The 56,307-nt window shown below is 69.5% G+C and carries 50 protein-coding genes and 1 tRNA gene (2 of these 51 only partly in view); 28 read left to right on the forward strand and 23 right to left on the reverse strand.

Annotation, left to right across the window (positions count from 1 at the left end; translation table 11 throughout):
- On the forward strand, positions 1-1,256 hold the 3' portion of the coding sequence (locus MZC64_RS29045; protein WP_247762346.1) for a Wadjet anti-phage system protein JetD domain-containing protein. 49 nt of this gene lie to the left of the window's left edge; 1,256 of the gene's 1,305 nt are visible here — the last part of the coding sequence; its start codon lies off the left edge, out of view; it ends in the stop codon at positions 1,254-1,256.
- A gap of 87 nt (positions 1,257-1,343) precedes the next feature.
- Here the strand turns inward: MZC64_RS29045 and MZC64_RS29050 are convergent, their stop codons facing one another.
- Positions 1,344-1,691, reverse strand: coding sequence for a hypothetical protein (locus MZC64_RS29050; protein WP_247762347.1), 348 nt, complete (start codon positions 1,689-1,691; stop codon positions 1,344-1,346).
- Between the two features lie 38 nt (positions 1,692-1,729).
- Between MZC64_RS29050 and MZC64_RS29055 the strand changes: the two genes are divergently transcribed.
- The gene (locus MZC64_RS29055) at positions 1,730-1,948 is read left to right on the forward strand and encodes a type I-E CRISPR-associated endoribonuclease Cas2 (RefSeq protein ID WP_247762819.1); all 219 of its coding nucleotides are present in this window, start codon (positions 1,730-1,732) and stop codon (positions 1,946-1,948) included.
- A 264-nt stretch (positions 1,949-2,212) separates the two neighbouring features.
- Positions 2,213-3,364, forward strand: coding sequence for a hypothetical protein (locus MZC64_RS29060; protein WP_247762348.1), 1,152 nt, complete (start codon positions 2,213-2,215; stop codon positions 3,362-3,364).
- Positions 3,365-3,402: 38 nt separating this feature from the next.
- On the opposite strand, the gene MZC64_RS29065 is transcribed toward MZC64_RS29060, so the two are convergent.
- From MZC64_RS29065 to MZC64_RS29075, 3 genes are all read right to left on the reverse strand, one after another.
- Complete coding sequence (locus MZC64_RS29065) at positions 3,403-4,053, reverse strand: hypothetical protein (protein ID WP_308301087.1); 651 nt, start codon at positions 4,051-4,053, stop codon at positions 3,403-3,405.
- 55 nt (positions 4,054-4,108) lie between these two features.
- Entirely contained in the window at positions 4,109-5,068 is a 960-nt protein-coding gene (locus tag MZC64_RS29070; RefSeq protein ID WP_247762349.1) for a tyrosine-type recombinase/integrase, read from the reverse strand.
- A 116-nt stretch (positions 5,069-5,184) separates the two neighbouring features.
- Positions 5,185-5,258, reverse strand: a tRNA-Pro gene (locus tag MZC64_RS29075).
- A 660-nt stretch (positions 5,259-5,918) separates the two neighbouring features.
- Here MZC64_RS29075 and MZC64_RS29080 point away from each other — a divergent pair.
- Positions 5,919-6,656, forward strand: a complete 738-nt coding sequence (locus tag MZC64_RS29080) for a LuxR C-terminal-related transcriptional regulator (protein WP_247762350.1) — start codon at positions 5,919-5,921, stop codon at positions 6,654-6,656.
- An 84-nt stretch (positions 6,657-6,740) separates the two neighbouring features.
- Complete coding sequence (locus MZC64_RS29085; RefSeq protein WP_247762351.1) at positions 6,741-9,725, forward strand: BTAD domain-containing putative transcriptional regulator; 2,985 nt, start codon at positions 6,741-6,743, stop codon at positions 9,723-9,725.
- A gap of 89 nt (positions 9,726-9,814) precedes the next feature.
- Here the strand turns inward: MZC64_RS29085 and MZC64_RS29090 are convergent, their stop codons facing one another.
- Complete coding sequence (locus MZC64_RS29090; RefSeq protein WP_247762352.1) at positions 9,815-10,843, reverse strand: small ribosomal subunit Rsm22 family protein; 1,029 nt, start codon at positions 10,841-10,843, stop codon at positions 9,815-9,817.
- A gap of 122 nt (positions 10,844-10,965) precedes the next feature.
- The gene (locus tag MZC64_RS29095) at positions 10,966-11,619 is read right to left on the reverse strand and encodes an FMN-dependent NADH-azoreductase (RefSeq protein WP_247762353.1); all 654 of its coding nucleotides are present in this window, start codon (positions 11,617-11,619) and stop codon (positions 10,966-10,968) included.
- A gap of 120 nt (positions 11,620-11,739) precedes the next feature.
- Between MZC64_RS29095 and MZC64_RS29100 the strand changes: the two genes are divergently transcribed.
- Positions 11,740-12,249, forward strand: a complete 510-nt coding sequence (locus tag MZC64_RS29100; RefSeq protein ID WP_247762354.1) for a MarR family winged helix-turn-helix transcriptional regulator — start codon at positions 11,740-11,742, stop codon at positions 12,247-12,249.
- 28 nt (positions 12,250-12,277) lie between these two features.
- Here the strand turns inward: MZC64_RS29100 and MZC64_RS29105 are convergent, their stop codons facing one another.
- Positions 12,278-12,592: a helix-turn-helix domain-containing protein gene (locus tag MZC64_RS29105; RefSeq protein WP_247762355.1), complete on the reverse strand. Its 315-nt coding sequence runs from the start codon at positions 12,590-12,592 to the stop codon at positions 12,278-12,280.
- Between the two features lie 97 nt (positions 12,593-12,689).
- Between MZC64_RS29105 and MZC64_RS29110 the strand changes: the two genes are divergently transcribed.
- Positions 12,690-13,571 carry an NAD(P)-binding domain-containing protein gene (locus MZC64_RS29110; RefSeq protein WP_247762356.1) on the forward strand — a complete coding sequence of 294 codons (882 nt, stop codon included), beginning with the start codon at positions 12,690-12,692 and terminating at the stop codon, positions 13,569-13,571.
- Here the strand turns inward: MZC64_RS29110 and MZC64_RS29115 are convergent.
- The 5 genes from MZC64_RS29115 to MZC64_RS48870 form a co-directional block, all read right to left on the reverse strand.
- Entirely contained in the window at positions 13,519-14,412 is an 894-nt protein-coding gene (locus tag MZC64_RS29115) for an aldo/keto reductase (protein ID WP_247762357.1), read from the reverse strand. The two genes, MZC64_RS29110 and MZC64_RS29115, sit on opposite strands and share 53 nt — an antisense overlap.
- A 115-nt stretch (positions 14,413-14,527) precedes the next feature.
- Positions 14,528-16,909 (reverse strand): transglycosylase domain-containing protein, encoded by a 2,382-nt coding sequence (locus MZC64_RS29120; protein WP_247762358.1) that lies wholly within the window; start codon positions 16,907-16,909, stop codon positions 14,528-14,530.
- A gap of 658 nt (positions 16,910-17,567) precedes the next feature.
- Positions 17,568-18,494 carry a hypothetical protein gene (locus tag MZC64_RS29125; RefSeq protein ID WP_247762359.1) on the reverse strand — a complete coding sequence of 309 codons (927 nt, stop codon included), beginning with the start codon at positions 18,492-18,494 and terminating at the stop codon, positions 17,568-17,570.
- A gap of 108 nt (positions 18,495-18,602) precedes the next feature.
- Positions 18,603-21,410 (reverse strand): LuxR family transcriptional regulator, encoded by a 2,808-nt coding sequence (locus tag MZC64_RS48865; RefSeq protein WP_247762360.1) that lies wholly within the window; start codon positions 21,408-21,410, stop codon positions 18,603-18,605.
- A gap of 89 nt (positions 21,411-21,499) precedes the next feature.
- Entirely contained in the window at positions 21,500-23,350 is a 1,851-nt protein-coding gene (locus tag MZC64_RS48870; protein WP_247762361.1) for a tetratricopeptide repeat protein, read from the reverse strand.
- 1,076 nt (positions 23,351-24,426) lie between these two features.
- On the opposite strand from MZC64_RS48870, the gene MZC64_RS29140 reads away from it, so the two are divergent.
- Complete coding sequence (locus MZC64_RS29140; protein ID WP_247762362.1) at positions 24,427-24,774, forward strand: hypothetical protein; 348 nt, start codon at positions 24,427-24,429, stop codon at positions 24,772-24,774.
- A 924-nt stretch (positions 24,775-25,698) separates the two neighbouring features.
- Here MZC64_RS29140 and MZC64_RS29145 read toward each other — a convergent pair.
- A complete protein-coding gene (locus MZC64_RS29145; RefSeq protein WP_282106082.1) occupies positions 25,699-26,463 on the reverse strand; it encodes an IclR family transcriptional regulator in 765 nt (254 codons plus the stop codon).
- Between the two features lie 143 nt (positions 26,464-26,606).
- Here MZC64_RS29145 and MZC64_RS29150 point away from each other — a divergent pair, with 143 nt between their 5' ends.
- From MZC64_RS29150 to MZC64_RS29170, 5 genes are all read left to right on the forward strand, one after another.
- Entirely contained in the window at positions 26,607-27,944 is a 1,338-nt protein-coding gene (locus MZC64_RS29150) for an aromatic acid/H+ symport family MFS transporter (protein WP_247762822.1), read from the forward strand.
- Between the two features lie 37 nt (positions 27,945-27,981).
- Positions 27,982-28,683 (forward strand): ubiquinone/menaquinone biosynthesis methyltransferase, encoded by a 702-nt coding sequence (locus MZC64_RS29155; protein WP_247762371.1) that lies wholly within the window; start codon positions 27,982-27,984, stop codon positions 28,681-28,683.
- A 95-nt stretch (positions 28,684-28,778) separates the two neighbouring features.
- Positions 28,779-29,204 carry a cupin gene (locus MZC64_RS29160; RefSeq protein ID WP_247762373.1) on the forward strand — a complete coding sequence of 142 codons (426 nt, stop codon included), beginning with the start codon at positions 28,779-28,781 and terminating at the stop codon, positions 29,202-29,204.
- Positions 29,201-30,082: an SAM-dependent methyltransferase gene (locus MZC64_RS29165; protein WP_247762375.1), complete on the forward strand. Its 882-nt coding sequence runs from the start codon at positions 29,201-29,203 to the stop codon at positions 30,080-30,082. The genes MZC64_RS29160 and MZC64_RS29165 overlap by 4 nt, the downstream gene beginning before the upstream one ends.
- 75 nt (positions 30,083-30,157) lie before the next feature.
- Positions 30,158-30,586 (forward strand): MarR family winged helix-turn-helix transcriptional regulator, encoded by a 429-nt coding sequence (locus MZC64_RS29170; protein WP_247762376.1) that lies wholly within the window; start codon positions 30,158-30,160, stop codon positions 30,584-30,586.
- A 139-nt stretch (positions 30,587-30,725) separates the two neighbouring features.
- Here the strand turns inward: MZC64_RS29170 and MZC64_RS29175 are convergent, their stop codons facing one another.
- Complete coding sequence (locus MZC64_RS29175; protein ID WP_247762824.1) at positions 30,726-33,314, reverse strand: exo 1,3/1,4-beta-D-glucan glucohydrolase; 2,589 nt, start codon at positions 33,312-33,314, stop codon at positions 30,726-30,728.
- A 283-nt stretch (positions 33,315-33,597) separates the two neighbouring features.
- Positions 33,598-34,164, reverse strand: a complete 567-nt coding sequence (locus tag MZC64_RS48125) for a TetR/AcrR family transcriptional regulator (protein ID WP_282106083.1) — start codon at positions 34,162-34,164, stop codon at positions 33,598-33,600.
- Positions 34,165-34,273: 109 nt separating this feature from the next.
- Between MZC64_RS48125 and MZC64_RS29190 the strand changes: the two genes are divergently transcribed.
- Complete coding sequence (locus tag MZC64_RS29190) at positions 34,274-35,158, forward strand: LLM class F420-dependent oxidoreductase (protein WP_247762378.1); 885 nt, start codon at positions 34,274-34,276, stop codon at positions 35,156-35,158.
- 9 nt (positions 35,159-35,167) lie between these two features.
- Here MZC64_RS29190 and MZC64_RS29195 read toward each other — a convergent pair whose 3' ends face one another.
- The gene (locus MZC64_RS29195; RefSeq protein ID WP_247762379.1) at positions 35,168-35,641 is read right to left on the reverse strand and encodes a MarR family winged helix-turn-helix transcriptional regulator; all 474 of its coding nucleotides are present in this window, start codon (positions 35,639-35,641) and stop codon (positions 35,168-35,170) included.
- Between the two features lie 79 nt (positions 35,642-35,720).
- Here MZC64_RS29195 and MZC64_RS29200 point away from each other — a divergent pair, with 79 nt between their 5' ends.
- Positions 35,721-36,023 carry a GNAT family N-acetyltransferase gene (locus MZC64_RS29200; protein WP_247762380.1) on the forward strand — a complete coding sequence of 101 codons (303 nt, stop codon included), beginning with the start codon at positions 35,721-35,723 and terminating at the stop codon, positions 36,021-36,023.
- Positions 36,023-36,976: a pirin family protein gene (locus MZC64_RS29205; protein WP_247762381.1), complete on the forward strand. Its 954-nt coding sequence runs from the start codon at positions 36,023-36,025 to the stop codon at positions 36,974-36,976. The genes MZC64_RS29200 and MZC64_RS29205 overlap by 1 nt, the downstream gene beginning before the upstream one ends.
- On the opposite strand, the gene MZC64_RS29210 is transcribed toward MZC64_RS29205, so the two are convergent.
- A complete protein-coding gene (locus MZC64_RS29210; RefSeq protein WP_247762382.1) occupies positions 36,973-37,248 on the reverse strand; it encodes a PLDc N-terminal domain-containing protein in 276 nt (91 codons plus the stop codon). The genes MZC64_RS29205 and MZC64_RS29210 overlap by 4 nt on opposite strands.
- 179 nt (positions 37,249-37,427) lie before the next feature.
- Between MZC64_RS29210 and MZC64_RS29215 the strand changes: the two genes are divergently transcribed.
- Genes MZC64_RS29215 through MZC64_RS29250 form a run of 8 tightly spaced genes read left to right on the forward strand, consistent with a single transcriptional unit; the run spans position 37,428 to position 45,674 of the window.
- Positions 37,428-38,744 (forward strand): hypothetical protein, encoded by a 1,317-nt coding sequence (locus MZC64_RS29215; protein WP_247762383.1) that lies wholly within the window; start codon positions 37,428-37,430, stop codon positions 38,742-38,744.
- The gene (locus tag MZC64_RS29220) at positions 38,744-40,042 is read left to right on the forward strand and encodes a sugar ABC transporter substrate-binding protein (protein WP_247762384.1); all 1,299 of its coding nucleotides are present in this window, start codon (positions 38,744-38,746) and stop codon (positions 40,040-40,042) included. Before MZC64_RS29215 ends, MZC64_RS29220 begins: the two co-directional genes overlap by 1 nt.
- A complete protein-coding gene (locus MZC64_RS29225; RefSeq protein ID WP_247762385.1) occupies positions 40,039-40,947 on the forward strand; it encodes a carbohydrate ABC transporter permease in 909 nt (302 codons plus the stop codon). The genes MZC64_RS29220 and MZC64_RS29225 overlap by 4 nt, the downstream gene beginning before the upstream one ends.
- Positions 40,944-41,828 carry a carbohydrate ABC transporter permease gene (locus tag MZC64_RS29230; RefSeq protein WP_247762387.1) on the forward strand — a complete coding sequence of 295 codons (885 nt, stop codon included), beginning with the start codon at positions 40,944-40,946 and terminating at the stop codon, positions 41,826-41,828. The genes MZC64_RS29225 and MZC64_RS29230 overlap by 4 nt, the downstream gene beginning before the upstream one ends.
- A 9-nt stretch (positions 41,829-41,837) precedes the next feature.
- Complete coding sequence (locus MZC64_RS29235) at positions 41,838-42,926, forward strand: ABC transporter ATP-binding protein (RefSeq protein ID WP_247762388.1); 1,089 nt, start codon at positions 41,838-41,840, stop codon at positions 42,924-42,926.
- Complete coding sequence (locus MZC64_RS29240; protein WP_247762390.1) at positions 42,923-43,858, forward strand: acetylxylan esterase; 936 nt, start codon at positions 42,923-42,925, stop codon at positions 43,856-43,858. The genes MZC64_RS29235 and MZC64_RS29240 overlap by 4 nt, the downstream gene beginning before the upstream one ends.
- Entirely contained in the window at positions 43,855-44,628 is a 774-nt protein-coding gene (locus tag MZC64_RS29245; RefSeq protein ID WP_247762392.1) for an acetylxylan esterase, read from the forward strand. The genes MZC64_RS29240 and MZC64_RS29245 overlap by 4 nt, the downstream gene beginning before the upstream one ends.
- Complete coding sequence (locus MZC64_RS29250) at positions 44,625-45,674, forward strand: hypothetical protein (protein WP_247762393.1); 1,050 nt, start codon at positions 44,625-44,627, stop codon at positions 45,672-45,674. The genes MZC64_RS29245 and MZC64_RS29250 overlap by 4 nt, the downstream gene beginning before the upstream one ends.
- Before the next feature lie 81 nt (positions 45,675-45,755).
- On the opposite strand, the gene MZC64_RS29255 is transcribed toward MZC64_RS29250, so the two are convergent.
- Complete coding sequence (locus tag MZC64_RS29255) at positions 45,756-46,589, reverse strand: LLM class F420-dependent oxidoreductase (RefSeq protein WP_247762394.1); 834 nt, start codon at positions 46,587-46,589, stop codon at positions 45,756-45,758.
- 133 nt (positions 46,590-46,722) lie between these two features.
- On the opposite strand from MZC64_RS29255, the gene MZC64_RS29260 reads away from it, so the two are divergent.
- A complete protein-coding gene (locus MZC64_RS29260) occupies positions 46,723-48,267 on the forward strand; it encodes a recombinase family protein (protein WP_247762395.1) in 1,545 nt (514 codons plus the stop codon).
- A gap of 1,211 nt (positions 48,268-49,478) precedes the next feature.
- Here the strand turns inward: MZC64_RS29260 and MZC64_RS29265 are convergent.
- Together MZC64_RS29265 and MZC64_RS29270 are read right to left on the reverse strand one after the other, a co-directional pair.
- The gene (locus MZC64_RS29265) at positions 49,479-50,348 is read right to left on the reverse strand and encodes a DMT family transporter (protein ID WP_247762396.1); all 870 of its coding nucleotides are present in this window, start codon (positions 50,346-50,348) and stop codon (positions 49,479-49,481) included.
- A 34-nt stretch (positions 50,349-50,382) separates the two neighbouring features.
- Entirely contained in the window at positions 50,383-51,630 is a 1,248-nt protein-coding gene (locus MZC64_RS29270; protein ID WP_247762397.1) for a helix-turn-helix transcriptional regulator, read from the reverse strand.
- Between the two features lie 451 nt (positions 51,631-52,081).
- Here MZC64_RS29270 and MZC64_RS29275 point away from each other — a divergent pair, with 451 nt between their 5' ends.
- Complete coding sequence (locus tag MZC64_RS29275) at positions 52,082-52,942, forward strand: LysR family transcriptional regulator (protein WP_247762399.1); 861 nt, start codon at positions 52,082-52,084, stop codon at positions 52,940-52,942.
- Positions 52,943-52,970: 28 nt separating this feature from the next.
- On the opposite strand, the gene MZC64_RS29280 is transcribed toward MZC64_RS29275, so the two are convergent.
- Positions 52,971-53,714: a 3-oxoacyl-ACP reductase family protein gene (locus MZC64_RS29280; protein WP_247762401.1), complete on the reverse strand. Its 744-nt coding sequence runs from the start codon at positions 53,712-53,714 to the stop codon at positions 52,971-52,973.
- A gap of 146 nt (positions 53,715-53,860) precedes the next feature.
- Here MZC64_RS29280 and MZC64_RS29285 point away from each other — a divergent pair, with 146 nt between their 5' ends.
- The gene (locus MZC64_RS29285) at positions 53,861-54,430 is read left to right on the forward strand and encodes a TetR/AcrR family transcriptional regulator (RefSeq protein WP_247762403.1); all 570 of its coding nucleotides are present in this window, start codon (positions 53,861-53,863) and stop codon (positions 54,428-54,430) included.
- 1 nt (position 54,431) lies between these two features.
- On the opposite strand, the gene MZC64_RS29290 is transcribed toward MZC64_RS29285, so the two are convergent.
- Positions 54,432-54,902, reverse strand: a complete 471-nt coding sequence (locus MZC64_RS29290) for a DUF2000 domain-containing protein (protein ID WP_247762405.1) — start codon at positions 54,900-54,902, stop codon at positions 54,432-54,434.
- A 71-nt stretch (positions 54,903-54,973) separates the two neighbouring features.
- Between MZC64_RS29290 and MZC64_RS29295 the strand changes: the two genes are divergently transcribed.
- Complete coding sequence (locus MZC64_RS29295; protein ID WP_247762407.1) at positions 54,974-55,444, forward strand: Lrp/AsnC family transcriptional regulator; 471 nt, start codon at positions 54,974-54,976, stop codon at positions 55,442-55,444.
- Positions 55,445-55,502: 58 nt separating this feature from the next.
- Here MZC64_RS29295 and MZC64_RS29300 read toward each other — a convergent pair whose 3' ends face one another.
- Positions 55,503-56,307 carry the final stretch of a discoidin domain-containing protein gene (locus MZC64_RS29300; RefSeq protein WP_247762409.1) on the reverse strand. 1,277 nt of this gene lie beyond the right edge of the window, so only the last 805 of its 2,082 coding nucleotides appear in the window; its start codon lies off the right edge, out of view; the stop codon is at positions 55,503-55,505.

Below are 56,307 nucleotides of genomic sequence, written 5' to 3' on the forward strand. Positions count from 1 at the left end.
AATGGCGTTGGTTGCGCACCACCGTGCTGGACCGTCTTGAGGAGGACGGCAACGCGAAATCGGTGGTGATCAACGTCGATGATCTGACCCGCCGCGAGGTGGACGTGGTCGAGTGGCTGTTGAACTGGAAACCCGGTGTGACGGGCCAGGCCCGTGTCCAGCTCCACGTACTGGAACGGGAACTGAAAGCCAAGCTGACAAACGGGCCGGGGTTGCACGACACGCTTGCCACGATCATCGGCAGGCCGCTGGCCGACTCCCGGGCCCAGCGCCGCCAGGACCGGCTGGACGTCCTGGCACGCAACGAACGGAGCCATGCGGCCCTGATCGCCGCGATCAGCCAGGAACGACGCTTGGCTGATGAACTTCGGCATCTTGAAGAACTTGGTACGGGCGCTGTGCTCGAGGTGCCATCGCAGTCGCGAACCAAGGCCCGATCGTGGTCGGTGTACCACGCGGTGCTCCTCGCCGCCGTCGAGCTCTACCGGCGGCTCGACCTCGGGCAGGAGGTTTCGGCGAAAGAGCTCGCCGGCAGCGCCTGGGGCAATACCAAGGGCTGGACCTTCGCCCGTGAGCTGGCGTTCATGAACCTGATCGGCAAACCGCTCGACGAGGTGTTCGTGGGCTCCGACGTCGAACTTCGGCTGCGTGGGCCGCTCGTCTGGACCGCGGACGACGTGATCGCCGACGCGCGAGCCTGTGAGCCCTGGCTCGGTCTGCCGGCGCGCGGGATCGAACTGCTCGGCGAGCTCGACATCAGGGCGCACGGCATCCTGATCGTCGAGAACATCGACACCTTCCAGCGGGTGTGCGAGTCCGATGACATCACCGACCGATGGCTATGCGTCTTCGGCGGCGGCTACATGCATCGGGGTCTGATTCGGTTCCTCAGCTCGGACGAACTTCCGAAAGACATTCCAATCGCGGCGTGGGGCGACCTCGACGCACACGGCATCCACATCATCACCAAGGCCTCGCAGAAGTCCGGTCGGCCGATCCACCCCGTCGGTATGGACCTGGAACTGTGGCGCGGCGGAAAGAAACGCGTGCAGACCGAGGAACAGCTCGAACGCGCTCGGCAACTGGCCGACACGCTCCGCACGACCGCGGTACCCGAACTGCGGGAGCTGGCGGCCGAGATCGCCAAAACCGGTCAGGGGTGCGAGCAGGAACCCCTGCGGGCACAGGTACTTCCGACTCTCTTGAGGCAGCTCAAGGCGTTGGAGAGGATAGTGCACCAGGTGGGACGTGTGTAACGCACCGCATCCCCGCACATCCGGGATCCCGCCGTCGTCGTTCCTTCGGCCTGAAGACCGGGCCGCGCAGCTGCCTGGCGCACTCAGCTACGACATCGCCGACCTGCACCAGACCGCCATGACTATCTGCTGACCTTCGCCCCGCACAAGGCAACCAACCCGGAGCAGCAGGCCCGCCGCCGCTTCCGCGACGAGCTGCGGCTGATCAAGCTGCTGCCCCGCATCGTCGCCGATATCCAGCAACTCCTCGCACCCGGGGAAGCCGAACCGCTGCCGGAGCACGAGACGGCCGAGTTGGTGTCGCTGTGGGACCCGGAGCTGGGCGTGCTGCCCGCTGGCATCAACTACGCCGGGCAGGCCAGTGGTGGAGGCAGGAGGATCGTCGTGCAGTGGACGGTCGTGCTTGCCACCACCGCGGTCCCGGATCAGGTGCACGGTGCGTTGAGCCGATGGCTGCTGGAGGCCAGCCGGGTATGTGCGTGGGCACCGTGTCGGCCAGAGTCCGGCACTTGTGGGACAACGTCTCCGCTGCAATCGGGGACGGCGCTGCCGTGCTGGTGCACCCGGCTGACAACGAGCAGTCGTCGCGATCCGTACCGCAGGAGACCGCAGGTGCCAGCCCTACGAACTTGACGGGCTCACTGCTCATCCGCTGGCGAGCCCACGGGGACGAATTCCTAGTGCCGTGGTAAACGTGCAGGTCGGGAAGTGTGTGCCCCACACCTGTGGGATGGTCCGCAGCCCACGCGGCCCGGCTCCCGCAAGTCCACCGCGACAGCCGAGACACCAGCGCCGGCGCGCCGAACGGACTCGCGGACGAGTTCGTGTCAACGACGTTCGAATTTTGGTTCTGGCACGGATTCCGGTGCGCCACGAGGCGCTGTTATGTCGGATGGAGGTGAAAGACCGTCAGCGGCACACGACAACAGATGTCGTCAATACGAGACAATTGGACCATGACCCGATACGCCTATGATATGGCCCGCCGGGCGCTCCTCGCGACCTGGGATGTCGGTGTAGGAAGCGTGGCTGAGTTGGTCGCGGAACTGCCGACCTCGGTTGTCGACGACGATGGGATCCGGCTGGGCCACGCCCTCACTCAGCTATCTCGTTGCGCCTGGCGGACCTACACCCACCCGGCGAGTGCAGCTGGCAGCGTCGAGATCAACACGGAGGGGTGGCGACGTGAGCAGGAGCGGGAAGCCCTCGCCGCCGTCATCGAGGCGATCAGGAGTCCCCATCTCCCTCAGGGTGACGGCACGATGGTGCAGGAGTACAGCCCGGTCACAGAGTCCGCGCACCAGGTCGGGCGCCAACTGCACCGCGTCGCCGACAGTGCCTTGGTGGAGCGGATCGTGGCCGATGCCGAGGCGGAACTTGCCGCGATCGAGGCAGCCGAACGCGGCGACTTCAGCGGGCGTGCCCGGCAGGCCGTGCAGCTTACCCGGGCCGATGCTTCCCCCGTTCAGGTCAGCGCCGCGGATGCCATCCTGCAAGAGCACCCGCTTGGGAGTGATCGGTTGTTCGCAGAGGTCGATCCCGTCGCAGCGTCCGTGGCCGCGGCGCACTGGTTGCAGGCGGCGGCCGATGTCGCCGGTGAGGCGGCGGGACGCGATCCGAGGCAGGTAGTGCTCGAAGCCGATGACATCGAGGCCATTCAGGTACGTACCCCGACCCTGGTGCTTGAACGCCTCAACGATGGTGAGACGCCGCGACAGGTCGTCACCAGCCTGATTGCTGAGGCGATGGTCGCGGCCACCGGGCACATCCCTGACCTGGCGGCCCTGATTGAGCAGATTAACGAGGCAGAGGCGCAGGCTCGGCGATTGGGAAAGCAAGTCGGAGAAGTTCGGGAGGCGCTGATGCCTGACCGGATCACCACGCTGGATCCGGCTCGGCCGGCGCAAGATCTGCTCGAAGACCTTCTGGACGGCATCCGCGGTTGCTGGCTGCTCTACCGGGAGTACGACGACGGTCCGGTGGAGCACGACCCAAGTCAGGACGAGCCGTCCGAAGAAGACTATGACGCCCATGACGAGCAGGTCGACGAGATGTTCTTCGACGAGGTCCGGGGTGAGGCAGAGAGCAACCGGGAGCGCCTGCTGTAGTTCACATCCCAGTCCATCCGACAAGGCGACCGTGGTGCTCACGTCGCCGTGTTCGCCTGGGCGGGGCGCTCTCTGATCATGGCCACCAGCGTTCTGGCGAGCGTGGCTCCGATCCGGAACCGCTTGCGGAGGGTCTCCGCGGAGATCGGCCGATGATGCATTTCCCAGTGCTGGCGGTCTTCGTACCGTGCACGTTGGAGCAGTTCGTCCAGCCGGTTCGGTCTGCCGCTGCTGGTTGATTGCTGTGCTTCCGGGGGTCGAACTGGTTCGGGCTCCCGGATTGGCTCAGAGCGTGCGGGCTGGTGCCGGACGGATTCGGTGGTGGTGGCGATGGTGTGCAGGATGCCGGGGCCGACCTCTGCCCAGCCGATCAACAGCAGTGGGCCGACCGCGTCGAAGGCTGCTCGGCCCCAGTGGCCGGTGATGATCGGGTCGGCGATGTTGAGCGCGAGTGTCACCGTGCTGCAGAAGATCAGCAGGCGGCGGGCCGGGCGCAGCAGCTGAGGTGCGGCGCCGGTCACCGCGAGGTGCCGGATGGCGAGCAGGAGGCCAAGGATCGACAGGTCGACCGCGGGTGCCACGAGTGGGGCGATCCAGACCGGCACGCCCAGGCGGAGGGCCAGGCTCAGCACGTTGCCGAAGCCGAACAGGAAGGTCAGGCCGACGACCGTGGCCATGATCGCGGTCACCGCGCGGATGATCGGGTCCGGCCTGGCGGAAGCCGTGGAAGGAGGGTGCTGGCGCTCAGACATTTTCGCCGATCCCCATGCGCAGCTGGGTTTCCTGGGCTCGTTCGGCGGCGGCGCTCTCGCCATAGTGGCGAGGCATGTCCTCGGAGGTCCAGCCGAGCAGGAGCATGAGGTCGCCGGTGTCGCCGCCGGCGCGTTTCCATTCGTGGGCGAAGTTGTGGCGCCACCGGTGGGCGTGGACGCCGGTCAGGCCCACCCGTAGGCCCCGGCGTTTGATCATGATCTTGATGCCGTTGGGGGCCAGCCGCCGGGCGCCGCGTTCGGCGAGCCAGAGGTGGGGCAGGTTCGCGCCGACGTGTTTGTCCCGGGCTCGGAGGTAGCGGCTGAGGGCGCGGGCGGTTCGGGGGCCGAAGCGGACTCGGCGGTCCCTGTTGCCTTTGCCGTGGTAGTGGACGGAGTCGGTGTTGAGGTTGAGGTCGTCGAGGTTGACGTTGCCGACTTCGGAGAGGCGGGCGCCGGTGTTGTAGTACAGGCGAATGAGCGCCTCGTCACGGAGATTGACGAAGGACTTGCCTTTGCAGGTGGTCAGGACCTTCTTGGTGTCCTCGTCGCGGATGACCGGGATGAGCTTCTTGGGGGGCTTGGGTTGCCTTACCCGCTCCATGGGGGACCGGTCGATTTCCTCCTCGTCGTCCCGGAGCCATTTGAAGAACTGCTGCAGGCCCTTGTGCTTGTTCAGCGCCGTGGCGGCGGAGCGGGTCTCGATCATCCACGCCTGGAAGGACTCGACGTGTGCCCTGGTGACCGCGGTGGGGTCCTCGGCGGCCTCGTCGGCGTCCGGGTCGGGGGAGTGCTCGGCCAGGTAGCCGGCGAGCTGGGCGGCGGCGAGGAGGTAGTTGTAGCGGGTGGTCTCGGGGTAGTTGCCTGAGCGCAGGGTGCGGTCCCAGTCGCGCAGGAAGCCGGAGAAGGTCGTGGACAGGTCGGCGGTGAGCTTGTCCAGGTCGAGCAGAGGCATCGGGCGGTCCTCCGAGTCAAGGTGTCGCTGAGCGGCGTGCTCGACCTCGAAGGCAGTGCCAAGATCATAAAAAAGGAGTCCTCGCAGGTGGTGACCTGCGAGGACTCCTCAGACCGTCGGGACGACAGGATTTGAACCTGCGACCCCTTGACCCCCAGTCAAGTGCGCTACCAAGCTGCGCCACGTCCCGGTCTTGCGTTGTTCTCTCGAACGTGGTGAAGCCTAGCGCACCGCCCCACCCACCCGGAAATCGGGCCCCCCGAAGTGATCATGACCGACCCGCCGGTGCCACGAATGGACGCATGATCGCGCCGAATTTGCCGGACCGGGAAGTTCGAACAACCCCCTGACCTGCGTGGACGGCTCGCTGTACAACCGGCGGGCTGGATCAGGGCCGATCAGGGGGTTGATGCTGTGCGGGGTTGGCCGAGGCGCTTGCTGGGGAAGAAGTCGTCGGTCGGCCGGCGCATGGCGCGGGAATCCCCCCTCCCGCCGCAGCGTTCCTCCCATCCCCTCGGGACGAACTCTCCTGCCGTGCGCCGGTTGTCCTGGCCTACCGAGATGAAGAACGGGAAGCCGTGGGCCGCGGGATCCCTGGATGGTGTGTGCCACGCGCTGACCCCCGTGCGCACGCCGTTCCGGTGGACCCCTCCTCGACACTCCGCCGGCCCGCGCCCGCGGCTCTCCCCAACTCCCGCCCGGCCCGGCCGGTCGCCACGCCCCGTGACTGACCAGGGCGTTCGGGGGCGGGAAAGTGTGTCCGGCGGGACCATTGACAGCTCGTTGACGCCGCGTTGACAGCCCTGCGCTTTGCTGTGGGTCGAGGGGACACAGAAAAGGGGCCGCCGCCATGGGCTTGAGCTTGTCCAATGAGGTTGAGGGCACGACGTCGCTGAAATCCGTTGTCCCGGTCGGCGTGGGCGGCAACTCCGCGTTCCTGCGGGCCGCGGAGCCGCGCGACCGGATCACCGTCGCGGTGCGGGTGGACGACCAACTACTGGCCGCGGAGATGATTCCGCAGCTCGCTCTCTCGCCCGACCTGCACTTGCTGGCTGCGGGTGAGAGCGCTCCAGCGGACGTGGTGCTGGTGCTCGGCAACAGCGTCACCGACGAGTTGATCGACGATCTGGCCGCGATGGCCGACCGTGCCGAGAACTTCGCCCAGCGGGTGGTGCTGGTGGCCGGACCGTTGCGGGAACGCCACCTCAGCCGGATCTTCGGGGTCGGCGTGGTCAGCATCCTGCCCCGCCGCGACATCTCCGCCCGCCTGGTGACCAGGGCGCTCATCGCCACCAGGGCGGGCGGCGCGGTGCTGCCGGAGAAGCTGACCCGGTGGCTGGTCGACGAGGCCCGCGGCTTCCAGAGCGATCTGCTGGCCAAGCAGGGGCTGACCTCCGGCGGGCTGACCGCGCGCGAGGTCGAGGTGCTGCGGCTGATCGCCCAGGGTGAGGACACCGCGCACATCGCCACCCAGCTCAGCTACTCCGAGCGCACCATCAAGAAGATCATGCAGGACCTGCTTTCCCGGCTGGAACTGCGAAACCGGGCGCACGCGGTCTCCTACGCGCTGCGCGTCGGGGCCATCTGAGCCGGCGATTCCCCGGGGCCGCAGGCGAAAAAGCCGGACTGTGCGGGGGATTACACTAGAGTTCCAGGCAGCAAGGGGAGCTCAGTGAAGCAGGGGCTGGCGTTCGGATTGCTCGGGCCGGTTCGTGCCTGGCACGACGGAGCCGAGCTGAACCTCGGGTCACCGCAACAGCGACTGACCCTGGCCACATTGCTGCTGGCGGACGGGCGGGCGGTCCCGGTCGAGGAGATCGCCGCCGCCCTGTGGGGCGAGTCGGTGCCCCGCGCGGCCCGCGGCACCATCCGCACCTACGTCCAGCGGCTGCGCCGGGTCCTGGAGACCGGCGAGGCCGATCCGGTGATCGTCTCCACCGGTGGCGGCTACGCGGTCCGGGTGCCCGAGGACGCCGTCGACCTGGGCCGGTTCCGCCGGGACGTGCGCGCGGCGGAGGCCGCCAGGGCGCGCGGGGAGATCAGGGCCGCCGCCGAGCTGTACAAAAGCGCGGTCCAGGAGTGGGACGGCGAGCCCCTGGCCGGGCTGCACGGCGAGACCGCCGACGCCGAACGCGCCCGGCTGCGCCGCCGCAGGCTCGGCGTGGTCGAGGAGCTGGCCGGGCTCGAACTGGACCTGGGCCGCTGCCCCGACCTGGTGGAGCGGCTGGCTGCCGAGGCACAGGCCGAACCGCTGCGGGAGCGGCTGCACGAGCTGCTGATGCTCGGCCTCTACCGGGCCGGACGGCAGGCCGAAGCCCTTGCCGTCTATGACAAACTGCGCACCCTGCTGGCCGAGGAACTGGGCGTGGACCCTGGCCCGACCGTGCGCGAACTGCACTACCGCATCCTGCGCGCCGACCCCGAACTGCTCGGTGGCCCACGCGAGCAGCCCAAGGTCACTCCGGCCGCCACCCCGGTGGTCACCCCGGCCCAGCTGCCGCCGGACCTGCCCGCCTTCATCGGCCGCGCCGCCGAACTGGCCGCGCTGACCATGCCGGACCCGCCGGAGCAGAGCTGCCCCGCGGTCGCCGTCGTGCACGGCACCGCCGGGGTCGGCAAGACCACCTTCGCGGTCCGCTGGGCACACCAGGTGGCCGCGGACTTCCCGGACGGCCAGCTCTACGTCGACCTGCGCGGATTCGAACCCGAGGAGGTCGTGGTGGAGCCGCGGGAGGCGGTGTGGGGCCTCCTGGATGCGTTGTGCGTACCTACTCAGCTCCGCCCGGACCGCCTGGACGCGCTGACCGCGCTCTACCGCAGCGTGCTCGCCGAGCGCCGCTGCCTGATCCTGCTGGACAACGCCCGCGACACCGCCCAGGTGCTGCCGCTGCTGCCGGGCAACCCGAACTGCTTCGTGCTGGTCACCAGCCGGGTCGAGCTGTCCGGGCTGGTCGCGGCCACCGGCGCGCACACCGTGGCGCTGGACATCCTCAGCGAGGAAGACGCCACCGCCTTCCTGGCCCGCAGGCTGGGCCGGGCCCGGGTGGCGGCCGAACCCGAGGCGGTGCGCGCGATCATCGCCGCCTGCGCCCGGTTGCCGCTGGCCCTGGCCGTGGTGTGCGCCCGCGCCGCGTACCACCCGGCGTTCAGCCTGGCCGCGGTCGCCGAGGAACTGGAGGCCGCGCGCGGCGGGCTGGACGCCTTCACCGGCGCGGACAGCCGCTCCGACGTCCGCTCGGTGCTGTCCTGGTCCTACCGCGCGTTGTCCGTGCCCGCCGCCCGGCTGTTCCGGCTGCTCTCCTTCCACCCCTCCACCAGCATCGACCTGCGTGCCGCGGCCAGCCTGGCCGGTCTGCCGGTGGCCCGCGCGCAGGCACTGTTCCGCGAGCTGACCGCCGCCCACCTGGTCGCCGAGATCGCGCCCGGCCGCTTCCACACCCACGACCTGCTGCGTGCCTACGCCCTGGAACTGGTGGCCGCCCAGGACAGTGCCGCCGACCAGCGCGCGGTGCTGCGCCGCGGCCTGGAACACCACCTGCACACCGCCTACACCGCGGCCAGGGTCCTGTCCGCGCACCAGGACCTGCCCACCCCCGGCGAGCCCGATCCGGCGGTCAGCCCCCGCGGTTTCGCCAGCTACGAGCAGGCCCTGGACTGGTTCATCCTGGAACACCCGGTGCTGATCGGCCTGACCCAGCGCGCCGCCACGGCCGGGTTCGAGCGCCAGGCCTGGATGCTGGCCTGGATGATGCGGCACTACCTGGACTGGGCAGGCCACTGGCGTGACCTGGAAACGGTGAACCGGACCGCGCTGCGCGCCGCCACCGACATCGGCGACACCCTGGGCGTGGCCTACGCCCGTCGCGGCATCGCCCGGATCGAGGCCCACCACGGCCGTTTCGGCGCGGCCCGCACGCTGCTGGCCGAGTCGCTGACCGGGTTCACCGTCGCCGGCGACACCCTGGCCCGCGCCTACACCCACCGCCAGGCCATCGGCGTACGCCAACTCGAAGGCGACTACGCGGGAGCCCTGGAAGAAGCCACCGCCGCCCTGGCCCTGTTCCGCGCCGCGGGCTCCGCGGTCGGCGAGGGCGCCGGCCTGCTCGGCCTGGCCGCCAACCAGACCCGCCTCGGCCGCCCCGAGGACGCCCTGGTCTCCGGCGGCCGGGCCCTGGATCTGCTGATGGCCGCGGGCGACCTGTACGACCTGGCCCTGACCCTGGAGGTGCTCGGCCGCGCGTGCGCCGCACTGGGCCGCTTCGCCGAGTCCGCGGGCTATCGCGAACGCGGCATCGAGCTGTCCAAGTCCATGGCCAACCGAGGCGACTTCGTCACCTCCTTGCTGCACCGCATGGTCACCTCGGCGCTGATCTACCTGAGCGAGGCCCGCTACCAGGCAGGCCAGCACGACCGCGCGAACGCCGCCCTGCGCGAGGCCCTGACCAGACTGCACGACGAACTGAACGAGCCCTACCTGGTGATCGGCGGCGGCGACGGCGCCACCGAGGACGCCCTCCGCGACGTGCTGGCCACCCTGGCCGAGTTCCTGGCAGACCCGGACGAGGACGCGGACTGGTACGACCGAGCAGGCACAGTCCTGCACAAGGTAGCCAGCACCGCCGAAGAACTGGGCCTGGGCGCGTACCTGACGGAATAACCACCAGCGCCTTCCCCCAAGGTCCCAGCCCTATCTCCAATGGCTCGGGCACACGATTCCGGAACTGGCTCAGTTCGTACGACCGTTGGTCAGCCGTGGCCCGGGGTGCTCGGCGCCCACTCCTCGCCCCACTCGACATCCCGTGCCGCCCGGTAATCCGCCCCGTGCCGCTTCGTCACGGTCACCTCGGCCAGCCCATCCACCCCCGTGCACAACCGCAACGCCACCAGCCCCTTCCGCTTCACCGGATGCCGCAACACCCGATTAGCCGCCCGCCCCGCCACAACCCCAGTCCCACCAGACCCCTCGACCCCCAACGCCCCCGCCCCAGCCACCGCCACATACGAGAACTTCTCGTCCTCGAAGTTGAGCGACCCCTCCTTGATCACCCGATGCGCCCCAACCCGCGGCAACCGAGCCGAAAAATGGCACCAATCCTGCCCCGGCGGAATCGGGCAATCCCGCTGATGCGGACAAGGCGCCACCACCGCCCGCTCCTGCCCGATCAACTCATCCCGCGCCCGCACAATCCGCTCATACCCCGCGGGCGTGCCCGGTTCGATCAACACCAGCAACCCAGCCGACTGAGCCAGCCACCGCACCGTCGCCGCCCGGGTCGTCTCCGGCAGCTCGCCCAGCACATACGACAGCGTCACCACATCCGCCCGCGGCGCCTCCGCCGCCGGGTCGATCCGTCCCCGCTGCCACACCGTCTCCCGCAGTCGCGGCGCCTCCGCCATCAACCGCCGCCCCAGCGCGACGACTTCCGGCGCCTGCTCCACCACCGTCAACTCGCCCAGCGACGGCCAGGTGTCCGTCGCCGCCCACACCGCCGTCCCCGTTCCGCCGCCGACGTCGATCAGGCTGCGGGGGGCGAAATCCGGGAGCTGGCGGGCGATCTCGGTCAGGGCGGAGCGGACGGCGGCATAGGTGCCGGGCATGCGGTAGCCGGCGTAGGCGGCGGCGTCGACCGGGGTGACCAGGATGGGGGTGGTGGCGGCTTCGCCCTGGCGGTAGCGGATGATCAGGCGGGTGACCGCGCGGGCCAGTTCCTGTTGCGGGAAGCGGCGCAGGGCAGTGTCCACTGCGGACTGGAGCTGCTCGGGCAGGGCGGTCATGGCCGGAATTCTGCCTGGTCACCGCCGGGGCCTGGCGCGGGGATCGGCGGCGTGGCATCGGGGTGTTCGGCGCCGGACACCCCGATGACCTGCCTCGCCGCGACCGGCGGCCCACCGCCGGGTCAGGCCGCGACGATCCCGGCCAGTTCCGGTGCGACCTTCCCGGCCAGCGTGTGCGCCTGCTCCCGGGACTGCGCCGCCAGTTCGCGTAGTTCGGCCATGGCGGGGTTGACGTCGGCCAGGGTCAGTTCGGCGTCGACCACGCGCACGTCCATCGCGAAGACGTCGTGGAGGATCCGGTGCAGCCATGGCGTGCCGTGGTCCCAGCCCTCGCGCGGGGTGCCCGGCCCGTAGCCGCCGCCGCGAGCCACGATCAGCGCCGCCGGCCGGCCCTTGAGCGGCTGCTGACCTTTCGCGGGGGACAGGCGCGGTTCGGTGAGCAGCAGGTCGATCCAGGCCTTGGCCTGGGTTGGCACGCCGAAGTTGTACAGCGGGGCGGTCAGCAGCAGGCCGTCCGCGCCGAGCAACTCATCGGCCAGTTCGGTGGCCAGCTTCGCCGCCGCGCGCTGCTCGTCGGTCCACTCCTCGGCCGGGGTCCAGACCGTGGACACCGACTGCGGCCAGACGTCGGCGGGCAGCGGGTGTCGGCCCACGTCCCGGCGGCGGACCGGGGTGCCGGGGCGGGCGGCCAGCCAGTTCTGCTCGAAGGTGTCGCCCAGCGCCCGGCTGACCGAGCCCTCGGTCCTGATGCTCGTGTCCACGCGCAGCAGAGTCATCGTCTTCCCTCCACAAGAAGCGCTGCTCTCCAGAACAGCTGTCGACAAGATGTTCTGTTCAACAGACTATCTTGTCAACAGAACGTATTGTGAGCCACAGCGGCGGACTATGCTGAGTAGGTGGACCAGCACCAGCAACGACCTGCGCAGTTCGACTTCGGCCTGGCGTTGAGCGCGGTCGTGCGGGGGTACTTCAAGGCGGCTGATCGCGCCGTGGACGACCTGCCCGGTGGCCCGCGCGGTTACCAGGTGCTCTCCGCCGCGGCCCGCGGTGAGGCGCCCAGCCAGATCGCGCTGGCCCAGCAGCTCGGTGTGGACCGCACCGTGATGACCTACCTGCTCGACGACCTGGAACGCGCCGGATTCGTCGAGCGCCGCCCCGATCCGGCCGACCGCCGCTCCCGGCAGATCGTGATCACCGAAACCGGCCAGGCCGAGCTGTGCCGACTGGAACGCAGGCTCAGCGCGGTCGAGGACACCGTGCTGACCCCCCTCGACGAGTCCGAGCGCGCGGTGCTGCGCGGGATGCTGGCCCGGCTGGCCGCCTACGCCGGCGACGTGCCCAACGCCTGCCAGGTCGCCGAACACGCCCTGGCCGCCGAGAAACTGGGCCCGGCCGGGCTGCCGTAGCTGGTCCGACGCACCCGGTCCGCCCTGGTCACAGGTGTTCGCGGCCCCACGCGCCGAGCGGGCGCAGCGCCTCGTTGAGCGCCGCGCCGCGTGCGGTCAGTGAGTACTCCACGTGCGGCACGGGACCCGGATGGCTGTCCCGGTGCACGATCTCGTCGGTCATCAGCTCGCGCAGCTGGTCGATGAGCACCTTGTCGCTGACCCCGGGCAGCAACCGCCGCAGCTCGCCGAACCGGCGTGGCCGCGGGCTGAGCGCCCACAGGATGTGCACCTTCCACTTGCCGGTGACCACCTGCATCGCGGCCTCCACCGCGCAGTGCGTCAGCCGCGTCCGCACCTTCATCCGCCCACCCCCAAGTCGAGGCCAGGATAACTCCGGCGGGGCACTTACCTTGATGTGCGTACTTGAGCGCGATTCCCCGCCGACCTAGGTTGGAAATGTGATTACGGTGCTGGGGCTCGGCAGGATGGGCGCGGCGATCGCCGGTGCTTTCCTGAATTCCGGATATGCGACGACGGTGTGGAACCGGTCCGCTGACAAGGCGGATCCTTTGCTGGCACGCGGTGCGCGAAAGGCGGCCGACGTCGCCGCCGCGGTCGCCGACAACGACATTCTGCTGGTGTGCGTGCTCGATTATCCGGCGCTGTACGAGGTGCTCGAACCGGTACGCGACAACCTGTCCGGCAAGGTGCTGGTGAACCTCACCTCCGGACTGCCCAGCGAGGCCCGCGCGGCCGCGGACTGGGCGCGCGGACTCGGTCTGCGCTATCTCGACGGCACCGTGCTGGCCGTGCCCCCGGCGGTCGGTCAGCCCCAGACTCAGCTATTCTATGCCGGTGACCGGCAGGTTTACCGGGAGTGCGAGTCAGTGCTCGGCGCGCTGGGCAGCCCGGTGTACTTCGGCGCCGACCCGGGCAGCGCGGCCCAGTACGACCTGGCCCTGCTCGGCATCCTGTGGGCCACGCTGACCAGCGCACTGCAGGGGTTCGCGCTGACCGGGTCGGGGGAGCGGCTGCTGCCCTTCGTCGAATCCTGGCTGACGAATGTCGTGCTGCCCAGTATCCGGGGCGCGGCGAAACAGGTTGATTCCGGCGACTACGGCGGCGCAGTGTCCACCGTTTCCCTGAACGCGCACGGACTGGCCAAGATAATCCAGGCCGGGCGCGAACAGGGAATAGCGCCCGACCTGATGGCGCCCATCAAGGAATTCCTGGACCGGCGCCTCGCCGACGGATTCGGTCAGGACAGTCTGGCCAGCATTGTCGAGGTCATCCGGAACCCTGATGCACCGCGGCCAGCCGGGCCAGTTCGTCGTCGGTGAGCCGCAGCGACCCGGCCGCGATGTTGGCCGCCAGGTGCTCCGGGTTGCCGGTCCCGGGAATCGCCAGCACGTGTGGGCCCAGCTGCAGCGTCCAGGCCAGCCGCACCTGGGCCGTGCTCACCCCGCGCGCGGTGGCGATGGCCACCACCTCGGTGTCCTCCGCTCCGCCCGCGCCGGACTCCTTGCCCGCGCCGGCGATGGCGAAGAACGGCACGAACGCCACCCCCTGCGCACCGCACAGGCGCAGGAAGTCGTCCTGACGCGCGGGCGCGCCGAGACCGTACTGGTTCTGCACGCACACCACCGGCGCGATGGCCTGCGCCTCGGCCAGGTGGTGCGCGCGCACGTTGGAGATGCCCAGATGCCGGATCAGCCCGGCCTGGCGCAACTCGGCCAGCGCGCCGAAGCGCTCGGCGATCGACTCCGGGCCGTGCACCCGCAGGTTCACCACGTCCAGGTGATCCCGGCCGAGCTGCCGCAGGTTCTCCTCGACCTGGCCGCGCAGCTGGTCGGGCCGGGCCAGCGGCAGCCACTCGCCCGCGGGGTCCTTGCCGGGACCCACCTTGGTGGTGATCACCAGGTCCTCTGGGTAGGGCGCCAGCGCGGTGTTGATCAGCTCGTTCGCCGAGCGCAGCGGAGAGAAGTAGAAGGCGGCGGTGTCGATGTGGTTCACGCCCAGCTCGACCGCGCGCCGCAGCACCGAGATCGCCCGGTCCCGGTCGCTGGGGGAGCCGTCGGCCTGGTGCGTCAGGCGCATCGCGCCGAAGCCGAGGCGGTGCACGGTCCGGTCGCCGAGCGTCCAGCTGCCCGCGTCCGCGGCGGTGATCGTCTCCGAGGTCATGGCGGAAGTCTGCCCCGCCACCCGACCACCCGCGCACCAGGGACGTCGTCCGGCAACCCGGCTGCCGCCCGTTCGTCTACCGACCGGTCGGTAGACGAACGGGCGGGCCGGCGGGTCAGCCAATGCCGGTCGGCTTGGTCCTGGTCGGCGGCGGCGTGGTCGGCCGGGTCGTGACCGGCGGTCTGCTCGGCGTCGTGGTCACCGGCCCGCCGCCGGCGCTGGTGGTCGGCGGCGGCGTGGCGCTCACCGTCCGCGTCTTCGACGGCTGCGGCCTGCGATCCCCGATATCGGAGAGATCCACCGGCCGCGGCCGATCGCTGTGCAGGTACCGCCGTTCCACCTCCGGCAGCCCCGCCACCCGCATCCCGCTCATGATCCCGCCGTGCCCGTTGTCCCCGTTCATCGCGCGGAACCAGGTGCGCGCCGAGTACTTCCCGCCGTAGATGTAGCGCCCGGACGAGCAAGGCCGCGGCGGCTGGTTCACCCCGGAATCGCACAGCGTCTGCGGCGCGGGCGTGTCGTCGAAGGTGAACACCGCGGCCGACAACTGCGGGGTGAACCCGAGGAATCCGGCCGACTTGTGCTCCTGGGTGGTGCCGGTCTTGCCAGCCATCGGCCGGTCCCACTTCACCCCGCGCGCCGCGGTGGTCGCGGTGCCGCCCTGGGTGTCCTTGCTCAGCGCCACGGTCATCGCGTTGGCCAGCCCCGGCTGCACCACCTGCTCGCACGCCTGATCGCGCACCGGGACCGGGTTGCCGCGGCGGTCCAGCACGGTCTCGATCGGACTCGGCGGGCACCACTTGCCCTCACTGGCCAGGGTGGCGCCGACGTTGGCCAGTTCCAGGGTGCTGGTCGGCGTCGGGCCGAGGGTGAAGGAACCGAAGTTCTGCTCGGCGAAGAACCTACCGATCGGTCGTTTCTTGCGGTCCTCCGCGGCGATCATGGTGCCCAGCGACCGCAGCCCGAGCCGCTGCGCCATGTCCACCGCGGCCTTGACCCCGACTCGCTCCAGCAGGTGCACGAACGTGGTGTTCGGCGATTTTGCCAGCGCGTCCTGCAGGCTCATCCGGGCCGGGTACTCACCCGCGTTCTGCACGCAGTACTTGCGCAGCCCCAGCGCGCCCGGCGGGCAACTGGCCGCGCCGCCGAGGAAGACGGGGGAGACGTAGGAGTCCGGCACCGGCACCGATTCGGTGATCGTGCCGCCCTGTTCGAGCAGCGCGGCGGCGGTGAAGATCTTGTAGATGGAGCCCGCACCGTGGTTCTGCGGCGCGTAGGGCAGGCCGAGGGTGGTTTCCCGCGCGTCGCGGTTGAGACCGTAGGTGCGGTTGGCGGTCAGCGCGATGACGCGGTGTTTGTCCTTGCCGGGCTGGACGATCGCCATCGCGTTGGCCACATTCCGGGTCTGCGGCGGCACTTCGGCGTCCACCGCGGCCTTGGCCTTGGTCAGCGCGTCCCGGTCCAGGGTGGTCTTGACGGTGTAGCCGCCGCGACGCAGATCGTCCCGCTGGAAGCCGGAGTTTTCCAGGTATTTCAAGGCATAGTCGCAGAAGTAGCCCGCGTCGCCGGTGCCGACGCAGCCGTTGGCCGGCCGCGCGGGCGTGGGCACGATGTCCAGGTTGGTCTTCTTCTCCGCCGCGCCGACCGCGGCGGGCAACCGGCCCTGCCGGACCATTTCGTCGAGAACCACGTTGCGCCGCACCAAAGCCCGCTCCGGATGCCGGTACGGGTTCAACGCACTCGGCTCGTTCACGATCCCGGCCAGCAACGCGGCCTGGGCGACGGTCAACTTGTCCTGCGTGGTGTCGAAGTACGCCCGCGCCGCGGCCTGGATGCCGAACGCACCCTGCCCGAACGGCACGGTGTTGAGGTACCGGGCCAGGATCTCGTCCTTGCTCAGGGTGTGCTCAAGCTGCAACGCGATCCGCAACTCGCGCACCTTCCGCGCCATCGACTGCTCCTGCGCGCGGGTCCGCTCCACCGCGGTCTCGGCCGAGATGTGCGTGAGGTGGTTCTTCACGTACTGCTGGGTCAACGTCGACCCACCCTGCGAAATCCGCCCGGACACCGCGTTGGCCAGCGCCGCCCGCCCCAACGCCACCGGATCCACCCCCTGGTGGTCGTAGAAGCGATGGTCCTCGATCGCGACCAGCGCCGACTTCACCGAGTCCGAGATCTCCGCGGCCGGCACCGGCACCCGGTACTGGTCGTACACGTGCGCGAACGGCCGCCCCTCGCTGTCCAGCAACGCGGTCATCTGCGGCGCCTCATCCGCGATCAACGCCGCCGCGGTCCGGTCGACATCGTCACTGGCCAGCACCGCGACCGTGCCCGCACCCCCGGCCAGCGGAAACAACACCCCCGCCGCCAGCATCCCGCCCAACGCGCACAACCCCACCAACTTCAGCACCCCGACCACAACCCGCCGCCCCCGAGGAGCCACCGGCTCAGCCTCGTCCAGCAGGGTGTCGAACGGTGTGCCCGTGGATCCCGTCATCGCGACCAGCCCGCCGTTCGGAGTGCCCAGGTACCTCCCATGGTGGTAGCCCAGGGCATGCCCAGGCAACCAACTCGATCAGGTGGCGTGTCGCCGACCGCGTGTCGCGCCCCGCGTGTCCCACGCCCCGGCTGGCGCGCCCGGCGCGCGTGACCCACCAGCCCTGCGCGTGACCCTCCAGTCCCGCGTGACCCTCCAGCCCGTCGCGTCCGACCTCACCGACCAGCCCGTCGCGCCGTAGCTCCCCGTCGCGCCCGCCTGCCCGACCGATCGACCGGCCCGACCGGCCCGCCACGCTGGACCCCTGGACCCACTCCTGGCCCGCGCCCGCCCCGCCCCCGCCACCGCTTCCTCTGCGGAACGCTTTTCAAGCCGAAAAGGTTGCTTCCCCGTCTGGATCTTGACCCCGATCAGGTCCATCCGACCCACCCAAGCCACTCCACCGGAGCCGCCACCCCAACCCGCTCCGAACGTACCAAAGGCCCCGCCACCAGGCGGGGCCCTCAGTCACAACCCACTCAGCTCACCTCGTCCAACCGGCCAGCCGACCCTCCAACCGGCCCCAACATTCACCCGATCAGTGAGCAATCCGAAGTCAACCCGATCCGGGAGCCATCCGAGAACAGCCCGTTCAGCCCGACCAGGAAGCCAGCCGAGATCAGGGAGCCATCCCGAACCAGTTGAACGTCTCCACCATCTGCCGAGTGGTCCCCACGTACCGCGGCCCGGTCAGCTCCCACCGGTTCACCGTCCGGTAGCTCCCCGGCTTCAGGCTCTCGTCCTCAGCGGTCTCCGGGTCGTCGTCCACCGGCACGTACTCGTTGATCACCCGGCGGGTCAGCGTCACGTCCAGCGACTCGTACGCCGACTGGTTCTTCAGGTAGTCCCCGTCCCCGTGGTCCCACGCGCGCCCCGGGTCCGCCAGCTTCAGCTGCACGGTGTTCCCGCCGAAGGAACCCTTGGCCGCGACCACAGTCACGATGTGCCCGCCGTTGCGCTCCAGGCTTCCGGTCTGCGGGCCGGTCTTGTAGCGGCCGTAGACCATCTGCACGGGGCCTTCGTTGAGCTTCTTGGCCAGGTCGCCGGAGAAGTCGGCGGCGGTGTGCGAGCTGATGTTGCCGTTGGTGATGGTCCAGCCTGCGTCCCTGGCCTTCTTGGTGGCGATGGTGAAGGCGTTGCGCAGGTTGCCCATGCTGGTGCCGCCGTCGTACTTGGCGTCGATGCCGATGCGCCAGATGGAGTTGGTGATGACGTTGTAGTCGGCCTGGTCCTTGGGGTTGAGGTTGCGCAGGTCGGTGGTCTGCCAGCCGACGGGGGCGTTCTTCTCGTTGGCCCAGTAGTGCAGCACGTTGTACAGCGAGGCGGGGCCGCAGTAGGCGTTGCCGTCGTTCTCCAGGCCGGCCCGGAACTGGTCGACGTCGCTGACGCCGCACTGCTTGACGTCGAAGTCGGCGCCCTGGACGTCGGTGGAGCGGACGCACGCGGGGGGCGGCGCGATGTCCGCGGCGGCGGTTCCCGGGAGCGCGGCCGCGGTGGCGGCGGCCGCGGCGGCGGCGAGAATCAGGGTGCTGGCCTTGCGGATCATGGCTCCTACCTTCGGTCTGCGCCGCCCCTCGCGGCGTGTTAGGTAGAGCCTGTTCTGCGGGACCCCCCAAGGTCATGAGGGGCGATCCCTCATCTCGGCGCGGACCCCCTACACGAGTGCCTGGGCCAGGTCGCGGCGGCCGGCGATGCCGAGTTTGGTGTAGATCCGGCCGAGGTGGTTCTCCACCGTCTTGGGGGTCACGAACAGCTCCTGGGCGATCTCCCGGTTGGCCCGCCCGGCCGCGGCCAGGCCGGCGACCCGGCGTTCGCTGGCGGTGAGCGCCTCGGGACCGGCGAACATCGGCCGCCGCGGCCGGTCGCCCAGCGCTTCCAGGGCTTCGATCGCGCGTTGCCGCAGGGCCGCGGACCCGCAGTCTCCGGCCAGGTCGATGCCCCGGTGCAGCACCTCCCGCGCGTCGCCCCGCCGCCGCGCCACCCGCAGCGCCTGGCCCAGGTCGACCAGCGACCGGGCCAGTTCCAGCCGCGCCGGACCGGTTTCCAGCACCGCGATCGACTCGGTCAGCAGGGCCAGTCGCCGGTCCGGATCGGCGTGCGCGAACAGCCGCAGTGCCGCGCCCACCTCGGTCGAGGCGCCCCAGCGCCGTGCGATGGCCAGCTGTTCCGCGGCCAGTTCGAGGGCCTCGCCGGTGTCGCCGAGCAGCATTGCCGCGCGCACCGCGGGCGCCCGCCACGGAATGGTCGGCGGGTCCAGGCCCGCCTCCAGCATCAGGTCCCGCTGCCGCAACGCCTGGGCACGTGCCTGTCGTGGATCGCCGTGCCCGAGCGCGATCAGCGCCCGGGGTTCGTGCAGCCAGATGGTGGGCATCAGCCGCGGCCGGTCGGGGTGTTCGGCCTCGAAACGGTCCAGCGCGGCGGTCGCGGCGTCCAGGTCACCGCGTTCCAGGGCGGCGTAGGCGCTGAAGTGGGTGCCGGTGGCGCGCAAGGCGATCACGTGCGGGGCGGGGTCCTCGCAGGTGATCGCGGCCAGCGCGCCCTCGGACTCGGCGTCCATCGCGGTGACCTCGCCGAGCCGCCAGTTCAGGAACAGCGCCGCGTTGGCGACCATGGCGAACTCCACCGGCGACCCGTGCGCGCGCACCCGCAGCCGCGCCCGGTCGATCTCCCGGCGCGCCGGTTCGGTGCCGTCCGCGGAGATCAGCGCGAGCAGCGCGACCACCCAGGCGACCATGGCCTCGGTGGACCCGGTGGCGTCGTCGAAGTAGGCGCCGTTGGCCAGCGCCCGGCTCGCGGTGGCGGCGACCTCGGCGGCCGGCGCGACCTCGTACCGCCCCATCTGCGCCAGCAGTCCCAGCAACGTCCGCTCGTCGGGGGTGCCGCCGGGCAGGCTCGCGTACCCGCGCAGGTGTTCGGAGGACCGGCGCCGCTGCTCCGGCAGGAACGAGCGGATCACCGCAAGCCGCGCCTCCAGGTGCAGCCGCCCCACGTCCCGGTCCCCGGCCGGGCGGGCCCGGATCGCGGCCTCCAGTTCGGCGATGGCCACCCTCGGCCCGTCGACCACCGCGGTCGCCGAGGCCGCCGCCGCGACCAGCTCGGCATCCGGCAGCCCGACCGCCGCGGCGCGTAGTTCGTCCCTGGCCCGCGCGGCCTCCCCGGTGCGCAGCAACGCCCGCCCCAGCTCGGCCCGCAACGCCGGATCGTCTGGATCCTCGTCAACGGCCCTGGTCAGGTGCGCGGTCGCGGTCCGCGCGTCCCCTGCGGCCAGCAGCGCCACGGCTGCCTTGCGCAGCACCGCCGCCGCCTCGGGCAGGGTGCCGCGCGGGGCTTGCGCGAGGTGCGCGGCGATCCGGTCGGCCGGCGCGTTCGCCGCGGCCAGTTCCACCGCGGCCCGCGCGTGCAACGCCGTCCGCGCTACCGGTCCCAGATCGGCCAGCACCGCCTCGCGCACCACCGGATGCACAAAAACCAGATGATCCCCATCGCTGACCAGCACATTCGCCGCGGCCAGGGCTTCGGCGGCAACGGTCAGCGCGGCCGGGTCGAGCCCGGTGATCGCGCCCGCCTGCCACGGATCGCTGCCCACTCCCAGCACCGCCGCGGCGCCGGCCAGCCGCACCGCGTCCGCGGGCAACCGGCCCAGCGCGGCCCGGAACACCGTGCTCGGCCCGAGCGTCCCGACCCGCGCCGCGGTGCCCGGGGCATCCAGGGACAGCCCCAGCGCGTCCAGTTCGTCGACCAGCACCCTGGCCAGGAACGGGTTGCCGCCGCTGGCCGCGTGCACCGCGGTCACCACGACTGGCGCGGGCGCCGACCGAACGGTCAGTAGGTCGGTCAGCGCGGCCACGCTCAACGGCCGGGGCAGTACTCGTTCGGCCTGCCGGGACACGCTGAGCTGGGCCAGCGGCCCGGTGTTCTCCGCGGGCGGGCGGGTGGCCACGACCAGCGCGATCGGCAGGTCCGCGATCCGCCGGGACAGGTAGACCAGGAACTGCGCCGAGGACAGGTCGGCCCAGTGCGCGTCGTCCACGGTGATCAGCAGCGGCCGGGTGGCGGACAGGTCCACCGCCACCCACCACAGCGAGTGCAGGGTGCGGGCCAGTTCGGCCTCGCTCGGGTCGGTCGCGGCGGCGTCCAGGGCGCGCAGGGCGTCGCCGGAGGGCCCGGCCAGCAGCGCGGCCCGGATCTCGCCGGTGTAGCGGGACACCGACCGCTCGACCATCTGCCGGACGACACCCCAGGCCATGGCGCTTTCCAGGGCGTCGCCGACGGCCTGCAACCGGCCGAATCCGCGTGCCTTGGCCAGCTCCCTGGTGGCCTGGACGAGCCGGGTCTTGCCGATCCCGGCGCGGCCCTCGATGATCACCACCCGGCCTTCGCCGCGGGCGGCCGATTCCAGCGCGGCCTGGATCCGGGAAAGCTCCGGCTCACGTTCGAGGACTCCGGAGTCAGGCACGCGCACGGCCGGATCGTAACCGCGAAAACCCCCGGTGAAGCCGCTGATACCCCCAGGAGATCAACCTGGGCGATGATCGTGACCCGCTTGGCGGATCAGGGTGTCGCGGCGCCGTCCAGGACCATCCGCCAGTGCACCAGGTTGTGACAGGTGATCAGGATGTTCGGGTGCCACGGCCCGAGTTCCCGCACCTGGTCGTCGAGCACCCTGGCCAGCTCGGTCACGGCCGCCTCGGCGTCACCCGCGTGGCCGCGCCAGCGCGCCAGGTTGTGCCGGGTGGTCAAGGTGTTCGGGTGCCAGGGTCCCAGCGCGAAGATCTGGTCCCGCAACAGCTGTTCCAGTTCGGTCACCGCGGTGGCCGCGTCACCGGTCGCGCCCCGCCAGCGGGCCAGGTCATGCCGGGTGGTCAGGGTGTGCGGATGCCGAGGGCCGAGCACGGCGAGCTGATCGTCGAGCACCGCGGCCAGCTCCGCGACGATCCGCGCGTGCCGCCCTGCCTGCCCCCGCCAGCGGGCCAGGTTGTGCCGGGTGGTCAGCGTGTGCGGATGTCGCGGCCCCAGCACCCCGGCCTGATCGGCGCACACCCGTTCCAGGTCGCGCACCGCGGTCGCGACCTCCCCGGCCTCCCCGCACCAGTACGCCCGGTCGTGCCGCGCGGTCAACGTGCCCGGATTTCGCGCGCCTACCGACCGTTCGGTAAGGGCGCATACATCAGCGAAGTAACGCACCGCCGCCGCGGCCTGCCCGCTCTCGCCCAGGCTGTTCCCGGCCCGGAACAGCAACGGATGCCCGGCCACCCACCCCTGACCGTCGAGGTGCCGCCGCAACGCCGCGGTGTTCGCCCGCAACGCCCGGACCAGCGGCCCGTCCTCTTCCGCCGACGGCCAGACGTCGTAGAGCGCGTCCGCCGCCACCTTCGCCACCGCACCCAGCCGCTCGCCGAGGTCCTCCCGCACGGCCCGCTGCACCAGTTCGGACACCCGGATCACCCGATCCGGCGACCCCGGATCCTGGGCCAGCAGGCTCAGCCGGTGCAGTCCGCGCACCGCCGCCCGCACCTGGTCGGCGTCCACCACCTGCCCGGTGACCGCACCAAGCCAGCCCAGCACCACCGGACCGGTGATCACTTGCTCGGGCACCCCGTTCGGTTCGAGCAGGCTCACCAGCGCCAGCAGCGGCCGAGCCAGCCCCACCGGCTCCCGCCGATTGGCCCGCTCAACCGAGAAAGCCCAGGTCATACCCACAGCGGCGGATGAGTCCGGTAGCGCGCCACGTTCCGGCGACAACTCCCGACACCGCCCGCGGGTCAGTTCCCGTGTCGCCTGGCCCGGCTCCTGCTCAAGCCCAACCGCGCCGGCCAGTGCCAACGCCAGCGGCCACCGCCCGAGAGCCTCGGCCAGCCCCGCCGTCCCGGCTAGTAGGCACGGGTCCGCACCGAACCGCGTCGCCAGGTAAGCCCCGGCCTCCTCGACGCCGAATCTCCCGACCTCCAGTACGCGCCGCTCGCCCAGCGCCGCCGCGTCTTGCTCCCGCGTGGTCGCCAGCACCGGCCCCGGCGGCCACAGTCCGGCGAGGTCGGCGAGTGCGCGCACATCGTCCAGGACCACCAGCCGGCGCTGCGGCGCGTTCGCCAGCCAGCCCAGAAACCGTTGCGCCGCAACGTCCGCACCGCCACCGAACCCCGTCAAGCCGGCATAGACAGCCGCGAACGCCGCGACCACCGCTTCCCGCGAGGTCGCACTGACCCACACCAGCAGGTCCAGATCTCCAGAGACCCGGCGCACGTGGTCCGCGGCGAGCTGGGTCTTGCCCGCTCCGCCCGGCCCGGCAAGCACCACCGAATGCCCGTCCGCGAGCAGCTCCGCCAGTCGCGACCCCTCGACGCGAGGCTGGAAACAGTCCGCCGGCAACGGCACATCGCCATACCGCTTCGGCCACCGCGGCACGCCCGTCGACCCCGTGACCTGCCGCCGAAATCCCCCGTCGCCGCGGAGTTGATCCTCCGGCGCCGCCCCACCTCGCGTCCCACCGGAGAGCGCATTCCAATTCACGTGTCCTGCCCCCTGCTACCAGGCGATTTACCTGTACAACCGTCGCTCGCGAACGAGTGATGGCAGTCACGCTAATGGGTCTGTCAACACGAGTTGATGTGCACCGCGCACACTCACGATCACCAAGGGTGTGTGGCACAAAACCGCACAATCCAGACTCTGTGCCAGCAATCGCCTGCCGCCGGGTCCCAGCGCCGCCCGCGTCAACGCCCGCGCGCCCGACATCGCCCCGGCGCTGCGCGAGTTGTCCACAGTGGACTCGACCGGAATTCGCCGCGGCGCCGCCACTCGGGCCCGGAATTGTTCCCGCACAAGGGATCCAGCCCGACCACCGAGATCCACCGCGAACACGGGTCGGGTCGCACGTCCGGTCAACGACACCTGGACCGTCGCAGAGGCCCGCGCTGAGTTCCCATTCGGCCGCAAGGCCACCGCGATTGGCCACCTGGCTCCGGACTCCGGCACTCCGACTTGCGCCCCGGCCGTTCTTCGCTCCTGCCTCGCCCTTCGCCTCCGCCCTGCCCCCGTCCTCGCCCTGCCCCGTCCTCGCTTCCGCCCGCGGTCTCGATCTCCGGTGGCCTCGGGCGTCCGCGCGCTGGCTCGCGGTCGGCGCCCCCGCCCTGCCGGTGCCGGCGTGCTCGCTGCCTCGCCCGGGTGTCCGGAGAACGCACAACCCGTTGGTCCGAACGGGTGCTTCACGGTGCCGCCTTTTCCGTGCTGACGGCGGTCCGTAATTGACGGTGACGAACGCCTCAGCACGATGTCGCGAAGCCGCCAGCGTCTGCGCGCCAACGGCAACACCGCTGCTCTGGCGACGGCGAAAGTAGCTGATCATGGCGGGTATGGCCGCTGACAGTGCTCCGCGGCAACTCGCCGGAAGTCGAGTGACCGAGTCCTATTAGCAGTATTCTTCTCCGATTCGTTACCCTCTCTGTGGGGGTACTTCTCAACTGGCCAGAACGGAGACGTTCGTGTTCACGCCGCACCCGGTTCGGCGAAGCCGTATCACCAGTTCGAAGGTCACTTGGCGGGCCGCGATGCCACGCATCGCGCACGGCCCGGCAAGTGCGAACGGGAGTCAGGCCACGGTCACCGAACCGTCCAACACCATCAAAGGGCAGCAGGATCTGTTCGCGCTCGATCGCGAGCCAGCGCAGCCGGTCGATGACCGCGTCGATCTGCCCGTCGACGAGTTTCCGCAGGTAGAGCTGACCGGCGAGGACGACATCCTCCCGCCGGAGATCAGCTTCGAGCTGTTCCTTGAGCGCCTGGACGAAGTCCTGCGCGCTGAGGCCGACGCCAACTCGGTGAGGTCCTGATCCACCAGCCCTGACCCGTTGGCGGGTCGGGCACTTCCCCCTCGACGGCAGAGCACCGCCGAGGCCGGTAGCGGTCGCGCCAAGGTCACCAGACCAGCCCCAGACCGCGACCCGGGGGCGCAGAACTACCCCGATCGGGTCACCAGCACATCAAGCACCTCGGTTCCACCCGTTCGAGGCCACTCGCCACTTGCCGGTTGCCGGCCTCGACACACACCGTGCGGCGTTGGCTGATGCCGGAACCCCCGGCATCGGCCGAGCCCCGCCTCGCCTGGATTCCGCTGTCCACAAAGGACACTCTGTGCGCCCGTCGCACGCGACTAGCCGTGCGCACGGCTCCCTCGCGCACGGCTCCCTCGCACCGCGCTCGCCGATTGCACACGGCTCCGACTCTGCGCGGGCGGGCCTGGCCACTGCCCCCTGGGCCCATCGCCGACCTGATGCGGCTTCACCCGCAGGTCGCGTGCGCCCGTCGCGGGGCCGCTCGGCGGGCTGGTCGGTCCCACCCGCCCTCGGCCGTGCTGCCCGCCCTCGGCCGTGCTGGCCCGCCCTCGGCCGTGCTGGCCCGCGCGCCACGGCCACGCTGGCCTGCGGTCGTCTGGCTGGCCGTTGGTTGTCCGGCTGGCCGGGGCCGTCGAGCCGTGTCGGCCGTTGAGCCGTGTCCGGCCCGCCTGCCGCGGCCGCCTCGCCCCGCCACGCCCGGCCCGCTACCTCTGGCCTGGCCCGGCCCGCTACCTCTGGCCCGCCCCCGCCACCGCTTCCTCTGCGGAACGCTTTTCGGGCCAAAAAGGTTGCTTTCCCGTCTGGATCTTGGGCTCGTTCGGGTGATTCGGCCCCTCTGGACGGCACCCACGCCAGCTCGGACGGCACCCACCCCGAGTCGGCGGCAACCTTCGCTCCCGTCCCATTCTACGGCCGCCGCTCCTACGGCCACTCCTCCTCCCCGGCCCCCAACCGCTGCTCGATCCCCATCGCCGCCGCCTGCAACCCCGGTGCCTGTTTCGCCAGATCAGCCCGCACCGTGTGCAGCACCATCCCCAGTGCCGCGATCACCGCCCCGTCGGCATCCCGCACCGGCACCGCTACCGAGCAGGTCCCCAGGGTCATCTCCTCTGAGGTCAGGGCGAATCCCCGGCGGCGCACTTCCTTCAGTTCCCGGGACAGGCGGCCGGGCTCCACGATCGTGTACTGGGTGCAGCGGGGTGGGTTGGTGGCGCAGAAGTGGCGGACGAATTCCGGGTCCTGGTGGGCGAGGAGGACCTTGCCTACTCCGGTGGCGTGCAGGGGGAGGCGGCTGCCGGCTCGGGAGATGATGGGGACTGATCTGTGGCCGCTCAGCCGGTCCACGTACAGGGCTTCGTGGCCGACTCTTACTGCCAGGTGGATGTTCTCCCGGGTGGATTCGTACAGGTCCTGCATGAAGGGGAGGGCTACTTCTCGTAGGCGGCTGGCGGCGGGGGTGAGCATGCCGAGTTCCCACAGGCGCAGGCCTATTCGGTAGGCGCCGTCGGGGTCTCGGGTGACCGCGCCCCAGGTGGTGAGGTCGCCGAGGAGTCGGTGGACGGTGGCCAGGGGGAGGGCGGAGCGGCGGGAGAGTTCGGAGAGGGTCTGGCGAGGGTGGGTGGGGGTGAAGGTGGACAGGAGGGTGAGGGCGCGGAGGGTCACTGAGCGGGGCGGGGGAGTGTCCATTGTGGACTCCTGGGGGTGTGCTAGAGAAAAAGGGGTGGGGGTGGGCTGGGGTTTTCCGCTCAGTGGAAGGGTAGCGTGGTAGTGGTTCGGGTCACGTTCCTAGGCTTGCCGGACCTTGGACGGCCGGCGAAGGAGCCCGCGTGATGCAGACCAGAAACCCGCGCCGCAGTTGGGTGCAGCCACTCTGCTGGACCGCTGTCCTGCTGGACGGATTCGACCTGGTGGTCCTGGGTGTGGTGTTACCCGTGTTGCTCGCCGACGGGGTGTGGGGGCTGACTGCGGGCACCGGCGCGGCGGTGTCGACCATCGGGTTGGTCGGGATGATGATCGGCGGGCTGACGATCGGGACCGTCACCGATGTCATCGGGCGCCGGAAAACGTTGATCTTGTCGGTGACGATCTTCTCCGTGTGCACGTTGTTGTGCGCGTTCGCGCCCTCGGCGCTGATCTTCGGGGCGTTGCGGTTCCTGGCGGGGTTGGGACTGGGTGGGTGTTTGCCTACGGCGATCAGCATGGTGTCCGAGGCCAGTGCGGAGCGGGGACGCTCCAGCAGCGCGGCCACGCTGGTGATGACCGGGTACCACGCGGGTGCGGTGCTGACTTCGTTGCTGGGACTGCTGTTGATCCCGCAGTTGGGGTGGCGGGCCATGTTCGTCGCCGGGGCGCTGCCCGCGCTGGTGTTGGTGCCGTTGATGATCCGGCATCTGCCGGAGTCCGCCGCCTTCGAGCGCGCCCGCGCCGAGGTGGCCGCCGGGTCGAGCACGGCCGCGGCGGGCACCGTGGTGCGCACGCTGTTCCAGGGCCGGCTGTTGCGGGCCACCATCGCGTTCTGGGTCAGCACCTTCCTCGGGCTGGTGCTGGTCTACGGGCTCAACACCTGGCTTCCGCAGATCATGCGCCAGGCCGGGTATCCGCTGGGTGACGCGCTCGGGTTGCTGCTCACCCTCAACGTCGGCGCGGTGGTCGGGCTGCTCATCGCCGGGCGGGTCGCGGACCGGGTCGGCGTGCGCAAATCGGTGATCGGCTGGTTCCTCGGCGCCGCGGTGTTCCTGGCCCTGTTCAGCCTGCGGCTGCCCACCCTCGGGCTGTACGTGGTGGTCTTCCTGGCCGGCTGCTTCGTCTTCAGCGCGCAGGTGCTGATCTACGCCTACACCCAGCACGTCTACCCGCCGCACGCCCGCGCCACCGGGCTGGGCTGGACCACCGGCATGGGCCGGCTCGGCGGCATCACCGGACCGCTGCTGGGGGGTTGGCTGGTCGCGGCGGGCATCGCCTATCCGTGGGGTTTCTACCTGTTCGCGGTGATCGGGCTGCTTGCCGCGGTGGCGGTGGCCGTGGTGGCCGGGCGCGGGGCGGGACGGGTGCCGACCGAACGGTCGGAACCGGCGCGGCCGGAGGCGGAACGGCAGGGGGCGAGGCGAGAGCCGGAAGCCGCGCCGGGAGCCCAGGCGGGAGCGGGGCCGGAGGCCGTGCAGGCGTGAGCGGGGGTGCGCCGGGGCCACTGGCATGCTGATGGTCATGGTGCGCGCGAACCTCGACAAGCAGACCAGCCAGGTGTCGGCCATGTTCGACCAGGTCGCCGACGGCTACGACCGCACCCGCGCCCGCCTGTGGTGGGGCCGGATGGACGCCTGGGGCCGGGAGATGGCCGCCGCGGCCGGCGCCGGACCCGGCAAGCGCGTCCTGGATGTGGCCGCGGGCACCGGGACCTCCACCGCGGCCCTGGCCGCCACCGGCGCGCGAGCGGTGGCCAGCGACCTCTCCCTCGGCATGCTCGGCGTGGCCGGCCGCCGCCACCCGGGCATGCCGCGGATCGCCGCCGACGCACTGGCGCTGCCCTTCGCCAGGGGCGCTTTCGACGCGGTGACCATCTCCTTCGGGCTGCGCAACATCGCCGACTCGACCGCCGCGCTGCGCGAGATGCTCGCGGTCACCCGGCCCGGCGGACGCCTGGTTGTCTGCGAGTTCAGCATCCCGCCGCAGCGCCTCAACGGCGCGCTGTTCACGGCTTACCTGCGGCACGTCATCCCGCTGATCGCCCGCCGGGTCAGCACCAACCCCGAGGCATACCAGTACCTCGCCGAGTCCATCCAGGCCTGGCACACCCCGCCCCGGCTCGGCGAGCAGCTCACCGCGGCCGGCTGGACCCGGGTGGCCTGGCGACCGCTCTCCGGGGGCGTGGTGCACCTGCACGTGGGCACCGCCCCGGCCGCGAAATAGCCCTGGGGGACACCGAATCCCGCCCCTCCGGGCACACCCAGCGGCAGCCCGGCGGGTCCCGGGAATAACCGTGACGGGAACCGCTTTCCGTCCACATGCGACTGTCGATCCGGGCCATCCTGGCCGCCCTGGCACTGCTTGGCTCGGTGCTGCTCGCCCCAGCCGCCTCCGCCACCCCCGCCCGCGGGGTCACCGCGAAACTGCTCGCCCAGCACACCGTCGGCGACACCGACTACGTGCTGCGTGAGATCACCATCGCCGCCGGCGGCAGCACCGGCTGGCACCGCCACCTCGGCACCCTGCACGGCGTGGTCCGCGGCGGCGTGCTCAGCCACTTCGCAGCCGACTGCGCCAGCGACGGCGTCTACCGCCGCGGCCAGACGATCACGGAACGGCCCGACTACGTGCACGTCGGCCGCAACCTGGGCACCGAACCCCTGGTCCTGGAAGTCCTCTACGTCCTCCCGCACGGCGCCCCGCTCGCCGTCGACGAACCCAACCCGGGATGTGAGTTCGAGTGAGCACCCAGATCCGGCTGCCCGTCGCCGTCGGGTTCACCGGCCTGATGACCGCCTACAACCGCGCGGTCGAAACCGCCCGCCCGGACGCGCTGTTCACCGACCCCCTGGCCGCCCGGTTCGTCGAGGTCGCCGGGGACACCACCCTGGCCGGACTGCCCCGGCTGGGACCCGCCGCCGAAGACGGCTCCTCCGAGCTGTGGACCGGCATGAACGGCTACCTCGCCGGCCGCACCGTCTGCTACGACCGGGCCATCCAGGCCGCCACCGCCAAGGAACACGGGCCGCGGCAGGTCGTGCTGCTCGGCGCCGGACTGGACACCCGCGCGTTCCGGCTCGCGCTGCCCGCCGGGACCGTGCTCTACGAGGTCGACACCGCCGAGGTGCACGAGTTCAAATCCGCCGTGCTCGCCGGGCATCTGCCCAGCACGCCACGGATCCCGGTGCCGGTGGACCTGCGGGAGGACTGGCCGCGGGCGTTGCGCCGAGCCGGATTCAACCCCGCCTGGCCGACCGTGTGGGTGGCCGAGGGACTGCTCATGTACTTCCCGGAAACCGCAGCCAACGCGCTCCTGGACACCGTCACCGAGCAGACCGCGGCCGGCAGCACCCTGCTCACCGAGTACATGTCCCGCCGCCCGCGGATGACCGACGCCGTGCTCACCGACCCGCAGGACCACGCGCTGTGCGAACTCCTGGTCGCCAACACCGTCGGCGGACCCGACCCGGACCCGGCGACCTGGCTGGCCGAGCACGGCTGGACCGGCGGACACCTCGACCTCCTGGACCAGCTCACCGAACTCGGCCGCCCGCACCCCACCCTGTTCGACCGGAGCATCCCCGAACCGCTGCGAGTGCACCTGATCTCCGGGCGGCACTGATCTACTGGGCGCACTGAAAATCCGGCCAACTGAACAGTCCACAGCCGAGCTGTACTTCTGATTAGGATTCGGGGCATGACGGACAGCGGGGAGCTGGCGGAGGAGCTGCGCACCGCGATCGGCGCCCTGGTGCGCACCGCGCGCGGCGGACAGCTGATGCCACCCGGCGAGCTGGCCCTGCTCGGGCACCTGGACCGGGAAGGCCCGCTGACCACCGCGGAACTGGCCGGGCGACGTCAGATCCGGCACCAGTCCGCGGCCAAGGCGGTCAAGGAACTCGTGGCCGCCGGACTCATCGAACCGGGTAGGCACGCCACCGACGGCCGCAAAGTGCCGCTGCGCCTGACCGCCGCCGGGCGGGAACTCCTGGACACCGAACGCCGCCGCCGCGCGGACCGGCTGGCCGCCGCGATCGAGGAACTCTCCCCCGGCGAACGCGCCGAGGTGGCCCGGCTGACCGCGTTGCTGACCCGCCTCACCGCGCACATCCGCGCCGAACAGTAAGACCCTTCGACACGGGGGTGCCCCGTCTGCCGCCCGCGCAGACGGGGCACCCCCGTTTTCCGAACCGGACTTCGCTGACCCGGCCGCGCGCCTACCGAACGGTCGGTAGACGCGCGGAATCCGGTCAACTCGACCGCGGCTAGGTCAGATCGGAACACTTCTTCGCGTCGGGATCACCGGCTGCCTTGGGCACCCAGCGCACGTTGGCGAAACTGGCCTGGAACGCGCCGTCGGTGTAGACCAGGAACGGCGTGTTGACCGCCTCCAGGTCCAGGCCCTTCTCCGCGAAACAGGACACCGGGATCTTCACCGTCTGCTTCTGCCCGACCGGCAGGTCGGTGAACAGCTTGGTCGCCGCCACCTCGCCCTGGCACGGGTAACCGCAGTGGGTGGAGATCACCGTGCGGTTGGCCGGGGCCTGGCCCACGATCACGTCGAAGACCAGCGCGCCGTTGGCGTTCTGGTAGCCGCGCAGGTCCTCGCCGGGAGCGGGGGCCTGCATGTACAGCTGACCGGGCGCGGTGCCGTTCCAGGTGGTCTTGAGCCCGTCGCCCTGCACGCTGACGTCGGTCGGCTCCACACTGATCGAGGCGTGCGCGGCGGTGCCGTCGGGACCGATCTCGGTGCCGCCCCAGCTCTCCGGCGACCCGATGTAACCCTTGAACGGCTTGATGTCCTTGCGCACGAACACTTCCAGGTCCTCATCCGCGGTGCCGCCACCGGGCGGGGAGCAGCTCTCCGGCGAGGTCTCGTCCAGCTTGCCGACGTTGCCGGTCTCCCAGTTCCGCAGGCCGTAGCCGTACTTGAACAGCGGGTCGTAGTCCTTCTGCTCCGCGTTGAGCGGCGTCTGACAGGCCGCCTTCGGCCAGGAGTAGGACAGCTTGCCCTGGTAGCCGAATCCGGTGTGCCAGCCGCGCACCAGCATGTCCGCCACGCCCGCGCCCTCGGTGCCCGGCAGCCAGGCCGCCACGAACGCGTCCGAGCGGTTCAGCTCCTTGTTCACGTGCAGCGGACGGCCCGCGACGTAGACCGTCACCACCGGGGCGCCCTTGCCCGCGACCTTGTCCAGCACGGCCAGGTCCTCCGGGAACAGCTTGGCCGCCTCCAGGGAACGCTTGCCGATGTCCCCGGTGCCCTCGGCGTACGGGGTCTCGCCGATGACCGCGATCACCGCGTCGAACTTCGCCGGGTCGACGTTCTCGGCCTTCTCCGCGAAGGTCACATTCGCCTCGCCGAGGGCCTGCTGGAGACCGCCGAGAATGGTGGTGCCGTTGGGGAAGTCGGCGTTGGTGTTGCCGGTGCCCTGCCAGGTCAGCGTCCAGCCGCCGGTCTGGTTCTGCAGGCTGTCCGCGCTCTTGCCGACCACCAGGACCTTGGACCGCGGCGAGAGCGGCAGCACCCGCTTGTCGTTCTTGAGCAGCACCTGCGACTTGCGCGCCGCCTCGCGGGCGATGTCCTTGGCGCGCTGGGCATCCGCCTTGCCGGCGTGCTCACGCTCGGAGGGCTTCTTGGCCTCGAACAGCCCGGAGCGCAGCTTCACGCGCAGGATGCGGGTGACCGCGTCGTCGATCCGCGCCATCGGGATCTCGCCGCTGGTGACCTGGGCGATGGTGTTGGTGAGGAAGGCTTTCCACTCGTGCGGCACCATGAACACGTCGATGCCCGCGTTCACCGCCCGCGCGCAGCTGGCGTTGGTGCAGCCGTCGACCTGGCCGTGGCCGTTCCAGTCGGAGACGACCAGACCGTCGAAGCCCATCTTGTTCTTGAGGACCTCGTCCACCATCAGCTTGGAGCCGTGGAGCTTGCCCTCCTTGATGCCCTGCTCCTCGTTCGTCCAGCTGTTGAACGAGATCATCACGCTCTGCGCGCCCGCGGCCAGCGAGCCGTAGTAGCCCTGCCCGTGGGTGTTGATCATGTCGGCCTTGGAGGAGGCGTTGACGCCCTGGTCCTTGCCCTTGGTGGTGCCGCCGTCGCCCATGAAGTGCTTGGCGGTGGCGATCACGCCGTCGGAGCCGATGCCGCGCGGGTTGTTGCCCTGCAGGCCGCGGGTGGCCTCGTAGCCGTAGGCGCGGGTGATCCGCGGGTCCTCGGAGAAGCCCTCGTAGGTGCGGCCCCAGCGGTCGTCCTTGACCACGGCGAGGGTCGGCGCGAACGCCCAGTCCTGACCGGTGGCGCGCACCTGCTCGGCGGTGGCCTTGCCGATGTCCCGGATCAGGCACGGGTCCTGCGCCGCGCCCAGGCCGATGTTGTGCGGGAAGACGGTGGTGCCGAAGACGTTGTTGTTGCCGTGCACGGCGTCGATGCCCCAGATCACCGGGATCTGGGTGCGGGACTCCTTCGACGCCTGCCAGTAGGCGTCGGCCAGGGTCAGCCAGTCCTGCGGGGTGGCCTTCTTGTTCTTGCCAGGCCAGGAACCGCCGCCGTTGAGCACGGTGCCGATGCCGTACTGCTTGACCTCGGCCGGGGTGATCGCGGCGATCTCCGGCTGGATCATCTGGCCGACCTTCTCCGCCAGGGTCAGCTCGGAGAGGATCTTGGCGATCCGCCGCTCGTCCGCGGCGTTGCGCCCGATGTTGCTCTTGACCTTGGGCCAGTCGGCGAAGGCGGGCAGCTTGTCCTGGATCCGGGCGCAGCCGTCCCAGCCCAGATCGGGCTTGCCCACCACCGGCTGCTTGGCCGCTGCGGTCACGTCCGGCTCCGGCGCGGCGCTGGCGATCCCGCCGGCCATGCTGACCCCGAGCAGCACGGCCAACCCGATCCGACAGGCGCGAGAGCCAACCGACGATCTTCTTGCCATGAACGATCCGTTCCCTTGAGGCGGAAGTTGCGGAGTGTTACGGCGCGGGCCTGGGAAAGCCGCGCCGATCCTGACCGCCCGGTTACATCCGTGTCAAGAGTTTGGTGGAAGCGCTCTCGCATGCTCCCGCCTGCGCATTCGGACTAGCGCTTGATCACTTACCTGAACCAGCAGCGTGGCAGGCGTGTCCGAATAGCGAAAGTTCCCGAATCGATCAGGTGCGCACGATCTGGCGAACCGCCTCGGTGACGGTCTCTCGCCGGGCCTTCTTGGTGGTGACGAACTTGGTCGAGGCCGCGTCCGGGTTACCCGGCGTCCACATCGTCGAGAGCACCAGCACCAGGCTCAGCAGGCCCGCCGCGGGGATGTGTCCCGGCAGCCGCCCGTCCGCCTGCGCGGCCTCGATCGCGGCGATCTTGTCCCGGTGCGCCTGCGCCACCCGCTCGTGCAGCGGCCCGTCCGCGCCGCGCTCCAGGCGGTGCCAGGCGGAGAGCCGGACCACCTCGGGGGACTGCCAGAACCGGTCGAAGAGCCGTCCCGCGTAGCCGGGCAGGTCGTCGGCGTCGATCGGCACCTCATTGACGGTGCCGTTGACCAGCAGGTCGAACGCGGCGTCGAAGAGCTGCTCCTTGTTGCCGAAGTAGGAGTAGATCATCGCCTTGTTGGCCTTGGCCTGCTCCGCGATCCGGTCCACCCGGGCGCCGGCGATGCCGTAGGCGGCGAACTCGGCGATGGCCGCGTCCAACAGCCGACGTTTGGTTTGTTCCGCGTCACGAGCCATTCCGGCAGGGAAACAGCGGGTAGTGGGTTTGTCAACAGAATGGTTGGTTGGCTGACAGTCCATTGTGGACTTGACCTGGAGTGTGCTCCAAGGTCTAGCGTCGGAGGGCATGCGACTGGGCATCCACCTCACCACCTTCAACCACCCCGCTGACCCGGCCGGACTGGCCGCCGAGCTGGCCGCTACCGGGCGTGCCGTCGAGGCCGCCGGCGCGGAAACGCTGTCGGTGATGGACCACTACTTCCAGATGGAACAGAACGGTCTGGCCGAACATCCGATGCTGGAGGGTTACACCACCCTCGGCTTCCTGGCCGCGCACACCAGCGCGGCCCGGCTGGGGCTGCTGGTCACCGGCGTCACCTACCGCCACCCCGGGCTGCTGGCCAAGATCGTCACCACCCTGGACGTGCTCTCCGGCGGCCGCGCCTTCCTCGGCATCGGCGCCGCCTGGTACGACCGGGAACACCGTGGCCTTGGCGTGCCGTACCCGGCCACGGCCGAGCGGTTCGAGCGCCTGGAGGAGACGCTCCAGATCTGCGGCCAGATGTGGGATCCGGCCGGCAACGGGGCCTACGCGGGCAAGCACTACCAGCTCGCCGAGACGCTGAACTCGCCGCCCGCGGTCAGTTCGCCACGGCCGCGCATCCTGATCGGCGGTGGCGGTGAGCGCAAGACGTTGCGGCTGGTCGCCCAGTACGCCGACGCCTGCAACCTGTTCGCCATCGGGGTGGAGGGGGTCAAACACAAGCTGGGCGTGCTGGACGCGCACTGCGCCGACCTGGGCCGCGACCCGGCCGAGGTTCAGCGCACCCTGCTCTACCGCAGCGCGGCCCTGGACAGTGGCGATCTGGACCAGACCACCCGCGAACTGGCCGAGTACGCCGCACTGGGCATCAGCACGGTGATCCTGGTGCCGCCGGGCGAGGGCAGCCCGGCGGAGTGGATCGAGCGGCGCTGCGTCCCGCTGGCGCCGAAACTCGCCGAACTCGGCTGAGCCACTCGGTCACTGCTGCGGGGGCTCGGCTGCCGACAGGTGGTCGAGCACGGTGCCGGTGATCTCGGTCAGCGCGGTCAGCTGGGCCGGGGTCAGCACGTCCGCGAAGTACCGGCGGACCTGGTCGACGTGCAGGGGCGCGGCCGCCTCGATGGTGGCGCGCCCCTGGCCGGTCAGGGTGGCGAAGGCGCCCCGGCCGTCGGTCGGGCACTCCTCGCGTTGCACCAGACCGCGGTCCTGCATGCGGGTGATCTGCTTGGACAGCCTGCTTTTCTGCCACTGGAGTTCGGCGCCGAGTTCGTGCAGCCGCAGCCTGCCGTCCGGGGCCTCGGACAGGCCGACCAGCACCGCGTAGTCGGCGTCGGACAGGCCGCTCTGCCGTTGCAGCTCGCGGGCCAGGTGGGAGAGCAGCCGGGACTGCATGGCCAGGAAGCCCCGCCACGCCTGATGCTGCCGCTCGTCCAGCCATTGCTCGCCTGCCATGGCACCCACTATAGCGATGTGGTTGACATGGAAACCAGAGCTGATTAGCGTCGGGGGTGACCCGGCGATCGGAGCGGTCATGGCTGAGCAGGACGTCCAGGTGACGCGGAACGAGCAGGCGAACCGGTACGAGGTGACCGTGGACGGCGTGCTCGCCGGGTTCGCCGAGTACCAGCTGCGGGACGGCCGCGCCTACTTCACCCACACCGAGGTGTTCGAGGAGTTCGGCGGCCGTGGACTCGGTGGCGTGCTGGCCGCGGACGCCTTGGCCGACACCGCAGGGCGGGACCTGGAGATCGTGCCGCTGTGCCCGTTCATCGCCCGCTACCTGACCCGCCACCCCGACTTCGCCGGCCGGGTGGCCTGGCCGGAGCAGGCGTGATGAGCAACCTCGACACCACCCCCGCGGTCACCCCCTGCCACGCCGGCGCCGGACCGGGCGCGGTCACCGAACTCCTGGAACCACGCGAGGTCCCGCTCGGCGGGCTGCGCGCGATGCGGGTGCAACGGCTGCTGCCGCAACGGGCCCGGCCCACCGTGGGCGCCTGGTGCTTTCTCGATGAGTTCGGGCCGCAGCGCCTGGACATGTCCGTGCTGCCGCATCCGCACATCGGGCTGCAGACCGTCACCTGGCCGCTGGCCGGGGAGATCCGGCACCGGGACACCGTCGGCTCGGACGCGGTGCTGCGGCCGGGGCAGCTGAACCTGATGACCGCGGGGCACGGGATCGCGCACTCGGAGTTCTCCGTCGGCGCCGACTCGGTGCTGCACGCGTTGCAGCTGTGGGTCGCGCTGCCCGCCGGCAAAGCCGATGTGGCACCACACTTCGAGCAGCACGTCCAGTTGCCGCGATACACCGGCGACGGGGTATCGGCCGTGGTGTTCATGGGCGCGCTGGGCGAGACCGTCTCGCCCGCGACCACCTACACGCCGCTGGTCGGGGCGGAGGTGACCCTCGAACCGGGTGGCGGTGCGCTGCCGCTGCGGCCGGACTTCGAGCACGCGGTGCTGGTGATCGACGGATCCGTGACCATCGACGGGGTGGAGCTGGCGGCCGGGCCGTTGCTCTACCTCGGGCTGGACCGCGCCAAGCTGGAGATCGGCAGTGCGGACGGGGCTCGCCTGGTGTTGCTGGGCGGCGAGCCGTTCCCGGACGACCTGGTGATGTGGTGGAACTTCGTCGGCCGCACGCACGAGGACATCGCCGCGGCCCGGGAAGCCTGGGAGGCCCCGGATCCGGTGCGGTTCGGGGTGATTCCCGCGCACAACGGGGAGCGGATCCCGGCGCCGGTGCTGCCGACCGTCCGGCTCACTCCCCGCCGCTCACGTCGTTAGCCGGTGTAGGTGCCCTGTTTCACCAGCTGGGCCGATTTGCCGAAGATGAACCAGCCCAGGCTGCCCAGGAACGGGTAGGCCAGCGCGACCACGATCCACAGGAACTTGCCGCCGCCGGTGAGCCGCTGGCTGCGCAGGATCGAGATCAGCGCGAACAGGAACAGCAGCAGGTACAGGATCCCGATGATCCCGCCGGCGACGCCGAAGAGGACCCCGGCGATCCGGGTCAGCATGTCCTCGGGATTGTCTTGCGCGAGCACAGTGAGCAACATGCCCGGAAGGTAAGGCCGGAACCGGAAATCGGCCCGCCCAGTCCCCGATGATCAATCGATCGGGTGGCGAACCCGACGATCGGCGCTGTCGACGTACCCGCCCCGCGCGCTAGCTTTCGGGCACCGCGACAAACGAACCATTTGCGAACCTGGTGCGGAACACCGGCGGCGAGGTGGTCATGGAAACGGTGCTGGGACTGGTTTTCCACGCCCAGGGGCTGGCGACCTTCCAGGAGGCCGCGCGCACCCTGGCCGGGGTGCGCCTGGAGTGGGTGACCTACGAACGCGAGGAGCAGATCCGGCCCGCGGTGGCGCGACTGCTTGCGCGGCAACACCTCGACGGGTTGCTGCTCGGTCTGATGCCCTATGCCGAATGCCGGGATCTGCTGCCGCCGGACCTGCAGGTCACCGTCACCAAACCGGTCGCGCTGGACCTGTCGCTGATGTTCTGCCGGGTGCTGGCCAGGGGCTGGGCCGCGCAGCCGGTCAGCATCGACACCTTCGAGACCGGGATCGTGGACGAGGTCGCCGCGGCGCTCGGCGCGGATCGCGCCCGGATCGCGGTGCTGCCGTACGCGCCGGAGCAGTCGCCGGCGGAGATCGTGGCCTTCCACCGGGAGTTCCTGGCTCGCGAGCCCGGCGGGTGCGCGCTGACCATGCGCACCGCGGTGGCCAGGGAACTCGGCGCGGGCCGCCTGGTTACCACCGAGCAGGTGGTCTCCACCGTGCGCGCCCAGCTGCACGAGCTGGTGCTGCGGATCGAATCCCAGCGGGCCAGTGCGCAGCGGTTCGCCGCCGGGGTCTTCTTACTGTCCACAAGGGACGGTGCGGTGGACCTGGACCGGACCAGAGTGCGGTTGCTGAACCTGCTGGTGCAGACCAGCGAGTTCGCCGACGCGTGGATCGAGAACCGGGACCGGCGCGGCGTGGTGGTCTTCGCCCAGCACGCCCTGTTCGAGCGGATCACCGACCACTGGGTGTCGGTGCCGGTGCTCGGGCACGCCGAGGCCGCGCTCGGCTCCCGGGTGGTCGCCGGGTTCGGCGTGGGCGCCTCGGCCCGCAACTGCGTGCTGCTGGCCGAACGCGCCGCCGCCCGCGCCGAGGCCGAGGGTGTTTCCTGCGGCTACCTCATCGACGACAGCGGGGTGATCATCGGCCCGATGGGCCGGGCGCAGCCCGCGCTGACCTTCGCCTACCGCGCGCACACCGCCGAACTGGAAACCCTGGCGCGCGGTGCCGGCCTGAGCACGGTGACCCTGTCCCGGCTGGCCGCGCTGGAGAAGACCTTGCACGGCAAGGCGATCGCGCCCAGCGACCTGGCCGACTCCCTCGGCATCACCGATCCCAGCGGGCGCAGGCTGATCCGCAAGCTCATCGCCGGCGGCCTGGTGCGGGCGGACGGCACCGCGCAGAACCACCGCAAGGGCCGCCCGACCCGGCTGTACCGGCTGGCGATCGGCGACGCGGTCCAGGCGGTCACGGGAAGGGAATCGTGATGGGCCTGTCCCGCCGCACCCTGCTCACCGCGGCCGCCGCGCTACCCGTGCTCGCCGCTTGCGGCCGGAGCGGTCAGCGCACCGGCGCGGTCTGGTTCGAGGGCTGGGACTACGAGGCCACCCTGGTGCAGCAGAACCTGGACAGCTTCGGCCAGGCCAACCCGGACCTGCGGATCGAGTACACCCCGATCACCAGCGCCCAGTACGTGCGCAAGGTGGTCGCCGAGTTCACCGGCGACAACGGGCCGGACGCGCTGTACTGCTACGACGATTCCCTGGCCAGCTGGGCGCAGGCCGGCTACCTGCAACCGATCGACGACCTGCCCGGGGTGGATGAAGTCTACAAAGGACTGTACGAGTCCAACGCGAAAGCCATGACGTACCAGGGAAAACGGTACGGGCTGCCGTACTACACCGACTGCCACGGACTGCTGTACAACGCCGAACTGCTCGGCAAGGCCGGGATCAGCACCCCACCGGCCAGCCTGGACGAGCTGGAGGCGCAGGCGCTGCGCATCAAAGAGGCCGGGATCCTGCGCTATCCCATTGGTTTCCCGGCCCAGCTCTCCGACACCTGGTCCGGCTGGATCTGGACCGTGCTCTACGGCAGCGGCGGCGCGCTGTTCACCGACGACCTGCGCCCCAACGCCGGCAACGACCCCGCGGTCCGGGACGTGCTGGCCTGGGTGCGGCGGGCGGCCACCGTCACCAAGGTGATCGACCCTGCCTCACTGCAGCAAACCCCGGTGCCCCTGGATAACGCGTTCATGGCCGGGCAGTACGCCTTCACCATCGGCGCCCGCTACGCCGCCCGCGCCTTCAACGACCCGGCCCGGTCCAAGGTCGCCGGACGAGTGAAACTCGGCTACGTGCCCAGCCTGGACGGGCGGCGACTGGGCACCGCGGGCAATACCCGGATGTACTGCCTGGCCGCGCACACCCAGGTCAAGGACCAGGCGTTCCGGCTGCTGCGCTACCTCGGCGGCTACGACGAACGGGGCAGCCCGCTCACCGCCCGGTTCTGGTTTCTCAAACGCGGACTGGGCTTCGCTTTCCCGGCCCTGGAACGGGATCCGGAGATCACCAGCGCGCTGGCCAAGTTCACCGACCCGGCCGTCTACTCCGAGCTGGCCGGGATGGCCAAGGCCCGCAACGTCCTAGCTGTGCCCTGGTACGCCGAATACGAGCACGGCCTGCAGAAAACCGTGCAGCGCCTGCTCACCGACCAGACCGACGCCGCCGGGGCCGCCGCCGCCCTGGACCGCAGCGCCGAGCTGCTCGCCCGGAGGTACTCGTGACCGCCCCCGCCAAGACCCGCAAACCCTGGAGCGACACCGCCCGCGGCTACGCGATGAACGCGCCCGCGCTGCTCGCCCTGCTGCTGCTGGTGGCCTATCCGATCGGCTACTCGTTCTGGGTGAGCCTGCACCGGGACAACCTGGCCCAGCCCGCGGTGCGCAAGTTCATCGGCCTGGACAACTATCTGTCCTTAGTGGACGATCCCGCGTTCCTGCGTTCGCTGGGTGTGTCCGCGTTGTTCGTGCTCACCGTGGTCGGCGCCACTGTGCTGCTCGGCCTGTCCATGGCCCTGGTGCTCAACGAGACCTTCTTCGGCCGTGGGGTGCTGCGCAGCCTGGTGCTGCTGCCCTGGGCGATGCCCGGCGTGGTCAACGGACTCATGTGGCGCACCGTGTTCGACGCGAAAACCGGCGCGCTCAACGGATTGCTCACCGATCTCGGCTGGATTGACGAGTACCAGGCCTGGCTGTCCTCGGCCACCGGCGCGTTCCTGCTCACCGCCTTCGCCCAGGTCTGGAACACCCTGCCGTTCGCGGTGATCATCCTCCTGGCCGGGCTGTCCACCATCCCCGGCGAGCTGTACGACGCGGCCACCGTGGACCGGGCCGGGCCCTGGCAACGCTTCCGCGAGGTCACCCTGCCCTGGCTGCTGCACCCGCTGCTGATCGTGCTGATCCTGGAGACGATGAACGCCTTCCGGGCCTTCGACACCATTTACGTGCTCACCGGCGGCGGCCCCGGCGACGCCACCGGCACCGTTGCTTTGCTGACCGTGCAACGGGTGCTGAGCTACACCGACGTCGGACTCGGCAGCGCCTACGCGTGGGTGATCACGCTGATCACCATGGTGGTCTCGGTCGGCTATGTCGGGCTGCTCTACCGGCGAGGGAGCTTCGAGGTATGACCACGATCCCACTGCGCTACCGCATCCCGTGGAAGAAGATCCTGGTCTCGGTGCTGGCCCTGGTCTTCGCCGCCTACCTCGTACTGCCGTTCTACTGGATCGTCGCGATGAGCTTCATGACCGAGGCCGACGCGAATTCGCTGCCACCGCAGTGGATCCCGGATCAGCCGACCCTGGAGAACTACCGCGCCTTCGTCGACCCCACCGCCGCCCAGGCCCTGGTCGGCGGGCGGGCAGTGAAGGAAACCCCGTTCGCACTGGGCAACAGCCTCCTGGTGGCCACGCTGACCGCGCTGCTCAACCTGCTGCTCGCGGTGTTCGCCGCCTACTCCTTCTCCCGGCTCAACTTCCGCGGCAGCCGGGTGCTGCTCATCCTGTACCTGGTCACCAGGATGGTGCCGGGGGTGGCCATCATCGTGCCGTTCTACCTGCTGATGCGGCAGCTCGACCTGCTCGACACCTACTGGGCGCTGATCCTGTCCTACACCACCTTCGCGCTGCCGGTGACCATCTGGGTGCTCAAGGACTTCTTCCGCGCGGTGCCACGGGAACTGGAGGACGCGGCCCGGGTCGACCGGTGCGGCTGGTTCCGCACCATGTTCTCGGTGGTGTTGCCGATCTCCGCGCCCGGACTGGTCGCCGCCGCCGTGTTCTCCTTCATGACCGCCTGGAACGAGTTCATGTTCGCGCTGTTCCTCACCAGCACCACCGCGGCCAAGACCATGCCGGTGATCGCGGCCAACTTCGCCACTGACATCAACACCCAGTTCACCGTGATGGCCGCCTCCGGCGTGCTCGCCGTGCTGCCGCCTTTGGTGCTGGTGCTCATCTTCCAACGGCTCATCGTGACCGGTATGGCCGCCGGTTCGGTCAAGGGATAGGGAGGGCCGATGGCCGAGGTACGCCTGGAACGGGTGCGCAAGGAATTCGGCCGCGCCACCGCGGTCGAGGATCTCACCCTCACCGTGCGGGACCGGGAGTTCCTGACCCTGGTCGGCCCGTCCGGCTGCGGCAAATCCACCACGCTGCGGATGATCTGCGGCCTGGAACGGCCCAGCGGCGGGGAAATCTTCTTCGACGAGCAGCCGGTGGGCTATCTGCCCGCGAACAAACGCGATGTGGCCATGGTGTTCCAAAGCTACGCGCTCTATCCACATCGGACGGTCGCGCAGAACATCGGGTTCGCGCTGAAGATGATGCGGGTGCCCAAACCGGAAATCGCGGAGAAGGTGCGCACCGCCGCTGAAGCCCTGGGCATCACCGACCTGCTCGACCGCAAACCCCGCGAACTCTCCGGCGGCCAACGCCAACGCGTGGCCTTGGGCCGGGCCATCGTCCGCGATGCGGGCGCCTACCTGCTCGACGAGCCACTGTCCAATCTGGACGTCCAGCTGCGGGTGCACATGCGCGCGGAGATCAAACGCCTGCACGCCGACCTGTCCCGCACCTTCATCTACGTCACCCACGACCAGGTCGAGGCGATGACCATGTCCGACCGGATCGCGGTGATGTCCGACGGGAAACTCCAGCAGTGCGCGCCACCCGAGGAGATCTACCAGCGGCCGGCCAACCGGTTCGTGGCCGCGTTCATGGGCAGCCCGCCGATGAACCTGCTGCCCGGTGAGATCCGCGACGAGGACGGGGTGCGCCGGTTCCGCGGCGGGGGAGTGGTGCTCGACCTGCCCCCGGCCGCCGCCGACGTGCCCACCGGCGAGGTGGAGCTGGGCATCCGGCCCGAGCACGTGCGGATCGCGGATATGCCCCGGCCCGGTTACCTGCCCGGCCGGGTGTTCGTGGCCGAACTGCTCGGCTCCGACGTGCTGGTCACCGTCGACGTCGGCGACGCCCTGGTCAAGGCCAGGGTGCCGTCCCCGTTCCTGCTCAGCCAGGACAGCTTTGTCCACATCGGACTCGACCCGGCCCAGATCCACCTGTTCGCGGCCGCGGACGGCCGCGCCCTGACGAGAGGACGACCGTGACCGCCACCCGCGACCCCGCCACCGCGGTGCTCACCGTGCCCCGGCCGCCGGACTTCACCGAGTTCTGGGCGCAGACCCTGGACGGTCTGCCCGAACCCGACGCCGCCCTGGCCTACCTGCCCACCCTGTCCACCGACACGGTGGCCGTGTTCGACCTGCGCTACACCAGCTACCAGGACGTCGAGATCGCCGCCTGGTACGCGGTGCCCCGCGGCGAAGGCCGCGTTTTCCCCGGCCTGGTCACGATTCCGGGCTATATCAGCGAACCCGACGTGCCCCGGTACTGGGCCGAGCTGGGCTACGCCACCCTCTCGGTGGCCCCACGCGGGAAACTCCGCTCCAACGCGGTGTTCAACCCCGGCTACCCCGGCCTGCTCACGCACAACATCGTCGACCACCACACCTACGGCTACCGCGGCTTCTACGCCGATGTGATCCGCGCCCTGGACGTGCTCGCCGCCCGGCCCGAGGTCGACGAGCAGCGGATCGGTGTGCAGGGCTCCAGTCAGGGCGGCGGACTCGGCATCGTCAGCGCCGCACTGCGCCCGGACCTGGTCCGCTGCTTCGCCGCCGGGGCGCCGTACCTGTGCGGGATCTGGGCCTCTACCAAGCTCACCCATTCCTATCCGTACGAGGAGATCACCGAGTACCTGCGGGTGCACCCGGAGCACGCCGAGGCGATCCAGCAGTCGGTGGCCTACTACGACGGCATGAACTTCGCGCCGCTGGTGCGGGCGCCGTCCTATGTGTACCTCGGCCTGGAGGACGATGTGTGCCCGCCGGAGACCGGATTCGCCGTGTTCCGCGAACTCGGCGGGGACAAGGTCCTGGACACCTACGCGGGCTGCGCGCACCACGCCGGCCTGCACTGGGTGCAACCCAAGATCGAGGCGTTCCTGGCCGGACACCTGACCCCGGAGGCGGTGCGATGAGTGAGTTCGACCAGTACTGGCGGGCCGTGGACGAGGAGCTGGCCGCGGTCCCGGCCGGACCGGTGCTCACCGAGGTCCCTGCCAGGTCCACAGTGGACTTCACCGCCTACGACGTGCACCTCACCAGCATCGGTCCGTACCGCATCTTCGGCTTCCTCAGCATTCCCACCGGCGCCGGGCCGTTCCCCGCGGTGCTGGAGACCCCGCGCTACGGCAGTGTCAACCAGCCCCCGCACTACCGGGACCGGCTGCGCTACCTGACTTTCACCGTGATGCACCGTGGCCAGCGCCTCGCCGACGTGCCCTTCCAGGCCGGCTATCCCGGACTGGCCACCCTCGGCATCGAGGATCCACTGTCCTATGTGTACCGAGGAATAGTCGCCGATTGCCTGCGCGGCGCGGAATTCCTGCGCTCCTGCCCGGAGGTCGACCCGGCCAGGACCGCGGTCACCGGCGATGACCTGGCCCTGCTCACCGCCGCCCGCCGCCCCGGCTTCGCCGCGGTGCGCAGCTCCGGGCCGCCGGAGGTCGAGCAGGAGATCGCCGACCGGCTACACGCCTACCCGGAGCACACCGACCGCATCCAGCACACCAGGTCCCTCTTCGACCCGGACCGGCATGCCGAGTCGATCACCGCCGCCACTCTGCGGGTGGGCCGCGATCTCCAGCTCAGCCACCGGGACGCCGAGGACGACGCGACTCTGGACACCTGGCTGGCCGGCCAACTCGGCGTGGCCCCGATGAGCAAGTTCGGCCTGGTGCCCCGATGACCTACCAGGATCTCGGCATCCGGCCGGTGATCAACGCCGACTCCACCCTGACCAGGCTCGGCGGCTCGGTGCTGGCGCCCCCGGTGGCCGCGGCGATGGTGGCGGCGGGGCGGGAGTTCGTGGACCTGGCCGAACTGCACCGCGCGGTCGGCGACCGGCTGGCCGAGCTGACCGGCAACGAAGCCGGGTACGTGACCTGCGGCGCCTGGGCGGGCACCGTGCACGCGGTGGCCGCCTGCCTGGCCGGCGCCGACCCGGAGCTGGCGGCGCGGCTGCCGGACACCCGAGGGCTGCCCAGGGACGAGGTGGTGGTGTTCGCCGCGCAGCGCAAGGGATATGAGGAGGCGGCCCGGCTCACCGGGGCGAAACTGACCACCGAGATCGGGCCGCGTACCGCGGCGGTGCTGTGGTACGCGGGCCCGCGTTTCGCCGAGGGCGCGCCGGAGCTGGCCGAGGTGGTGGCCACCGGGGTGCCGGTGATCGTGGACGCGGCCGCGCAGATCCCGCCGATCAGCACTCTGTGGCGGCACACGGTGGAACTCGGCGCGGCGGCCGTGGTTGTCAGTGGTGGCAAGGGATTGCGCGGACCGCAGTCCTCCGGGCTGGTGCTGGGCAGGCGATCGCTGATCGAGGGCTGCCGGGTGCACGGCTCGCCGAACCACGGGGTCGGGCGCGGCATGAAGGTGGGCAAGGAGGAACTGCTCGGCCTGCTCGCCGCGGTGGAATGGAACCTGGCCCAGGACGAGACCGCGGTGCTGGCCGGGTACGAGGCGGCGGTGGACCGGTGGCTGACCGGACTGGCCGCGGTGCCCGGGGTACGCCTAGAGCGCGGCTATCCCAGCGAAGCCGGGCAGCCGCACTCCCGGGCGATCGTCCACATCGGACCGGACCGGGATCGGGTGGTGGCCGCCTTGCTGGCCGGGGAACCCAGGGTCGCGGTCGGCGTGCTCGGCGCGGACGCGATCGCGCTGAACCCGCAGACCGTGGCCGCCGAGGAGGTCGACCTCGTGCTGACCGCGGTGCTGCAGACCTTGCGGACGCGGTAGACCGAGGCCGGCCGTCGAGTTGGCCCAACCGGGACACCCAACTGGGCCAACTGGGCGTACGACTTGGGCCAACTCGGCGTGTTAGCCGAGTTTGACGAAGGTCTCCAGCTCGCGGGCGATCTCGTCCGGGCCGGTGTCGTAGGTCGGGAACAGCACCAGTTCGTCCACGCCGAGTTCGCGGTACTCCTCCGCGTCGGCCTGGGTCGGCGGGGTGGGGGACTGGACCAGGTGGATGCGCAGGCGGCCCAGGCGTTCCGGGCGGTCTACCTGGTCGGCGGCCTTGCGTAGCCCGGCCAGGCTGCGGTGCAGATCCTCGGCGTTGCCGGCCACTCCGTACCAGCCGTGGCCGCGGGAGACCGCGCGCCGGTAGGCCGCCGGGCTGTGGCCGCCGACCACGATCCGCTGGTCGGCCGGTTTCGGGTGCGCGTCCACGTTGGCGAACCGGGCGAACTTCCCGTCGAAGGACGGCGCGTCCTGCCGCCACAACGCGTTCATCGCGTCCAGGTACTCGTCGGTGCGCGCGCCGCGTTCGGACATCGGCACGCCCACCGCGGTCATTTCCGGTTCCAGGTAGCCCGCGCCGACGCCCAGGGTGAACCGGCCCCGGCTGAGATGGTCCAGGCTGGCCACCTGCTTGGCCAGCACCACGGGATTGCGTTGCGGCAGAATGATGATCGCGGTGCCCAGTTCGAGGCGCTGGGTGACCGCGGCGACGAAACTCAGGTGCACCAACGGGTCCAGGATCGGTTCCAGGGGGTTCATCGGGGTGTCCGCGGGGGCCGGGCTGGGCAGCACCACGTGCTCGCTGGCCCACCAGCCGCGCATACCCAGGTCCTCGGCCAGCCGGGCCAGCCGGGTGGTCTGCTCGGGGTCCACCGTGTGTCGCAGGTTCAGCCCCTGCACGCTCAGATCCATGCCGCCATCGTCTGGCCGATTCGGCCCCGCGTCCAAGACCTGTTGTTATAGCCTGTTGCTATGGAGCCTCACCTGCGGGATCTGCGCTACTTCGTGGCGGTAGCTACGGATCTCCTACTGCATACTTCGGTCTATGACTACCACGCCGCCACGTCGGGAACGGGGTCGGACGCTGATCGAGCGGGACCCTGACCAGCTAGTTTGGGCACTCTCGGCCCGCGAGTCCAAGGTACCGGCCGGACGCGGTGCCGACGACGCGGGTCAAGTCGATCACCAGTTGGATGATCTCCGTAAGTTCGTCAAAGGCATTGGCGGGCGAATCGAGCGTGAAGTACCTGAACCGAATGTTTCCTCATTCAGGCGAAAGCGCGTCAAGTTGCCGGATGGCACGTTCGGCTATCGGGTGGTCCGGCCTGATTGGGAAGCGATTCTGACGGCGTTGCGTCGCGGTGAATGTAACGCACTCGCGGTTGTGGACATTGACCGCGCGACGCGTGACCCGCGCATTCTGGAAGACCTGATCGACGTGGTCGAGTTGTACGGCGTGTATGTCGTCAGCATGACCGGGAACATTGATCTGTCGTCGGATGCGGGTATCGATTCCGCGCGCAGCCTAGTCAACCAGCGCAATTCCGAGTCCCGGAACACCTCGCGGCGCGTAGTGGACGGAAAGCGGCGGGCCGCGTACGCGGGCAAGAATCATGGCGGCCGACTGCGCCCGTTCGGATGGCGCAAGGACCGTATAACCCTGAACAAGCGAGAGTCAGCGCATATCGTAGAGGCGGTTCCGCGTATTCTTGCGGGTGTCAGTCCTCTGAACCTGGCGAAGCAATGGAACAAGCGCGGGATTAAGACGGTCACCGGCGTGCCGTGGCTTGCGGGCACTATTCGCGGCATGTTTTTCCGGCCGCGTATCTGCGGATTCGTCACCCATCATGGTGAGGCGCTGAGGGATGAGAATGGCCAGCCGGTGCGCGGGCAATGGGAACCGATTCTCACCGAAGAACAGTACGAGGCTGTCAAGCGGGCGTGGTCGCCTGCGGCACGGGGCGAACAATCACGGTTGGGTGCTAAGGGTCGCGGCTACCGCACTATCTACCTGTTGTCGCCGTTCGTGCGGTGCGGCAAATGCAACGCCCGAATGATCGGCGCAACCCGTCGCGACCCGCGCACCAAGAAACTAGTTGCGGTCTACCGGTGTCAGGCCAAAGGGGCCGGGGGTTGCGGCGGGATTGCGCGCGTGGCCGAACCGATCGATGAATACATTAAGGCACTGGTCATCGCAGACCAGCAAAGAATCGAGTCACGCAAAGTGGAGGAACTGCCGCCGTGGCCGAAAGAGAAAGAACTGGCGGGCTACATTGCTCGAATTGAGGAGTCCATTCGCAAGTACGAGGCGGGCGAGTACTCCGCAGAGCTTCATTTCCCCAGCCTTGCGCGCATGGAAGCCAAAGTAGCGGAACTCCGCCGCGAACAACACCGGTACAACGCGCGACAGGACGCACGTCGAAGCTTCGTAGCCGACCTGGCCAAGGAGTGGGAGAACCCGGAATTCACGATGGAACAGAAACAGGCTGCAATCGCCAAGAGCCTGACCGCCGTCGTGATCCAGTCTGCGGGCAAGGGCGTCCGATTTCACCCAGACCAACTCACGCCTGTATTTCGCCAAGACACATAAAGCCCCATCGTGGTTGGGTCGGCATACCGCGTTCCCTGGGGTGTTCCGGTGCCGTTCCAGTTGCCCGGCTTTGCCTCCCCAACCCATGTTCACGCTGGTCAGACTGTGGAGGCTGCGGCGGGGACTCGGCGGGGAGAACTCCCCGCCCCTCCCGCCCCTCCCCGTCCGAGTCCCCGCGCCGCATAGCCATAGTGAAGAGGCCCTGGCTGATTGCCAGGGCCTCTTTTGCTATTCGGTTGAGTCTATCGCTCCTGTGGGCTGTCCAAACCGTAAATGGCCGCCACGGCACGCGCCCACGCTGCGGACCGTGGCGGCGCGTTCTTCAACTGTTCGCGCGCCCACTCCTCAGGCGTCGGCACGCCAGCACGCCCAGGGCGCGCCTGAGGGCCCGTTGCGGTGCCGACCGGGGAACCGGCGCGCCGACGCCTGTTCGTGCTCTCTCCGGCCGTCTGAGGCCGTTCCACGGTGGCGGCCCGCCAGGCGTCGCCCTGGCGGGGGAGCGGCACTCGGACCGTGTCGCATTGCGACTGTCCACCCTGGACGGTCGTTCCGTGTGAATCGTGGCTCTCACAAGCGATCCGGGCGGAGGTCGACCGTCCCTTGTGCCGCCGTGGGTCCTCCTGATCAGGTGCCAGAACTCCGGCCTGGTGATCATCGCTGCTTCCTCGGTTCCCTGGTGTGTGAGCGGTGTCCGGTGGTGGGTTAGCGGCCGTGACCACCACCCCCGTCGGCGATCACGCCACAGGCCCGGTGAACGCCCGTGGTGACCTTCGGGTACGCGCCGGGTGCCATGCGTCGGTTAGCGGTCACTCCGGCCGCGTTCACGGCCGACCGGTTGGAGACGATGTTTCTCATTGCTGTTGGGGTCCTTTGCTCTTGGTTGCGACGCGCAGGATTGCGAGCCGTCCCTTAAGTAAGACCCCAACCTGTCGCAGCGGCTATGCCAACTTCGGAATAACGCATCCTGCACGGGACTAGCCGCAGGTCAGCGGCATGTGAGCGTGTGAGGGCCGCAAGGGCAGGGAGGGACCCGCGTCATGCTGGCGGAACCTGCGATGTGAGGGGGCTCAGCGAGGTTCTGAGACTGTGCCCCGGAGGGTCCCTGAACCGTGTTTGGGCTGGTTAGCCCAGGGACTTTGGGTCAGGGAGGGGGCAGGGAAAAGTCCCTGTCTCCCTGCCGCGTCCCTGGCCTGAGTCCCTGTGTGCCGCACCTATTCGGCCCGTGTCCGATTGGCAGCCAATGCCGATCCAGCCACAATGGCCACTAGTCCGATAGTGGTGCTCCATGAGACATGCTCACCGAGTAGCAACCAGCTCAGTATCACTGCGACGCCAGGCGACAGGTAGAAAGCCAATGTTGCCCGAGCTGGTCCGGCGTGCCTGATCAGGGAGTAGTTCAAGGTCAGTGTTACGCCGGTAAACACGATGCCCAAAGAGATAAGCGCGGCAATGCTGGCTGACGTCGGCTTGGCGTCCGGGAGTGCGAGTAGGCCCGGGATGAGTAGAACGACTACAGACACCAGCATGGCAACGGTTGCGATACCTAATGGCTCGGCGAAAGTGAGCTTCTTGTGAATCAGGAGTGCTCCACATGCGTAGCACAATGCCGACAGGACAAGCAATATCCCGCCAAGTAGAGCCTGCATGCCGCCAGTCAGGTCTATTCCGAACAAGAGTACCAAGCCAGCGAAACCGAGCAGCAAGCCGAGTAAACCAAGCAATCCTTGAGGTCGCTCGTTCGGTGCAAATTTCATGGCCAATACGGCGACGAAAAGCGGCTGTGAGCCAATGATTATGCCTGCCAACCCGGGCGACAGCCAATGCTGGCCGATTGTAAGCAGTAGCATCGGTGCCGTGGCTTGCAGTAGCACGGTTAGCAGCACCCATCCGGGCTGCTTCTTGAGTGCTGGCAACACTCCTTGTTTCAGTGCAAAAGGAAGCAGAAACAACGCCGCCAGTGCTACCCGAATCAAGACCACCAATACGGGAGGAAATCCGCGTAGTGCCACGTCAATAACCAGATATGCTCCGCCCCACAGTAAAGCCAGCGCGCCAATTCCAGGCCATACCCAGCGGTTCATGTGGTGCTGCAATCAACGTTGCGCATGGTCCGGCCTATTGCACCTTATCGGTTAGGGATTGGACGATCTCCAGGTTAGCGTATGGCTTGAAAGCCGGTAGTAGTTCGCGTATGCGGCGCTGATTCCGCCTCGAATCGGTCAGAGTCGCTAGCCGCCAGGCTTCATGGGCGGTGTCAGCGGCTGCCTCAGGTTCGGGCGCAGGTGACTTGCCGGAGTCCAGAAGGTGAGCCGCAGCCAGGTCGATAAGCGTGCCGGAACGTTCTCGTACGTACTGCTCCGGAAGCATTTCGCATGCCGATTCAAGAGCGGTAATCGCGGCTGAGGAATCGCCAAGGCGGAGTAGGCAGCGGCCTTTAAGTCGAGTAGCATGCTCTGGGCTGTTATAGAAGCCAAGCCACTGCGGCACGCTATCCGATTGTACGGCATCAAATAGCCGTTCCGATTCCATGAGTGCTTTCGCGCCTGCTTTTTGGTCGCCAGCAAAAGCATGGGCTTCGGCCAACGCTTCGTAAAGCCAGGATCGAACCGCCGGATTAACGTCGAAGCGTGGCGTATTAGCAATCCTCAGTGCACAGTCAAGCAGTCGTATTGCTTCACTTCCCCGTTGGGCATGAAGGTGAATGTAACTCATCACGCCGAGTACGTAAGAATGCAAAGTCGGATCTTCGGCCTCTTCGGCGCTCGATAGTGCAATTGAGCAGAAATGTCGGGCCGCCGTATAGTCCTGACCGTCAATCGCAAGCCAAGCCGCTAGTTGTGCCGTGTCGCCCAGCAAGGCTATATACGGCCCGTACAACTCGGACGACACTTGATCAGATACTGTCATCAGGCGGTTTAGATGGGTAATAGTGTCGCCATAGACCGCGCGGGCACCGGCCTGATAGTCAATCTGTCGATAGTTTTTGGTCAGGGATTCGTAGTGCGCCAGTAGCTCAGCTCTCATGGGCATTCTCCCATGGTTATTTGCTGACGGAACGAGTATATTGTGATGTGTGCCTAGTGTTATCAATCCGAACGTGTCCATCCCAGTGGACGCGACTACAGAGCCGTCCCTGGGTGCTGGCGTAATCAGTTCGTCGTGGGTCGCGCGTGGTGGTTCCAGTCGGCTTTGCCCTGGAAGATCGAACCACAGCAGACGCTGCGGAAGATGCAGAATCTTGGCGAAATTCTGGAGGATTTCGAGATTTTGCTCTGGCTTGCCGTTTTCGATCTTGCTAATCTGCGCCTGTGTCATGCCGAGCCAGCGTCCCAGAAGTTCCTGGTTAAGCGCCTTGCCGAACATCTGGAGATGGTGAGGGTGATAGCGGTACGACCTAAATACCCTGCCCATGTGTCGACTCTCGAAAGCTGCTCGGAAGTCTTCAGTCTCGAAAAATTCGTCCCTGAGAATCGGTGGCGTACAAAGCTGATCGCGTTGGTCCCTGTGGCACCTACTGCACATGCGCGCGTTGTTGTCGGCCGCGAGAACTGATCCGCAGCCAGAACAACGACGGCGGTCGCTGGCCGCACGGCTTGGGACACCTCGCTGTAGGCCCGGAGAAGTCATCTCGCGATCCCCCACTGATGTCAGAGTTGATCTGCGTCTGACCAGCGTACAACCCTGGCGGCCTTCCAGAACGGCGCGCGGCACGTCAAGCCGACAGTAGATGATCTTCCGTGGCACTACTGTCGACGTCCGACGTGTTTGCGCAGCTCAGCGCGTGGTTGCTGAGTGCTGTAAGAAGTGCGTAGTTGTGGCCGAGGAGCTGAGCTTCACCAGGGCGGCCAGCGACCGGCTGTTCATCGCCCAGCCCACGCTGAGCCGCCAGATCCGCCAGCTGGAGACCCAGCTGCGCACCGAGCTGTTCGACCGGGACCGGCGCACCGTGGCGCTCACCCCCGCCGGGGCCGCGTTGCTGCCGCTGGCCAGGGAGCTGCTGGAGCGCTGGGAACAGGCGCGGCGGCAGGTCGGCGAGGTGGCTTCCTGTTGTGACACCGTGCTCACCGTGGGTTTCCAGACCCGGATCGGGCGCGGGCTGATCCCCGCCGTGACCGCCCGGCTGGGTGCGGTGCTGCCGCAGTGGCGACTGAGTTTCCGGCAGGTCAGCTGGACCGACCCGGCCGCCGGGCTGCTCGACGGGCAGACGGATGTGGCGATCAGCTGGCTGCCGGTGCCCGCACAGGCCGGACTGTCCTGGAAGGTGGTGAGCACCGAACCGCTGTGGGCGGCGCTGCCCGTCGGGCACCGACTGTCCACTTCGGACACGGTGTCCTTCGCCGAACTCGCCGGGGAGCCGTTCGTCGCGCTGCCCGCGAACGCGGGGCTACAGCGGGACTTCTGGCTGGCCACCGAGTATCGGGACACCCCGGCGCGGATCGGGGTGGAGGCCGCGACCGCGGAGGAAAGCTTCGAGGCGGTGGCCGCTGGGCTTGGGGTGAGTCTGCTCGCCGCGGGCAATGTCGAGCTGTACCAACGACCTGACGTGATCTGCCGCCCGGTCACCGGTCTGCCGCCCGCCGAGCTGGCGGTGATCTGGCGGAGTGAGGATGACCGGGAGGCGATCCGGGTGTTCGCCGAGTCCTGTGTGCAGTGCCTGTGCGACCGCGCGGCCTGAGCGGAACACCCGGATCGAGCCGGTGTGCTCAGGCGCCGAAGCCGCCGTCGATGTCCAGGCTGGTCCCGGTGATGAAACTGGACTCCGGGCCGGCCAGGTAGGCCACGAAACTGGCCACCTCCTCGACGGTGCCGTAGCGCGGCAACGCCATCAGCGCGCGCATCGTGTCCGCGATCGGGCCGTCGGCCGGGTTGAGTTCGGTGTCCACCGGGCCGGGCTGCACATTGGTCACGGTGATCCCGCGCGGGCCGAGATCGCGGGCGAAGCCCTTGGTGAGACCGTCCAGGGCGGCCTTGGTGGCGGCGTAGATCGCGCCGCCCGGCACCGGCATGCGGTCGCCGTTGATGCTGCCGATGGTGATGATCCGGCCGCCGTCGCGCAGGTGTGGCAGGGCCGCCTGGACCGCGACGAACACCGCGCGCACGTTGACCGCGAAGGTCTGGTCGAAGTCGGCCAGGGTGGCCTGGTCGACCGTGGCCCAGCGGCCGCCGCCGGCGTTGTTGACCAGGATGTCCAGCCCGCCAAACTCGGCCACGGTCTGGGCCACGGAGGCGGTCACCTCGGCTTCTGAAGCGGAATCCGCTTTGATCGCGATCGCGCGCCCGCCCGCCTCGGTAATGGTCCGCACCACCTCGGCCGCGCGGTCCGGTGAGTTGGCGTAGGTCAGCGCGACCGCCGCACCCTCCCTGGCCAGCCGGATCGCCACCCCGGCGCCGATTCCGCGTGATCCACCCGTCACCAGCGCGACCCGACCGGCGAGCTGCTGTGCCATGACCTGCTCCTCAACCACGATTATTTATCGGTCGGTACAGATTTACGGCTGGCGGGCGGGTGCTGTCAAGCTTATTCTGTACCGAGTGGTAGCCGTTACGGTGGCGGAGGTGTGGGATGCCTGCTGGTAGGCCGCGGGAGTTCGACATGGACGCTGGGCTGGATGCGGCGCTGCGGGTGTTCTGGCGGCAGGGGTACGCGGGCGCGGCGCTGACCGACCTGACCGAGGCGGTCGGAGTCAACCGGCCCAGCCTGTACGCCGCCTATGGCAACAAGGCCGAGCTGTTCCGCCGGGCGCTGGCGCACTACTCCACGCACTACGCCACGCATATGAGCGAGGCGTTGGCGCAGCCCACCGCGCGGGAAGCGGTCGAGGTGTTCCTGCGCGGCGCGGTCACCGTGACCACGACCAAGGGCTGCCCACGGGGATGCCTTGGGGTGCAAGGCGCGCTGGTGTCCGGGCCGGAGAATGCGGAGATCCGGGAGGAGCTGGCGGTGTGGCGGCGGGATGGGGAACTCGCGCTGCGGGAGCGGTTCCGGCGGGCTCGGCGGGCAGGGGAGTTGCCGTCCACTGTGGATCCGGCTGACCTGGCTCGTTATGTTGGCGCGCTCGCGTTCGGGGTGTCGGTGCAGGCGGCGGGTGGGGCGTCCCGGGCGCAGCTGGAGCGAGTGGTGGAGCTGACGCTGCGCGCCTGGGACGGCATGGTGGCGGGATAGTTCAGCGCAGCAAGGGAAGTCCGCCGACCAGCTTGTCGATCCGGTTGCGTGGGCCGGCGATGGTGATCGCGCGGTAGCGGATGTCCTCGGTGCCGGCCAGGGTGTCCTGGTACTCGTCGTAGACGCGGCTGGTCTGGGCGAGTTCGGACATGTCGGCGACGAAGATGTCCGGGCGGTCCTCGGCCTTGGCGCGGATGCGGGTCAGCGCGGCGGCGTCCGCGGCCAGGATCGGGCAGCCCAGCCAGGGCAGGCCGGGGTGCACGCTGCCGGAACCGTCTTTGGTGTCGGGGCCGAGCACGTTGGGCAGGGCCCGGCCGATCACCGCGCCCAGGCAGGCGGTGGCGTTGGCGATCAGGCCGGCGGGCAGTTCGGCGTCGACGACCATGACCCACTTGATCCGGGTCTGCCGGGTGGACTGGTCGGTGCGCAGTTCTTCGGTGACCAGCTCAGATGGCGTGCTAAATGCGGACATGACTCCGAAGGCTAGGCGGTTCAGCGGTATGATCGCGCGGTAATCGAACTTAATTCGGAGAGAAGCCTGATATGTACAAGCTCGACGAACTTGATCAGGCGTTGTTGCGGGAACTCCAGCGGGATGGTCGGCGCACCAACCGGGAACTGGCTGCCGCGACCGGGGTTTCGCCGTCCACCTCACTGGAGCGGGTGCGCGGGTTGCGCGAGCGCGGGGTGATCAGCGGGTTCCGGGCCGAGGTGGATCTGGACCGGATCGGGCGGCCGGTGCAGGCGCTGATCGCGGTGCGGATCCGGCCACCGTCCCGGCCGCGGATCGAGGCGTTCCGGGAGTGGGTGACGGGATTGCCGGAGACGGTGGGGGTGTTCGTGGTCTCCGGGGGCGAGGACTTCCTCATCCACGTGGCGGTGCCGGACAACCACAGCCTGTACGCGTTCGTGATCGACCGGCTGACGGAGCGGCCGGAGGTGGTGGATGTGCGGACAAGCGTGGTGTACGAACACATCCGCAGCGCGGTAGTGGAACCCGCCGAGCTGGAGTGAAAACCCGCCCGCGTGTTGGCTGAAGCTGTACGCCACGTTGGCTGTTGTGGCACGCGGTCTAGGGGGTTCGCCAGGATTGGAAGGCGGTCAGGCCGAAGGCGGTGCCCGGTTTGGGTTTGGCGACCACGCGCAGCGCGGTGGTGTCCAGGGTGGGGAAGGTGATCCGGGTCAGGTCGTTGCCGACCGGGGTGGCGTGGCTGCGGCGCTGGCCGGGGATCTCGGCCCAGGTGCCGTCGGATCGCTTGTGCTGCAAGGAGAATGAGGCCGGGGGTTGGACGCCGCCGCGGTCGTCGTAGAAGTAGAGGCGGACGTCGGAGGTTGGGGTGGGGCGGCCGAAGTCCAGGGCCAGCCAGTCTTCGGGGTTGGGGGAGCGGTAGGTGGTCCAGCGGGTGCCGGGGACGTCTAGGAAGAAGTTCTGGCCGTCGTTGGCTTTGCTGGGGGCGTCGCCGGGGTTGGCGTAGGAGGCGGTGGCCTGGGGGAAGCCTTGGGTTGAGGGGTTGGCCGCGTCGTCGATCTGGTGGAGGAGGGGGTGGCGGGGGCCGTCGGGGACCGGGATGCGCAGGGGGCCTGGGGTGGGGCGGGTGGCTACCGGCTTGCCGTCGAGGTAGACGCGGAAGCCTTTGCCCTGCTTGTACTTGGTGCCGTCCTGGTCCCAGAGGACAGTCAGGTTGCGGCCGCGGTACGGGAGGTTCTCCACGGCGAAGTGGGTCCAGGACTTGGGGGTCAGGGGGTGGATCAGGACGGAGGCGTCTGGTTGGGGGCGGATGCCCAGCAGGCCGGAGAGGACCAGGTCGGTGTAGGTGGAGTGGTTGTAGTCCTGGCTGTGGCCTGGGGTGTCGTACATCCATTGTGGACGGTCCGGG

The organism is Crossiella sp. S99.2 (assembly GCF_023094165.1).
In the GTDB taxonomy this organism is placed as follows: Bacteria; Actinomycetota; Actinomycetes; order Mycobacteriales; family Pseudonocardiaceae; genus Crossiella.

Bases quoted from the DNA above. Each gene is read 5' to 3' on its own strand.
- MZC64_RS29055 (WP_247762819.1), top strand. From the start codon at position 1,730: ATGTGCGTGGGCACCGTGTCGGCCAGAGTCCGGCACTTGTGGGACAAC.
- MZC64_RS29060 (WP_247762348.1), top strand. From the start codon at position 2,213: ATGACCCGATACGCCTATGATATGGCCCGCCGGGCGCTCCTCGCGACC.
- MZC64_RS29070 (WP_247762349.1), bottom strand. From the start codon at position 5,068: ATGCCTCTGCTCGACCTGGACAAGCTCACCGCCGACCTGTCCACGACC.
- MZC64_RS29080 (WP_247762350.1), top strand. From the start codon at position 5,919: ATGGGCTTGAGCTTGTCCAATGAGGTTGAGGGCACGACGTCGCTGAAA.
- MZC64_RS29090 (WP_247762352.1), bottom strand. From the start codon at position 10,843: ATGACCGCCCTGCCCGAGCAGCTCCAGTCCGCAGTGGACACTGCCCTG.
- MZC64_RS29095 (WP_247762353.1), bottom strand. From the start codon at position 11,619: ATGACTCTGCTGCGCGTGGACACGAGCATCAGGACCGAGGGCTCGGTC.
- MZC64_RS29105 (WP_247762355.1), bottom strand. From the start codon at position 12,592: ATGAAGGTGCGGACGCGGCTGACGCACTGCGCGGTGGAGGCCGCGATG.
- MZC64_RS29115 (WP_247762357.1), bottom strand. From the start codon at position 14,412: ATGACCTCGGAGACGATCACCGCCGCGGACGCGGGCAGCTGGACGCTC.
- MZC64_RS29120 (WP_247762358.1), bottom strand. From the start codon at position 16,909: ATGACGGGATCCACGGGCACACCGTTCGACACCCTGCTGGACGAGGCT.
- MZC64_RS29125 (WP_247762359.1), bottom strand. From the start codon at position 18,494: ATGATCCGCAAGGCCAGCACCCTGATTCTCGCCGCCGCCGCGGCCGCC.
- MZC64_RS29145 (WP_282106082.1), bottom strand. From the start codon at position 26,463: ATGGACACTCCCCCGCCCCGCTCAGTGACCCTCCGCGCCCTCACCCTC.
- MZC64_RS29150 (WP_247762822.1), top strand. From the start codon at position 26,607: ATGCAGACCAGAAACCCGCGCCGCAGTTGGGTGCAGCCACTCTGCTGG.
- MZC64_RS29155 (WP_247762371.1), top strand. From the start codon at position 27,982: ATGGTGCGCGCGAACCTCGACAAGCAGACCAGCCAGGTGTCGGCCATG.
- MZC64_RS29160 (WP_247762373.1), top strand. From the start codon at position 28,779: ATGCGACTGTCGATCCGGGCCATCCTGGCCGCCCTGGCACTGCTTGGC.
- MZC64_RS29170 (WP_247762376.1), top strand. From the start codon at position 30,158: ATGACGGACAGCGGGGAGCTGGCGGAGGAGCTGCGCACCGCGATCGGC.
- MZC64_RS29175 (WP_247762824.1), bottom strand. From the start codon at position 33,314: ATGGCCGGCGGGATCGCCAGCGCCGCGCCGGAGCCGGACGTGACCGCA.
- MZC64_RS48125 (WP_282106083.1), bottom strand. From the start codon at position 34,164: ATGGCTCGTGACGCGGAACAAACCAAACGTCGGCTGTTGGACGCGGCC.
- MZC64_RS29190 (WP_247762378.1), top strand. From the start codon at position 34,274: ATGCGACTGGGCATCCACCTCACCACCTTCAACCACCCCGCTGACCCG.
- MZC64_RS29195 (WP_247762379.1), bottom strand. From the start codon at position 35,641: ATGGCAGGCGAGCAATGGCTGGACGAGCGGCAGCATCAGGCGTGGCGG.
- MZC64_RS29200 (WP_247762380.1), top strand. From the start codon at position 35,721: ATGGCTGAGCAGGACGTCCAGGTGACGCGGAACGAGCAGGCGAACCGG.
- MZC64_RS29205 (WP_247762381.1), top strand. From the start codon at position 36,023: ATGAGCAACCTCGACACCACCCCCGCGGTCACCCCCTGCCACGCCGGC.
- MZC64_RS29210 (WP_247762382.1), bottom strand. From the start codon at position 37,248: ATGTTGCTCACTGTGCTCGCGCAAGACAATCCCGAGGACATGCTGACC.
- MZC64_RS29215 (WP_247762383.1), top strand. From the start codon at position 37,428: ATGGAAACGGTGCTGGGACTGGTTTTCCACGCCCAGGGGCTGGCGACC.
- MZC64_RS29220 (WP_247762384.1), top strand. From the start codon at position 38,744: ATGGGCCTGTCCCGCCGCACCCTGCTCACCGCGGCCGCCGCGCTACCC.
- MZC64_RS29230 (WP_247762387.1), top strand. From the start codon at position 40,944: ATGACCACGATCCCACTGCGCTACCGCATCCCGTGGAAGAAGATCCTG.
- MZC64_RS29235 (WP_247762388.1), top strand. From the start codon at position 41,838: ATGGCCGAGGTACGCCTGGAACGGGTGCGCAAGGAATTCGGCCGCGCC.
- MZC64_RS29245 (WP_247762392.1), top strand. From the start codon at position 43,855: ATGAGTGAGTTCGACCAGTACTGGCGGGCCGTGGACGAGGAGCTGGCC.
- MZC64_RS29250 (WP_247762393.1), top strand. From the start codon at position 44,625: ATGACCTACCAGGATCTCGGCATCCGGCCGGTGATCAACGCCGACTCC.
- MZC64_RS29255 (WP_247762394.1), bottom strand. From the start codon at position 46,589: ATGGATCTGAGCGTGCAGGGGCTGAACCTGCGACACACGGTGGACCCC.
- MZC64_RS29260 (WP_247762395.1), top strand. From the start codon at position 46,723: ATGACTACCACGCCGCCACGTCGGGAACGGGGTCGGACGCTGATCGAG.
- MZC64_RS29265 (WP_247762396.1), bottom strand. From the start codon at position 50,348: ATGAACCGCTGGGTATGGCCTGGAATTGGCGCGCTGGCTTTACTGTGG.
- MZC64_RS29270 (WP_247762397.1), bottom strand. From the start codon at position 51,630: ATGTTCGGCAAGGCGCTTAACCAGGAACTTCTGGGACGCTGGCTCGGC.
- MZC64_RS29280 (WP_247762401.1), bottom strand. From the start codon at position 53,714: ATGGCACAGCAGCTCGCCGGTCGGGTCGCGCTGGTGACGGGTGGATCA.
- MZC64_RS29285 (WP_247762403.1), top strand. From the start codon at position 53,861: ATGGACGCTGGGCTGGATGCGGCGCTGCGGGTGTTCTGGCGGCAGGGG.
- MZC64_RS29290 (WP_247762405.1), bottom strand. From the start codon at position 54,902: ATGTCCGCATTTAGCACGCCATCTGAGCTGGTCACCGAAGAACTGCGC.
- MZC64_RS29295 (WP_247762407.1), top strand. From the start codon at position 54,974: ATGTACAAGCTCGACGAACTTGATCAGGCGTTGTTGCGGGAACTCCAG.